The organism is Pedobacter sp. ok626 (genome assembly GCF_900100435.1).
Taxonomy (GTDB): domain Bacteria; phylum Bacteroidota; class Bacteroidia; order Sphingobacteriales; family Sphingobacteriaceae; genus Pedobacter.
On the sequence record NZ_FNEX01000019.1, the window covers coordinates 1 to 57,225 of the forward strand.

The window sequence follows — 57,225 nt, forward strand, 5'->3', positions numbered from 1 at the left end:
GGATCAATCCCAAAACTTGTGGAGCAGGAGTTAAAATTATAATTTTGTATTTCTATACCGTTTTATATTTATGCCATCAGCTACTGCATCCTTGCTCAGATTATTTCTGCCAGATTTTATACTAGAGAATTTTGAATTCAAAGGGGTTATTGAGGATAGTGAAACCTTCCATATCGAACTCGAAGAGTTGAATAATCCCCCCTTAGAATGGGATGGGATCAAAGTTTTGTCTAAAGGCTTTTTCCCTCAGATTGTAATTCAAGACTTTCCTATCCGTGGACATAAAGTGTTTTTTCATATCCGCAGACGCCGATGGCTCAATACAGAAACTTCTAAGGTGATTTATCGGAATTGGACTTTAGTAGAAAAGGGAACGCGAATGACTGGGGATTTCGCGGCTTTTTTAAAAGAAATCAATCGATACAGCACCGAGTAGCGTTGATGCCATCAGTTCATTCTATGGTGTAAAAGCTAAGAATCTACTTCGTCAATATCGTGATTACCTCAGTGACTTTAAAAATTGGGATCAGAAATCACATGCAAAAGAATGGCTGCTGTATCCTGAAAACCTAGGTGAACAGCTTTCTATAGACGAAACCAGTCTATCTCATGGTGAGCTTTACACCATCCTTACCAACAAATCAGCGAAAGGTAAGAAAGGCGCTATTGTTGCCATTGTAGCAGGCACCAAAGCCGAAACAGTCATCTCAGTACTGAAACGAATTCCAGAAAGAGCAAGAAAAAAAGTGACTGAAGTTACCCTGGATATGGCAGGTAATATGGAATTGATCTGCAAACGTTGTTTTCCGCAGGCAACCAGAGTGACAGATCGGTTTCATGTACAGAAACTGGCCACCGAGGCGCTACAGGAAATGCGGATCAAACACAGATGGGAAGCTATGGATCAGGAAAATGAAGCTATAGAAAGATCAAAAAAGACAGGCCGGCCATTTCAAGCGGAAGTACTCCATAATGGAGATACGATAAAGCAATTGCTGGCTCGTAGCAGATATGTATTATATAAAAAGCCTTCTGATTGGATAGACAGTCAAAAGGATCGTGCAGAACTCCTATTCGGAAGGTTTCCTGACCTTAAAACAGCCTATGGACTCAGTTTTGGACTTAGTCAAATCTTTGAAAATACAACAGATAAAGTCTTCGCCTTGGCGAGATTGGCCAAATGGCATGAAAAAGTACGACAAACGGGATTCAAATCTTTTAATACAATTGCCAGGTCGATACAGAACCATTATCAGACTATATTGAACTACTTTGATAACAGATCTACTAATGCTTCAGCGGAATCTTTTAATGCAAAAATAAAGGCTTTTAGAAACCTGTTTAGAGGTGTAAAAAACATAGAATTCTTCCTGTACAGACTAACGCAATTGTATGCTTAAAAACAGAAAAATCATTCTTGCTCCACAAGTTTTGGGATTGATCCGATCTCAGCCAGCCAACCTGTAAAGTATTTCCAAAGCATTGATGCCCTTGTAACGTTAGTCGTTCGTTTTTTAATATAATTTTTTATCGGAAAATTTAAAATCCTGTATTTTCGGTAAGGGTCTAATTAATACTATTTTTTTTCTTTTATTTAATGTTTTCTTTGAACCTAATATTTCATCAGTTTCGGTTCTGAGCCCTGTGATTAAGTTAAATTTAGTTTCTGTAAATATTGTGTTTTCGTCAATATATCCTTTGGTTGCGTTATTGGTTAACTTTTTTACATTAATTAATTCAAAATTGCCATTGTGATATTTGAAATCGTAAGTAATATTCCCCCCTTTAATTTCGCTCCACATTGTTAAAATCCCTTTTTCAATAAAAAAAGTTGGAATTTGGTATCCATTAAATTTTCCTTGGTTTTCAATAGGATATTGTGGTTCAATTATTTTGGTTGAAGATACAGCTAGAGTTAATTTTCCATTTGGCTGAGAAAGGAATATTTGCAATATTAATGGCCTTGTTTCATTTAATGTATCCATTTTTACCGTTATCTTGTCCATTTTACCATCATTATTTAAGTCGCCTTTTTCCTCTCTTACTTGATAGTTATAATTGTCTTTATTTTTAATATTTTGAGCGAATAAATTCATTTGGGCTGAAATCAAAATGAATACAAAGTATAGGTAGGTGTTTTTCACAATTTAAGTTATTTATTTTCCTTTTTTTTGAACCTGACGTCTAATGGGGTATGAGCGAAATCACTGTAAACATAAGTCCGGTTATAAACATTAAAAAGAGCAAGAATGATCTAATTTCTCGTGTTTTACGGCCCTGTTTTAATATAAGTCGGCTGAAAGGTTCTGATAATTGGATCGATAAGGCAAATAAAAAGGCAAATGCTAAAGCAAATTGCACGCCTATTCCAAATGGGATAGGATTTTGAGTATTGCCAAAATAACCCAGTTGATCGCTTAGGAATAATAAATTCCAAATAACAACAAAAACTATTACCGCTGGCCATTTCATTGGAAAACTTCCGCTTGATTGATATTTAATTATCTTGGCCTCGACTTCTGCAGGTATAAGGCCAGGGTTATTTAAAAATCCGGTATCTTCTATTCGCTTTATCAAATCGCGGCTGCCGGAAGTTAAAAAGATAACCTTTTCACTGTATTCATTAACCCGATGATTAATTTTTATGCCAGTTCCAGAAAATAACGTGGATGGTTCGATAGAGATAATATCAGAAGGCCTGAAATACACTGTACCTATGATTGATGCATTCAGTTGCAATTCATTTTTATTAACTAACAATTTCGCAAATGGCCATGTGGCTCGGCCAAATCCAATGTTTGCGCCACCAGTTTCTTCGATTTGATACATTATTATTTGTTCAGGAGGTTTTTATAACTAAAACTATTTAAAAGCAATGGAATAAAAAAATTACCGTAATGCAATTAATCGTAATAAATTATTCTTTAAACTAGCTGCACCGCGGTAAAAAAGAAATCAAGCTGTAAACAAAATACACAATACTCGTCAAAAGAAGGCTAACATGGCTATTTTTTATATCTTCACCTCATAAATAATCTCTAAAAAACTAAAATTACCATTTTTTTATGTCACCTAATAAGCGTTTAAAGGTTGGTCAAGGCCAAATTAGTGGATACATTTCCATTTTTTTATCAATACTGGTATTGCTTGGAATTTTCTGCTTCCGTTATCCTGAACAACTAACTACCCCTGAATTCCGAGAGGTGTATACTAAAGAGAGTATGGAAACTTTAATGGCGGGTGGAATCATCGCTACGTTTTTCTTTGCTATACTTAGTTTAATCCTCAGTAAAAGACTAAAATGGGCTTTGATCGGCTCAGGAATTGCCGGTATAGCTATTCTTTTAGGTGCTTTTACAGTAGAAGGCCGGGCTGTTGAGAAGACAAGTTGGCATTTTGGGCTGGATTGGATGTTGCTGGATTTACTACTCATGACGGCTATTTTTATTCCTTTGGAGCTTTTCTTTCCTAAAAATAAATCACAGACTAAGTTTCATGAAGAATGGCGAACGGATCTGATGTATTTTGTTATTAGTCATCTTTTTATCCAGTTTTTTGGGATAGTGACCCAAAAACCTGCTGTATTATTCTTTGGTTGGATTGGTTTGGATAAAATACACGATTGGGTGCAGAGCTTACCTTTTTTATTAGCCTTATTTCTGGCTTTTTTCACAACAGACCTTTTCCAATATTGGGCACATCGTTTTTTTCATACCAGGGTATCTTTGTGGAGGTTTCACTCGATTCACCACTCTACAAAAAGTATGGACTGGTTGGCAGGTAGTCGTACCCATTTTATGGATATATTTTTTACCAGAGCCATGACTTTTATTCCCTTATACATCTTGGGTTTTTCTTCTACAGTTTTTAATGTATATATTATTTTTATAGCGATTCATGCAGTTCTTATACATGCCAATACCCGCATTAATTTTGGCTTTCTAAAATACATATTTACTACTCCTCAATACCATCACTGGCATCATTGTGAAGACCCTAAGTATTATGGGCATAACTTCGCTTCGATATTCCCCTTTATTGACATGATTTTCGGCACCTATTACCTGCCGGGCAAGAAATGGCCAGCTGGAACAGGTGTACACGAGGCTCAATACCCTAAAGGATTTGTAAAACAATCAATTTACCCTTTTACAAAAAGTCCATTTGATACGGATTTGAATATGGAGGAGCGCAGCCAACGATAATGCTTGTTTATGTCCTACTCCTTTAACATTAAAGCCTCTCCATTTGGAGAGGTTTTTTATAATGCATTAAGCAATTATTGAAATCTGTTTAGAATTTAACTGTTTCCAGGTTCTTATCAACCAAAAAGCCATCAATAGCCTTAAGATCAAATTTCACTTTGCGTTTGGCTCTCAATTTCAGTATAAACAGATCATTGCTGCCTTCTAAGGCTTTTTTATTCCCTACGTTCACAAATGTTGCATACAAGGCTTTAGTTCCGTTCGTGTGCAGTCTATCATAAGTCAGATTGTCCATCTGTTTCATGTTCAATGCTTGCAGCCCTACAAAATCGTAATCCTGTGGATTGTATGGCAATGCAAAACTTAAAGCATTCACAGATTTAAGGCCTGTGCCTTTCACTTTAATTTCGATGATTTCATCTTTGTTATAGTTTTGTTTCTCGGTACTTATCTCAAGCTTACCAGCTACTTTATCAATTTTACGATCGTCTATCCCGCCGTCAAGCTGCGTAGCGAGAACCGAAATGTCATAAGCATCGATCAGGTTATTTTTATTGATGTCACCGTTGCTGATATACCCTTCAAAGTCGGCATCACCTTTTCTCAATCCCGTGTAGTTGGTATAAGAAGTCAGGTCATTTCTGTCAATCAAACGGTCATTGTTAATGTCTCCAGGCAGATAGCTTTCTGTTCCAGGAACTTTAAACACATATAATTCACGACCTGAGCCAAAACCGCCCACACCATCAGTAATCTCAATTTTAAGGTAGCGAGCTGATGGATGATTGCTGAAGTTGAATATTTTAACAGCATCATCGTTTGCCCAGTCAAACGAGCCTGATGAGGTCCAGTTTTCCTTATTGTTGCTATAAAATACCTGGCCTTTTAGCAATATCCCATTTCCTTTTCCTATACGTGGCAGGTAGTGGAATTTGTCCAGTTGATGGATTGATTTTAGATCAAGAATCATATCAAAAGGAACTGATTTTGTACCCCATTTTGTATGCCACATGTTTCCTTCATCAAAATCAAACAGTTTTCCGATGCCAGATCCGCCTTGATTTTCGGCCGTTGTTTTGGCAACAATTCCCTGAATAGCAAATTCCAGTGGATTAGACTTAGTCGTTGCTTTAATTTCTGTCCAATCAGAATGGCCGTCTTTATTTACTGCACGCAGTTTAAAAGAATAAGTAGTTTCTGGCGTCAACCCATCAAATAATAATGTGGTGTCTTTGATGGTCGTATAATGCATATCATTGAAGTCTATTTCGTAGAAATCTGCATGAATAACCTTCTCCCATGTCGGTTTCAACGTATAAGCCTCTGTATTATTTGTGGTAATGCGCGCGTTAATAGGAGGTGTTAATTTTCCATATGAGACCAGTTGGTTATTTGCTGGTTTATATTTGAATCCTTCAATGATGAGATTTATGGCATTTTTTGTAATGTCGGTTGTGCCAAGTTTTACCAGAAGCTGAGGATTTTTAGTGATGGCAATTTTTTCAAATTCGCTTCCCTTACTTGCAAACCTATTTAGGTTAGGGCTTGCGTCGTAGAAGTATACATTCTCTTTTTTTAAAAAGTCATCCATTGAATTTACTTCTGTCAGTTTTACTTTGTTTTCTCCGATTTTAGCAGAGAGGTTCTTCGGTTTTGCTGTTACATTTATTTTAAATGTAGTAGCTTTTTCTTTTACAAAACCATTAAAATCACCCTGTGAAGGATGGACGGTCACAAGGGCACGGTTTTTTGGATCGACTTCCGCTTCAATTAAAGTCGATGCCCCTTGGCCTAATTTGTATTGTTCTGTAGTTCCATCGTCATCATATTCTCTAAACGAACTTTTTTCAGATGGATAAATTTCATAAGTACGAGTTCCTTTGCTGATCTCCATTACATTATTGTTCGCATTTGTCATTGGAATAATTGCTCCGCTTTTTACAAACAGAGGAAGCTTCCATAATGGTGCGTCGAAGTTGTTTAAGATGCTATTGCCGACATATTTTTCTCCTGTGAAATAATCAATCCAGACTCCTTCTGGCAGATAAATTCCATTGCGGATGTCATTGCCTTTTTCATCTGATTTGGTTGCCTGATAGATTGGCGCAACCAAAAAATTAGGCCCGTATAAGAATTGATATTGAGTTGCAGTTCCTTTAGTATAGGCATTCGGATATTCAAGGAACATTGCCCTGATCATCGGCAAGCCTGTAACAGCCTCCTTTGCAATGCTATAGGAATAAGGCATTAACTCCGATTTGAGCTTTAAATAGGTTCGGTTAATGGATGTGATAGGCTCGCCTAATGCCTGTGGATACTTCTCGTTAGCACCCCAACCATCCATATTCAATTGCATTGGCGTGAAGGTTTTCCATTGGAAATCTCTGGTATTGACTACTATATTTTTACCGCCAAAAATACCATCCACATCCGAGGTAATATTAGGTTGTCCGGATAAGCCAGAACCCAAATAAGTAGGGATATGAAAACGAATGTATTCCCATACGCCACCGGTTTGGTCGCCCGACCAAATACCTGCATAACGTTGTGTCCCTGCCCAACCATCTAAGGAGATGATAAAAGGCCGGCTGTTATTTCCGTACTTAGACATAATTTGGGCCACATCTGTCACTCCGTTAAGTCCAAACGAATATCCTGCACCTACCCAGGCCACATCCGTTTTTAATACACGGACACCAGCGTCCTTTACCTCTTTTAAAATATCTCGTTGTAGTAAAGCGCTAACTTCAGGTTTAGGATGAAGATCCGACTGTGTCCACAATCCTATTTCTACACCATTTTTACGCGCGTAATCGCCTAAACTTTTCAGGTTCTGAATATTTCCATCCAAAGTTTCTGTTTGTCCGTATCCGGCACCATAACCGTCATTTGGCAGTATCCATCCAAATGGCATATCGTTCTTTTTATATCGATCAATAACAGCACGGGCAGAAAACTGATAGTTCTTTTTTTCTCCGTTCAGAGATTCCTTTGTGCCACCGTTATCCTTCTGGCTCTCTTTGTAGCGCTTGCCATCCTCAAATAAAATCCCTTTTTCATCTTCTTTCCAGAAATCCCGGTTGTAAGCATTTAAATGCCCTTGATAAAAGCCAAACTTGGGTAACAATATTGGGTTCCCTGTTAGTTGATAGAAATCGTTTAAAAGGTCCTTGGGGCCATTGCCGATCATGAAAAAGACATCCAGATAATCCGTTTCGTGCGACAATTTTACCAATCCCTTTTCCTTAGCTCCAAATTCATATTTGCCTTTTTTGAAGGTGTTCCACATTATGCCATAGCCGTTAGAGGACCAATAGTATGGCGTTGGAGAGGCTACTCCGCCGTCTGTCCAGCTGTTTTGATTTTCTATGGAAATTGCCTTTCCTTTATGTGAAAAACGACCATTTTGTACACCACCGCCATAAAAATATTCTTGTGGATTTTCTTTTAATGTCAGCCTTACATCCGCCTTTCCAAAACTTGGTACTGCGGCCTCTTCCAGAATAACAGCCTTGGTAACTGGATTAATGATTTTTAACAAAGTGGTATTCTTGTCTATTTCAATAATGATTTTATCCGTGGTTATCGTAACCAGATTAGTTCCGTCGGCAAGATTTAATTTTGCTACCGGTCTTCTTGGATTTTCCACTAAGATTTTAGCTGCAGGTTTAGCTTCCGGATCTCTCATCCTTCCGCCCGAATTGTCCTGGAAAAGTCGGAATATTTGATCACTATAGAAATCTAATGTCAGGCGTTGATTGTTGGAGAGTAATACCTCAATCACAGTCGGGCCGACTTTCTTTGCACTAATTACTTTTTGATCTTGTTGTGTTAGCTGTTGTACGATGGTTGCTTTTTGTGCTGCCCAGGCTGGTGCATTAGAAATCAGTAAAGGAAAAGCTAATGCAAGCAAGGTTGAACGTTGAACTTTGGATCGGCAAAATATTTTCATCATCATTGTTTAATGGGTGGTTGCTGAGAAACTAAATAGATTTTGGTTTGTTGCTATGTAAAGTTATAAAATGTAGCAAAGTAAGCGCTGTACTTGCTTTGCTAAACACCGCGCAAACGTTTGCAATCCATTAAGAAAGACATTCCCTTTTGTATACAACCAACAATATTATCTCAAAAATTATCACAAGCGTAGGAAATCACGTAAATTGCGGGAAATTGAATTATGAGCACAGTAAACGTTATTCCAGAATACAAAGATTTTAGTGAGTTTTATACCCAGGCAGTTCTTCCTTACAAAGAGCTAAATCCAACTCATATTAGGTTAGACGGAAAAATGCTAGGAAGTTCAAGAAACGTCTCGGCTTATTTTTGGTATTTAGGCAAAAAATGGAAAGTTGCCGCAGATACTTATATCGACCGATTGAAACTAGCTTATGAAGCTTGTAAAGCAAGTGATGAGCCGTTCGTAATCAAACACACGAGAGACAAAAAAGGGGAGTGTTTGGAGATTAAAGGGCAGCCAATTAGAAATAAGAAATTTTACGTTTATAGAGCGGATTAGAAAGCGCTAGTTAGCATTTTATAGCCAGATAAATACGCTTGATAATCTGTGTTCACTTTGTTGGCATATTTTTTTGCATAGGCGATTAAGGGTTTATGCCATTCATGATGGGCAGCAAAAGCAGTTAGCTCATCGTTGATGGCAGATCCCTGGATACCACTGCTCCGGAGTTGCGATGAAGCTGTTAAGGTAGCCATATCAGCTAATACCATTTTCAAATCTTCAAGACGATTGACAAGCAGTTCAAAATGAATTTTATCGGCATAAGGCTGCATCTCCTGTAATACATAAGCGTCTTTCTTAAAAGTGGTTTTACTTAATAAGGCAGGAGATACATTTTGCATTCTATATTTATTGGTGATGATGCGTTTCGCTTCAGAATCCCAGCGGGGTTGATGGGTTTTATTATAGGGGGCAAGGGATGATGCCGCTGCTTGTTTAAGTTCAATCAGCAGGAAAGTATCTTTCGCTTTAATCCCCTGCAAAAGGAACATGTATCGCTTTAAGCCAACACTACCGGTCCCTGCAACGCGAAATGCGGCATCTTTAATGACATAGTTATTTGGCCAGTCCCGTGTGTTTTTTAACCAAACAGATACATGCGAGATCAGTGCTTCTTTTAGTTTCGGTTTTAATTTAAAATGAAGGATATTGTCGATTTTTATCGTCAATTTTTTGCGATCTGGATCTGTTATCTTTTTGATCAAATCCCTCTCCTTTCTTTTTTTAGCATTATTTAAGAAAAAGCGGACGACCCCTTTTGCTGTTCTGGGATCGATGTAAAGGGCTTTACCTCTACTTAGAATTTCTGTGTATGTATTTAAAAATAGTGCGACCATTTCATCCGCCACCGTATTTTTCAGCTTTAGCGCATCAAAAGCCACATAAATACTGGTTAATACTCTTGCCAATTCCCAATTCAAGGGAGCCAGCATAGATTCATCAAAGTCATTCAGGTCAAAATAAACCATGCGGTTATTCCCTTTAAAGCTGCCAAAGTTTTCGAGATGCAAATCACCGCAAATCCAGGTTAATGGAGAGGAGGGAAATTCCTCTGCTTGCGACAAGTCTTCGTAAAATTGATGACAAGTTCCTCTAAAAAAGCGAAAGGGATTTTCTTTCATTGCTTTATACTTTAACTGAACCATGTCAGGAAGTAAATGGGCGTTGAATCTTGCAATTCTATCAATAATTGTATCCATAATACCTTGTATAAATTACCAGTTAAAGGAATCGATCGCTTGCTGGTCCAATAACCAATCATTAAATTCTTCTAGTTTATCTCCTTTCCCGCTTACCCGGACTTCCATTATCGTATGTTGGCTAGTGCGGGATACTTTTAGGCTATTGTACCGAAGTTTTAAGGTCCTAAACTGCTCATGAACTTCAGCACAATCATTTTTATACTTAAAAACGATGCGGTAATCCCGATTTTGAAAACGATCATCTATCCAAAATTGGAAATAATCCATTACGTATAAGATAAACAAAGTAAGTACAACAGAGAGGCCAGCAAGCGTATATTCTCCAATGCCAATCAGCATACCTATGGCAGCTGAAATCCAGATGGAGGCTGCGGTCGTAATTCCTGAAACACTAATGTTATTTCTAAATATTACACCAGCACCTAAAAAACCTATACCGGTAATGATATTGGCAGCTATCCTATCTCGGTTATCTTCAACCCCCAAAAGGTAGGAACATATGGTAAATATTGTAGAGCCGAAGCAGATCAATGCCAGTGTCCTGAACCCCGCAGATTTGCCCCGTATTTCTCTTTCAAAGCCCAATATGCTTCCACATACAACGGAAAGAAATATTTTCAATATTTCATCGTCATAGATTCGAGTAGCTAAAAAGATTTGATGCATAGCAAACAGATGTTGTTTTATAACGTTTTTAGCGTTTAATTGTTTGCTATTCAATAGGCTGGAGCTCTAGTTACTTTTGCTAGTAAACATGGCATATTAGGAATGCTTTGTTTTTATATATTTGCTGTATGTCATCACACCATATCATCAGAGAAAAACAAGAGCCTGCACTTTACATTCATCAATTTGGTGCTTTTAATGAAGAATATCTAGGGCAATTATTAGAATGGAGCCCAACTTTGATCGTTAACGATTCGGTTTACGAAAAGGCCATCAGTATGGGCTTAAAGGTTGATGCAGTGGTAAATGCTTCGGGTAATTATGCCTTTCAGGAAAACACGAGGGTGATTGAAGTTAAAACGGAAGAGCTGGATGCTGTGTTAGACTTCCTGATCGCAGAGAATTACCAGGCGGTTAATGTGATCGATACAAAAAGTAATTTAAGGGAACTGGGCAGCTACATTTCCGAAATCAACATTGTGGTGTTTACTGAAACGGAAAAGGCATATGCCATAAAATCAGGATTTAAAGTCTGGAAGCCAAAAGGCAGTGTATTTAAAATCGAGGTGATCTCTTATTTCGAAACCAGTAATCTTAAGCAAGAAGAAAACGGGGACTTCGTCGTTATTAATGATGGCTTTGTAGAGTTTATTTTTACAACGGAGTATCTATTTATAAGTGAAGTGTTATGATTCTTTTAAGAAACGGGAAAGAAGAGGATATTGAAAGTATCCAGAAGATGGCAAACAAAACCTGGCCTGCTGCTTACAGTGACATTATTTCGGCTGAGCAAATAGCATATATGCTAGATAAAATGTACAACAAGGGAGAGTTACTTTCGCAATTTCAAAAAGGCTATACTTTTTTAATTGCTGAAGAGAATGACGTCGATCTTGGCTTTGCCAGCTTTTCTATTCACGATTCGACTAACTGTATTTATAAATTACACAAATTATATGTGCTGCCCGAAGCTCATGGAAAAGGCCTGGGTAAACTGCTGATTAATGAGGTGGTGAATATGGTAAGAAGAGCGGGAGGAAAGTCGCTGGAGCTGAACGTAAATAGAGACAATAAGGCGACCAAATTTTATCTAAAAGCGGGCTTTAATGTAAAAGAAACCGTTGACCTTGATATCGGTAACGGTTTCCTTATGAATGATTATGTAATGGAATTGGCGATCTAATCGTGCTTTTCTATTAGTCTAGGGATTCTTGTTGGCGTATCCGTACCTTTTACAATACTCGTCGCGCTAAGCGCAATCGCTTTAACTGTGGCCAGAATGTTTTCTGAATCTAGTGTGCTGTACTCGTCTTTTACTGTGTGATATAACTGGTCTGTGTCTATCTGATCAGTACTAATGGTATGTGCCGGAACACCTAGTGCAGCAAGCGTGGCATTGTCACTTCTGTAAAACAGATTTTGTTTGATATAAGGATCCGGATGAAAAGTAAATGGTGTTCCAGCTAGATTTTTCTGAAGGATTTTGCCAAAGTCAGACTTGTCAAAGCCAGTAATAAAAGCGGTGTTTTTACCAAACTTGCTTTCCTTTCCAATCATTTCAATATTAAACATGGCAACTACATCGTCTGGATTCAATTTCTTTGAGAAATATTTTGAGCCAAAGCCACCTAGTTCTTCTGCCGTAAAGGCCACGAAAATTAAAGTGCGCTCGTTGTTGTTTAGCTTTTTGTAATACTTTGCCAGCGCAATCATTGCAGTGGTACCCGAAGCGTCATCATCGGCGCCATTGGCTATACTGTCTTGTTCATCGCTAGTAGCTTTTATAATTCCAAGGTGATCATAATGCCCCGAAAAGACAACCAATTCTTTGGCTTTAGACTTGCCTGGAATTATCCCTACAACGTTAAATAGTTGCTTCCCATCCCTTTCAAAGGTTTGTCTAAATCCGGGTTCACCTTCCATTGGTAAGAGTCCAATACTTTTAAACTCCGATTCGATAAAAGTTGCAGCCTTATCAATACCAGGACTAAAAGTGGCTCTTCCCTCCATTTCGTCACTACTCAGCGTTTTTATTAGCCTGTCTACATATTCCTTATTGATGATTTTGTCGATGTTTTGAGCCCAGGCTAACTGGGTAAATAATAGCGCTAAAAGCGTATAAACAGTTTTTTTCATTAGTTCAGTTTGATTATGTTGTTTTTAAATGGGCTTAGCTATCCCAATTATGATTTTGAAGGTCGTGATAGGCTTGACCCTTTATAATTTCTTTTCGTTTTTCAGTTTCAGTGGAAACTCGTGTTTCCTGTATTCCATCAATAACCGCGGTTTCATATTCACGATCTTTGTCGGATTCGTAAATTTGTGTAAGCTCTAAATTTTCCACCGATTTGTCGTACGGTCCTTTACTACTCATCAATTTTACGAAAACTGGCAGACATTCAAAGAAAATAAATAATAAACCAATAAATGTAACGGCTAGATAAGTACTCATGTCTCTGGTTCCGTCGCGGTTAAAGCTAAGCTGTCCCAGGGCCCAATTCCTGTCTGCAAAACCGGCAATGCTGGTTAGACTATCCAGTTGTTTTCCCGTATATAGCTTTTCCGTCATCAGTCCATCAAACTGTTTGCGACCATCCACAAACTTCTCCAGGGCACGTACGTCGGCAGTTAAAGTATCTAGTTCTTTTTCCCGCTGCTGTAATTCGATTTCCTTTCTTTTGGCGTAAGGGCCATAGCCCATTATACCCGATGTTTCGGTCGTTTTATTGCCAAATATTTCAAAGTTAAGCTTCTCCCTGTCGGATTTTATGCCGTTGGCTGTCGAATCTCGCTGCGCTTTAGCATCGGCTAGCTTATTTAATTCTATGGCATATTTGTTTTCAAATGCGACGTTGAGGGTGTCAATTTGTGAGCGTTGGTTGTTGAGATAGCTTACCTTTAAGCGCTCTTTAATCTCTTTGTCGAATATTTTAAGCTCCAGTGGACGAGAAATGACAATCCCGATCATAATGGCTAGTAAAATACGAGGTGTAGCTTGTAGGATCTGTTTATTGGCGCTGGCGCTTTTATTGATGCTGGATACGATATATCGATCCATATTAAAAATGGCCAATCCCCAGATGATGCCAAAAAACACGGCAAAAAGTACAGCCGCGGGATCACCTTTAAAAACAAAGTACATGGCATAGCCACCCGAAAGGGCTGCAAACAACCCGGTAAAGAATATGGTGGCGCCTATGCCTATATATTTGTTGTGCTCAGTTGGGTGTTTTGCCAGGGTCGAAATGTGCGCACCGGAGCAAAACCAAAAGAAACGAGATATAGAATTCATGATGTAAAAAAACAAAGTTAATAAAGACTTCATATTAAACGCACGGGGTATTAAGTTGTTACAGAAATAAATAGCATATTGTTAGTGGAATTTCATATTCCAGATCAGGGGACCATTTATTTCAGGAAGATGCTTGATTTAATTATCTTTGAAAAAATTGAATAACATGATAAAAGAAATAACAGTTCAAGAGCTTAAAGAAAAGATCGACAACAATGAAGATTTTCAATTGATTGATGTAAGGGAAACATTTGAATATGAAACCTCAAACCTTAATGGCCTGAACATTCCTTTGGGTGGTATTTTAATCGAGGCAGATCAAATAGCGCAAGATAAACCAGTAATTTTCCAATGCAGAAGCGGTAAAAGAAGTGCTGCGGCAGTAATGCAATTGGAGCATCAATTGGGTTTAACCAACCTTTATAACTTAAAAGGTGGTATCCTTGCATGGCAAGAAGCTTTTGATCCTAATATGCCTGTTTACTAAGCATGGGAAAGAAGATCGCATTAAACGTTTTTTATAACCTGGGTATCATCCTTTCCATTTTTGGAATGGTATGGGGTTATAACAATAAACAATATTTAGTAATTGGCTTATTCGTAATTACCGCTGCATTTTTTCTTTATTTAAAGTTACAGCTGATAAAGGAAATGCGCAATAGTCTTAAAAACCGGAAGTAAATAAAGAAGGGTTTATCCCTTCCAGCCCTAGCCCTGGCAGCTGACTTAGCTGGTATTTTCCCTCAATCATTTTAGGCGCGGTAAAAGGATTGTTTTTTGTTAGCCATGGCCCATCCAGGTCTGCCCAGTCGCACAATGGCGCTAAGGCCATTCCTGCCTGTGTAGCACAAGATGTTTCGCTCATGCAGCCAATCAGTACTTTCATACCCATAGATTTGGCTTTAAGGATCATTTGATGACCTTCATATATGCCGCCACTCTTCATCAGCTTAATGTTGATGCCGTGATAAGCGCCTCTTAAGCCTTCCAAATCTGACAATCGTTGTACCGCCTCGTCTGCTAAGATGGGGATCGGACTACGCCCTGTAAGCCATGCATTGCCCTCAAGATCGGCCTTATCCATGGGCTGCTCTATCAGTTGTACGCCCTGATCGTGTAACCAATAAATCATCTCTATAGCATGTTTCTTGTTTGTCCAGCCCTGATTGGCGTCAACATATAAAGGCAAGTCGCTCACACTTCTGATGGTGTTGATCAGTTCTTTGTCGTTATCTCTTCCTAGTTTAATCTTTAAAACTTTAAAGCCATTGGCATCCGCCACTTTCTCTTTAATCACTTCCGCTGTATCAATACCAATGGTATAAGAGGTTACTGGCATTTTTAATGGGTCGGCGCCATAAATCTCGTAACAAGGCTTATTTAGTAGTTTTCCGTTGATGTCATTCAAGGCAATATCAATAGCTGCTTTAATCGCGGGATGCCCCTTTTCAATGCTATCGAGATAGTTGAGGGTCTCCTCAAAATTAAACGGATGAACAAAGCGATTCCAATCTACCTTTTTTAAAAAGGCTACCGCTGTTTCTACACTTTCGCCCATATAGGGCACCATAGAAGCCTCGCCATAACCTTCAATATTTTCATAACTCAGCCGGATCAACATCACTGGCGTGCTTGTCCGCGAGAATTTGGCAATAGAAAATGGGTGTTTTAGTTCCAGGCTATAAGCGTTATAAGCAATCTTCATGGTACGAAAGGCTTTTTAGTAATTTAAAAGTTATAAAAAGTAGTGCAAAAGCGAATGTAAAAATAATATACCTAATATTGTGCCCAGTATGAATAGCACAATATACCAACCCTTTAAAAACTTCGATTTTAAGTATAAAAACTGCTTTTTAAGTGGAGATATCTTTAGTTCGCCAATTGAAGAAATAAATATACTACCTGCATGGCTGTTAGAAGTGGCAAACTTTAGTGGCGAAGAGCAGATTAAATTGCTCGACGAAAGTGTAAGGTCGTATAATGCTTTAAAGGTTCCTTGTAGCACTGAGGTTTTAACGCAATTTATCCAGCCACTAGAAGATAAAATCTCTGATGCCTTTGCTAAGGGGTATGCTGGGGTATCTCAGTTGGATGAGCTTGATCTTTTTAAATGGATTGGTAAGTTCATGTACAGCCTCATCTATATAGAAATGAATGGAGCTGTTCGCTTACAGCAGTTAAGTGATGATGGGTTAAACATGTCGCAAGGATTGATGCATAAGTTTGGTAATTTGAATACCATGATCCAGAGTATTTATAGGGATGTGGTGTTCGAAGATTTTACACCTTGGTCTATTGTGGTGGTTTCGCTTGAAGATAAGGATACCCCTTTCAGCTTCAGAGATGAAATCAATACGCTTACTTTTTCATTAAAGCTTAAAGATTTTGGGATCATTGCCTGTCTGCAGGATAACGGTACCAATAAAAAATATCATCAGGAATTGCTTGATCAGATTGGGGCCTCCGCTTTAACCGCACCACAGTTTGAAGAGCTATGTGCCCGTTTCTTTTACTCGGCTTACCTGTTTAATCGCCTGCCGGAATATGCTATTATGCCCGTAGAAGGTTCTATTTACATAGATGCAATGCCACTTAAAGGTACTTTTAACAAACCTTTATTTGATCATTGGCAACATAAAACCTATGCACAGGTATTGCAGGATTTTTGGAAGCCTTGGGGACATACCTTGTTCGAAATCATTAAAGATCCGACCAAGCCAATCAGCTATTTCGATCCGGCTTCATTGCCAGAAACCAATTAACCGATCTTAGCGAGTATCTGCGCTATGAAATGTGGGATCGCTCCAGGAACAATAAGCACGGTAACAATAAGGCCTGTTAATGCGCCAAAAAAGTGAGCATCGTGGTTAATGTTATCTCTGGATTGTTTTGAGGCATAAACACAGTATACAAGATATAATGGCCCGAAAATGATCGCCCAGATAGGTATTGGTATCGGGAATATGATCATCGAAGAGAATGGCTGAAATAAAATGTAGCTAAACAAGACAGCGCTGATGGCTCCAGAGGCGCCCAAGCTGTTGTACCACATGTCGTTTTTGTGCTTAATAACCGAAGGAATATCGCTTAATATCAAGCCAAAAATATATATGGTTGCAAACTGCCATGATCCGATCATTGCCTCTAGCTGAAAAGCAAAGAAGTAAAAGGTCATCATGTTAAAAATCAGGTGCATCCAGTCTGCATGAATCAGTCCGCTTGTCAATAAAGTATATACCTTAAATCTTCTCGAAACACTGTAGGGGTGCAGCATGAACTTGCCGTACAAATCCTGATTGTTAAAAGCATAAATGCTGGTTACAATAGTTAACAGGAAGATGATCGATGCAACAGGGGTATGAATTAAGTATTCCATTCTAAATTAATATAGTGTTTTTGTAGAAAGCCCTATAGATCCGAAGTGGTATTTCAGGCCGATCGAAAAGTAGTTATAAATATCGGGCTTACCGCTTTTAAATTTCAGCGGAGAGTCATCATATCCATCCATACCTTCGCCCAATGTAACATTTGCTTGATAATTAAAGTTGATGCCGTATTTGGAATACCCATACCGATCCATAAAGTTAAAAGTAATACCAATATTTAGTGGGACCAGTAGATCATTAGAGCTATCCTTTCCAGGGAAGATATAATCTGGATTATTCAGATCATATCTTTGGACAAAACGCATTTTGTTCATGAGTACTCCTGCACCTGCACCAACATATAAGCCTTTTATGGCATTAGCAAAGCCGGTTCGGCCATAATCTATCACTGCACCAAGGGATAGCTTTCCATTAATTGAAATAGCTTTATAACTATTTATAAACTGACGGCTGTACGGGTCTGTGTAGATATCACCACCATTGATTTCTCCCATTTGCCCTTCTATCCCGAGGCTCACAAAAGGGGTAAACAGATAATCAAAGGATCCATAACCCGCTAAACCGTAATCATGCTTGGCCAAATCTCCGAAAGACTGTGTAATTCCGGCGCCGGCGCCGATTGACATTTTATAAAAATTGGATTGAGCGTTGGTATTAAACCAAAATAAGAGTGCTGTTAACGATGTTAAAATTGGTTTCAAGAGTATCTTCTTTTAAGTATGTAGACAAAACTATAATCTTTATATAACTTTGGAGTTTTATAAGAGTATGCTAAAATATATAAATAAAAACAAATCCCTTCAAAACAGGTTCATAAAATACGTTCAGATCGATACACAATCAGATCCGCAATCGCCAACTGTTCCCTCAACCGAAAAGCAAAAGAATTTAGGTAAGGTTCTGGTGGCTGAATTGTTAGAGATTGGTGTGACTGATGCACATTTAGATGAGTATGGTTACGTATATGCGACCATTCCTGCCAATACAGATAAGCAAGTTCCAGTAATTTGCTTCTGCTCGCACATGGATACTTCTCCCGATTGTAGTGGTTACAATGTAAAGCCAATCATTCACGAGAACTACCAAGGACAAGATTTGGTGCTGCCGGACGACAATTCTGTAGTATTAAAAATGAAAGAACACCATGATCTGAAAGATCAGATTGGCAATGATATCATCACTGCAAGTGGTACTACCTTACTTGGGGCAGATAATAAAGCTGGATTGGCAGAAATTATGGAAGCTGCGGCTTTTTTAATGCAGAATCCTGAATTTAAGCATGGAACGATCAAAATTTTATTTACCCCGGACGAAGAAATTGGGCGCGGTGTAGATAAAGTGAACCTGGAAAAATTAGGTGCTGATTTCGGTTATACCGTTGATGGTGAAACATTGGGTTCTATTGAAGATGAGACTTTCTCGGCTGATGGCGCTGTATTGACCATAAAAGGTGTAAGTGCGCATCCTGGTTTTGCTAAAGGTAAAATGGAAAGTGCTATTAAGATTTTATCTGATGTGATCAGTTCGTTACCTGCAGACTGCCTTTCACCTGAGTCAACAGAATTAAAAGAAGGTTTTATCCACCCGGTTACAATCAGTGGTAATGTAGAACAAGCTGAAGCGCGCTTTATCCTTCGTGCATTTAATGATGAAGAATTGACTGCTAATGGCGAATTGTTAGATGCTACTGTGCAAAATATTATAGAAGATTTTCCAAACGCTTCGTATGAATTGAAGATCACAGAACAATACCGTAACATGAAGCAGGTATTGGATAAGCATCCTCAAATTATCGAAATTGGTATTGAAGCGATAAAACGTGCAGGTATTACGCCTAAGCAACAAAGCATCAGAGGTGGTACCGATGGTTCTCGTTTGTCATTTATGGGCTTACCTTGTCCTAACATCTTTGCAGGAGAGCATGCTTTCCATGGTAAGCAGGAATGGGCATCGGTACAGGATATGGAAAAAGCGGTTGAAACGATCGTTAATATCGCTGCAATCTGGGAAGAGAAAGCCTAAAATTATAAGATTGATTATTTGGCAAGCGTTAGTCTTGCCAAATATTGATCTGAATCGTCTTCCATAATGATCTCGGTATGCCATCCTGTTTGTTTGGCAATATCAATAAGTGTTTTCTGATCTACATAGATCCATTTAAACCAATTGCCTTTTACGCTTTTGTATTCGTACCTAAAGCTAACTTCTCCAAAGTACCCATTTTCGGGAAATGGAATTTCAAGGTATAGATAGGACAGGTCAGAGCTGTCAAAAACCAGCTGACCATCTTTATTTAATAAGCTTTTAACATGTTTTAAAAAAGCTTTTAATCCAGGAATGGATCCTGTAAGCCCGATTCCGTTCATCATAAATAATAGGGTGTCGTATTTTTTCTCCCCTTCTGGAATTTTATAGGTTAGGATATTACCTTCCATGGCTTGTTTTAGCCCACGTTGCTTCATAATGGTTACTGCTGGTGCGGATATGTCCATACCCGTAATATCAAGCCCCCTTTTTTGCAGTACTAAAGCATGGCTACCTACACCGGCGCCCACATCCAACACTTTGCCTTTACAAAGATCAAGTGCTTTAATTTCCAGGTCAGGCATTTCATTTTCGTCTCTGAAGTAAATATCTACCGGCATTTCTTCCGGTTCGTCGTAAGAGTTATGTACCCAAAGGGTTTCTGCCGGTGGTTTTAAAAACTGATCTTTTAACGCTTCTCCAAAAACATCCATGCCGCAAAGATAGAAAAGAGATTCTTTTACAACTCAAACTCCTGATGATATTCTGGAATAGCAACATTTTTAAAACCGGCATTACGTACCCTTTCGGCAAATTTTAGCTGTACATCGTACTCGCCGTGAACCAGAAACAACTGTCTAACCTTTGTAGGGTCTTGTCCGGTAAGGAATTGTAATAAATCTTCATAATCGCCATGAGCGCTCATGGATTTAATAGACCTCACTTCTGCAATTACATCATAATCTTGTCCAAAAAGCCATACTCTTTTTTGTCCGCCAATTAAACGGCCGGCAAGGGATCCCGGACTGGCATATCCTACCATTAAAATGGTGTTCCTTTTATCGCTGATATTGTTTCTGATGTGATGTCTTACGCGGCCCCCCTCGGCCATGCCTGATGAGGATATGATTACACAAGGCTGCGGGTCGTCGTTTAGAGCTTTAGATTCTTCTACACTTTCAATAAACTTTAAGCCTTTGAAGTCAAAAATGTCGCGATCTACCTTCATGATCTCCTTTACGCCATTATTATATACGTCTGGGTGATCTTTTAGTACCTGAGTTGCTTCCAGAGAAAGTGGGCTGTCTACGTAGTAAGGTATATCGGGCAATTGACCTTTTAACTCCAGGGAGTTTAGGGCATATAATAACTCTTGAGTACGACCAACGCTAAATGCTGGGATGACAATTTTGCCTTTCTTTTCTAAACAAGTCTGCGTAATTATTTGCAGTAATAAGTTTTCGATAGCCTCTACATCGACATGCAAAGAATCACCATAAGTAGATTCTAAGATGATATAGTCGGCCTGTGGAAAAGTTTGGGGACTTTTTAATAGTAAATCGCCGTAGCGACCTACATCTCCGCTAAAAGTAATGCGGGTTTCTTTGTCATTTTCATTAATCCGTAAGTGTACCGCTGCGCTACCCACAATATGGCCAGCGTCGGTAAATCTAACTGTAATGTGATTATCGATTTTAAAATCCTGTTCGTAAGGGATAGTTTTGAACTGGCTAATTGTCCGCTGTACATCTTGATCTGTATACAGCGGTACTGCCACAACCCCTGGTTGTTTGTTTTTTTTGTTCGCATATTCTGCGTCCTGCATCTGGATCTTTGCCGAGTCTAACATTAGGATCCCCGCTAGGTCTTTTGTGGCAGGTGTGCAGTAAATGGTGCCGCTAAAACCTTCGGCCACCAAACGAGGCAGGAGTCCGCAATGATCTATATGGGCATGAGATAAAATGAGGTATGTCACCTTAGCCGGATTAAATCCGAAAGATTCATTCAACTGATTTGTGATATCACCCATGCCTTGAAAAAGGCCACAGTCCAATAATATTTTAGTTCCGTTATTTAAAGTGATCAGGTGTTTGCTACCTGTTACAGCACGCGCTGCCCCGTGAAAAGCGATCTTCATTAAACTGGATTAGGCTCTTACTTTTGAAATGGTGTCTTTTACTTGATCGGTAACATCGGCGAGTTTCTCTTTAGAAGCATCTAGAAGGTCACAAAACCAGTCCGACATTTTATCTTTTACGTCTCCACCTTTATCAGTTGACAATATTAAAGCTATTGCAGCACCTAAAGCTGCTCCGGCCAATACTCCTGCTATTATTTTAGTTTCTTTTTTCATGGTCTTTTAAGTCAAATGTAATTGTGAATAAGGTGCTGTGCGGGCACGACGCCCATGTCTAAATATAACAAAAAAGGGGCCGAAATAGTTTTTGGCCCCTTTTATTTTTTTACGATTTCGGTTATTTTACACTTGGGCCTTCAAAGAAAACTAATGTATTGTTAAAGTTATAAGCCATTTGCATGTTTATGGTTCCATTAGTTAGGAAGCTGAAAATTAATCCGCTAGGATTTGAAGAGGCATACATGTTGGTTTCGCTTGAATACAAAAAGTTGGAGAATGTTATTGCATTAAATGCAGGGTAATTTTGACCGCTAACAGGTTCCATTGACACTTCATTGGCCCCTTTACGTGTTATTTTGATTTTAACATTCTGGTATTCTATGTGGTCGGCAGGAGTTCCTAAGGTTAGTTTTCCTTGATAGGTTTGTGAAACCTCTGCGGATTTGTCTGTGTTTGGTGCTTCGTCTTTGTCTTTGCTGCAAGAGGTAATGATTACTGAGAACAATAATAGAATAGGTACAATGATTGCTTTTTTCATAATAAATATAAGGATTAGATTAAAAAAATAATTAAATCACTCCTTAGAAAAAACTATGCCAAGTTTAAGTCTATAGATAATTTTTTCGGTGAAATTTCTGATGTTAACCTTCTGATTTTTTTTGTTAACCTTTTGATAGATAGTGCTCTATAGGCGTGGTGGAATGGTCGAATAAAATTATTAAATTAATTTTTATAATAATGTGTGGTTGGTTTGGGCGTGTTTAATTAAATTAAGGGATAAATCAGCGGTAGAAAAAAATCGTCCTTTAAATGAAGCGATGTACCTAAAACTGATGACGGGGTAGCCAATGAAATAAAGAAATATAACAACATATCATTACTTCTTAAATGAGGTATTAATTTAAAGAGTCTCCAGCGTGAAATTTCTGACAAATGCTTGGAAGGAGACAATAGATTAATGCCCGTGACAATATTTGTTGTACTTTTGAAGGTGCACTATAGCGTCATGGGCTCTATTGTAAATCCGTTTCCTAGGCCGTCAGAAAGCCCCACGTTCCGGTATTTAGAGCTTGCTATAGTTGCATCTTCGTTTTATTCACAAATAGACGAACAGCCGTAATGGCTTCCTTAAATTCCCATTGAGACTCATTTTTAAGGTTTAAACTAAAAAATGAGCATATGACAGATCAAGAGTACTTCCAGAGTAGGCCAAAAGGCGCCGAAGCTGAATTAAAGGCATCAGCAGAGAGTTCAATTCAACTTTTTTTCGAAGAATATGATCTTGACGAAAGCCAAGATTTGCTTTGGCAAATTATGAAACATTGTTTCTTCAACCCCTCTACAGCATTAACTATTCCGGCGCGCGAAAATTTGGTAAGTTTTTATGAGAATCTTCATCAAATGATTTTGGCTGCTAGTATTTTGCATAATACTAGGATAAGTCAGCAGGTTTGGAATGCACAGTAACGATTCTTCACAAGGTTAAGGTTTCTTCACACCTGGTTCACACCTCCTTCACACCAAACCCACAAAAGGGTACCTTTTTGTGAAGAGATTGTGTCTAATGTGTGTCTGATGTGAGGACTATTCCTTAAGCGTGGTTCTGATCTGGGTTCAAAAAGGAAACAGGGACGGTCTTTCGAAACGTCCCTGCTATAAAGATGGTTGATCCACCACAGATCAACCTAAACCAAACAAACTGCAACTATAACGGTGAATGTTGTAAAAAAGTTTATGAGCAGAAAAAATAAATTAACTTAAGAAAAGTGTGGTTTTCGGTTTGAGATCGATTAAATTCTTCATGACTGAATTAAATAATTATGATAGAAAACACTAACCGGTACATTGATCCTTTAACTGACTTTGGCTTTAAGCATATATTTGGAAGTGAGCCCAATAAGGATATTCTTATTGAATTTTTAAATGCTCTTTTTCAGGGAGAGAAGCGTGTTATTGATATTACGTACAGCCCTACCGAGCATGGAGGTAGTTATATTGAAGAGAAAAAAGTGCTTTTCGACTTGACTTGCACCGGACAGGATGGCGAGCAATTTATTATTGAAATGCAGAGAACGGGACAAAAATTCTTTGCAGACAGATGTGTGTTTTACATGTCCAGGCTGATTAGCGCACAGCTACCAAGAGGAGCACATGACTGGAATGTTCCACTAAAGGAGGTTTATCTCATTGGTATTATGGAGTTTCAGTTTAATAATATCAATGGCAACTATCTGCATAATATTGCGTTAACGAACACCGATACCGGTAAAGTATTTTACAAAGGTATGGGTTTCAAGTTCCTTGAATTACCTAACTTTGATAAACAGGAGCATGAATTAGAATCTGAGTTGGACAAATGGTTTTACTTATTAAAGAACTTAAGTCGACTGAATGAGATTCCTCGCTTTCTGGATAAAAGAGTATTTCAAAAGATATTTAAAATTGCGGATTGAGTAAGTTAACCAAAGAACAGCGGGAATTGTATGAATCAGATATAAAAGCTAAATCTGATTGGAAGGGTGGTATGGATTGGGCTAAGGAACAAGCAGCAGAACAAGCATCGGAAAAAGCGGCAAAAGAAACAACGCTGGAAATAGCCTCAAAACTTAAAGCAATAGGGCGACCCTCAGATGAAATAGCTAAAGTTACGGGCCTCTCAACTGAAGAAATCGACGATTTACCCGGCATTGATGAACAATAGAGAAGGGCTCTGCTGTGTTTCTGGGTATAAAAGGAAACAGGGACGGTCTTTCGACGTCCCTGCTATAAAGATGGTTGATCCACCACAGATCAACCTAAACCAAACAAACTGCAACTATAACGAGGAATGTTGTGGAATAGTTTTGTGATGATTCGTAAATATAATTTCGTGACAATTTACTGACAAGAGCTCTTAAGTTAACGGGGTTTCGATATTCCGTTGTCTTCAAGAGCCACCAGACTCTTCTGCTCATAATTGTATTTATAGAACTGGTATGTTTCGTCGTCGCTAGTGCAGGCTACGACGGCCTCATTACTGTCGTTAATATTTTTCTTAATGTAAAAGCGCGAATAGGGGATCCTATTTTCTTTTAGTGCGTGTTTTACCCATTGTTCGATTGATTCACCATCATTGTGCCATTCAGTTTGAAAAATTTTAGCAATTATTTGTGCATTTCCCTCAGGCGGTTTGTTAAGAAACCTGAATAATTTAAGTGAAAGGACAATTACGGCGGTGCTAATCCAGATGATTCGCCAAGTTTGATTCATTTTTGAATGCGTTTTTAGAGTTAATCGAAGATAGTAAATTAACATAATTTACCTCGGTAGTTTTCGCATCCGCGTAAATTTTAGAGGAAGCGATATTTGGTTTATTGTTAACTGCGAAATAAATATCTCTTCAACTGTTTGGTAATTAAATATTTCTATCTATCTTTGCAGTCCCTAAAAATATGGGATAATAAATAATTGTTTAACAAATTAAATACAAGCAAGTGAATACGTTAAGTTACAAAACTGTCTCTGCCAATGCAAAAACTGTTAACAAACAGTGGGTTGTTGTGGATGCTGAAGGCGAGATTTTGGGGCGCTTGTCATCGAAGATCGCTATGATCATCCGTGGTAAAAACAAGCCTGAGTACACCCCACACGTAGACTGCGGTGATAACGTTATCGTTATTAATGCAGACAAGATTAAGTTGACCGGAAATAAAATGAACGACAAAGTTTATACTTCCTACACTGGTTATCCAGGTGGTCAGCGTTTCATTTCTCCAAAAGAGTTAATGGCGAAACATCCAAAGCGTGTTGTGGAAAAGGCAGTAAAAGGTATGTTACCTAAAACTAAATTAGGTGCAAAATTGTACACCAACCTTTTTGTTTATGCAGGTGCTGAGCATCCGCATGCAGCTCAATCACCAACAACCATTAAACTTTAATTAAGGAAGAAATGTCAGTTACTAACACTTCAGGAAGAAGAAAGACTGCAGTTGCTCGTATCTATTTAAAAGAAGGCAACGGCACAATTACCGTAAACGGTAAAGATCACAAAGAATATTTCCCAACATTGCCTTTACAATACATCGTTAACCAATCATTCACAGTTTCTGAATTAGTTGGTCAGTATGATGTAACTGTAAATGTAGCCGGTGGTGGCGTTAAAGGCCAGGCAGAAGCTGTTCGTTTAGCTATTGCTAAAGCTATTGTTGAATTAGATGCTGAGAAAAAACCAGCATTGCGCGCTAAAGGGTTAATGACCCGTGATATGCGTATGGTTGAGCGTAAAAAACCAGGACGCAAGAAAGCACGTAAGAAATTCCAATTCAGTAAACGTTAATCTTAAGGAGACAAAACAATGGCAAGAACTACATATCAAGACTTACTGGATGCAGGTGTACACTTTGGTCACCTTACCCGTAAATGGAACCCAAAAATGGCCCCATACATTTTCATGGAGCGCAATGGTATCCACATTATAGATTTAAATAAAACTTTAACTAAAACTGAAGAAGCTGCTTCAGCAATCAAACAGATCGTTAAATCTGGTCGTAAGATTCTTTTCGTAGCTACTAAGAAACAAGCTAAAGAAATCGTTGCTGATCAAGCAAAAAAAGTAAACATGCCTTACGTAACTGAGCGTTGGTTAGGTGGTATGTTAACTAACTTTGCAACTGTACGCAAGTCAATCAAAAAGATGGTTACCATCGATAAAATGACTAAAGATGGTACTTATTCGATCCTTTCTAAGAAAGAACGTTTAATGATCCAACGTGAGCGTATTAAATTAGAAAGTTTATTAGGTGGTATCGCGGATTTAAACCGTTTACCAGCTGCTATCTTCTTAATTGACGTTAAAAAAGAGCACATCGCTGTTAGCGAAGCGTTGAAATTAAACATTCCAACTTTCGCAATGGTGGATACTAACTCTGATCCTTCAAACATCGATTTCCCAATTCCTGCGAATGATGATGCTACTAAATCTATCTCTTTAATTACTGATGTTATCATCAAAGCAATTGAAGAAGGTTTAGATGAGCGCAAACGTGAAAAAGACGAGGAAACTGAGAAAGAAGCTGTAGCTGCTAAAGCTGCTGCTGATGCTCCAGAAGCTGCTGCACCAGGTGCTAGAAGAAAAAAAGTTGAAGCTGATACTGAAGAAGGTACAAGCGAAGAAGCTTAAATAATATAATTGGGTTGTGTATGGTGCGTTGCAGTTTATACTACAACAAGTCGTGCACAACCCATAATTTTTTGATAAAAACTTAAAAAAGGAAATAAAATGTCTACAGTACAAATTTCTGCAGCTGATGTAAACAAATTGCGCCAACAAACTGGTGCTGGTATGATGGACTGCAAAAAAGCGTTAATCGAAGCTAATGGTGATTTCGAAGCTGCGGTTGATTATTTACGTAAAAAAGGTGCTAAAGTAGCAGCTTCTCGTCAGGATCGTGATTCTAACGAAGGTGTTGTTATTGCTAAAGCTACTGCTGATGGCAAACGTGGTGTTGTGGTTGAATTAAACTGCGAGACTGACTTCGTTGCTAAAAATGCTGATTTCGTTGCTTTGGCTAACAAATTTACTGATTTAGCTATCGAAAGCAATCCTGCTACATTAGAAGAACTTTTAGCTCTTGAAATTGACGGACAAAAAGTTTCTGATATCATCGTTGAGAACACTGGTAAAATCGGTGAGAAAATAGGTATCTCTAAATTCGAAACTGTTACAGGTGAAAAAGTTGTTCCTTACATCCACGGTAACTACCGTTTAGGTGTTTTGGTTGCTTTAAACCAAGCTGGTGAAGGTGTTGAAGAAGCTGGTAAAGATGTTGCTATGCAAATTGCTGCAATGAGCCCAGTTGCTTTAGATAAAGGTGATGTTGATTCGACTACTATCGAGCGTGAAACTGAAATCGCTAAAGAACAAATCCGTGCTGAAGGTAAGCCTGAAGAAATGGTAGAAAAAATTGCTGCTGGTAAATTGAATAAATTCTACAAAGACAGTACTTTATTAAACCAAGAGTTTGTTAAAGATTCATCTAAAGATGTACGTAAATTCTTAAATGATGTTTCTAACGGTCTAACCGTTGTTGCATTTAAACGCGTACAATTAGGAGCTTAATACTTAATTAATTTTTTTAGAAGAGTCTTCTGTTTCAGAAGGCTCTTTTTTTTTGCCTTATATTTGGGTAATACAATACAATTTTATGATCGCAATAACCAATTGTAAGCTTTTTAAATCTGGTGTACTACAGGCAGATCAGTCTGTACTGATAGAAAATGGAAAGATAACCCGGGTTTCTAATGAAAAAGTTCCTGCTGGATATACGCAATTTGATGCGGGGGGCGATTTCCTTAGCCCTTCCTTTATAGATCTTCAGATCTATGGTAGCGCTGGGCCGCTTTTTTCTGCTTATCCTTCAGCTGAAACTTTAAAACAGATGGATGATGATTTGATCCGAAAGGGAACAACCAGCTTTTTGGCTTGTGTAGCCACGAATAGCATGGAGATTGTCTATCAATCATTGGATGCTGCAAAGGCTTACCGCCCGCAAGCGAAAGGCTTTTTAGGATTGCACTTAGAAGGACCTTACCTTAATCCTAAGCGTAGGGGGGCGCATATTGAAGCATTTATCCATAAAGCGGAACTGGATGAAGTGAAGCGTCTGATGGATTATGCAGAGGGCACGGTAAAGATGATGACATTGGCGGCCGAACTTCAGGACGATGCAGTTATCAATTATTTGTTGGATAATCATGTGCTTTTATCATTAGGACATAGCGATGCCAATTTTGAGCAGGCTACGGCTGCGTATAACAAAGGATTTAAGACAACTACACATTTGTTCAATGCCATGCCAGCAATCCACCACAGGACACCTAATTTGCCTGTAGCTGTGTTTAATCATCCTACTGCAATGGCTAGTATCATTGCTGACGGCAACCATGTTGATTTTGAAATGGTAAAGATGAGTTATAAGCTGATGAAAGAGCGCTTGTTTTTAATTACAGATGCCGTGTCGGAATGTAACATTGGGCCTTATCAGCATCAGCTTTCTGGAGATAAATTTATTACTCCGGATGGGACGCTTTCCGGTTCAAACATTACAATGTTACAGGCTGTTCAGAACTGTGTACAACATTGTGAGATTCCTTTACAAGATGCTTTAAATATGGCTTCGTCTTATCCCGCAAAACTGATTGGACTTGGAGATAAAATAGGCTCAATAAGCGTTGATAACGATGCTAATCTCCTGTTATTGAACCCAGAACTTAAGTTGACTAAAGTTTTTGTAGGAGGTTTAGACATTTGATCCCTCATTAATTAAAACAATTAGTTATTTTTGAAGCCATGAAATATAAACGGATCCTACTAAAATTAAGTGGCGAGTCGCTAATGGGCGAAAAGCAATATGGTATTGATAATGAGGTGGTAAGGCAGTATGCTGAAGACATTAAGGCAGTTCATGCCCAAGGTCTTGAAATAGCAATCGTTATTGGAGGTGGGAATATTTTTAGAGGTTTAAGTGCAGAAAAGTCTGGTATGGACCGTGCACAGGCTGATTATATGGGCATGTTGGCCACTGTAATCAACAGTATGGCTTTACAAGATGCTTTAGAAAAAGTAGGCTTGAAAACCCGCCTACTTACTGCAATTAAAATGGAGCAAATCTGCGAGCCATTTATCCGTAGAAGAGCTGTACGTCACCTTGAGAAAGGTCGTGTGGTAATTTTTGGTGCTGGTACTGGTAATCCTTACTTCACAACAGATTCGGCAGCGGCATTGCGTGCTATTGAGATCAAAGCTGATGTGGTATTGAAAGGTACACGTGTTGACGGTATTTATACTGCTGATCCGGAAAAAGATCCAACCGCGACTAAATATTCAGAGATTTCCTTTAAAGAAGTTTATGCTAAAGGATTGAATGTAATGGATATGACTGCTTTTACACTTTGCGAAGAGAATAAATTGCCAATTATCGTCTTCGATATGAATAAAACAGGCAATTTTATGAAAATTGCTAATGGCGACGAGATCGGTACGCTGGTTAAGAACTGATCCTAAATAAATTTTATATTTTTGGTTAAATTTTACAAAACATGAATGACCTCATAAAGAAACAATTACAAGATGCCCAGGCAAACATGGACAAGGCGATTGACCATTGTGAAGCTGAATTGACTAAAATCCGTGCAGGAAAAGCTTCTGCAGGTATGTTAGACGGCATATTTGTAGATTATTATGGTAGTGCTACGGGTTTATCTCAAGTAGCAAGTATCAATACACCTGATGCACGTACTTTGCTTGTTCAGCCTTGGGAAAAAAATATGTTAGTGCCTATTGAACGCGCTATTATGGAAGCCAATATCGGTATCAACCCTCAAAATGACGGTGTGGTAATTCGCTTGGTAGTTCCACCATTGACTGAAGAACGCAGAAGAGAACTGGTTAAAAAGGTTAAAGAGGAAGCAGAACGTGGTAAAATAACCGTTCGTAACATCCGTAAAGATGCCAACGAAAAAATCAAGAAATTGAAAGGCGAAAGCGTTTCTGATGATGAAATTAAAACTGGTGAAGCTGAAGTTCAGAAAATTACTGATGCTTACATCATTAAAATTGATAAGCACTCTGAAGCAAAAGAGAAAGATATCATGACCGTTTAAAAGTCGGATTATAATCTGCTTGTAAATTAAAGGGAATGAGGATAATGCTTCATTCCCTTTCTTTATTTTTGACCCCTCAAAACAAAACTCTGATCAATGAATTTACTGATTGAATATTTAAAGAACTATAAATGGATAGTGGTTTTAGCCCTTGTGCTGGCTGCTATTAATATAGGATTCTCTTTATTGGACCCATACATTACAGGTAGAATTGTGGATCGCTTTATCGAAAAGAAAGACGTTTTGGAGCGTAGCGAATTCGTTTGGGGAGTACTTGGATTGGTTGGTTTAGGTGTTGGTGCCGCTATGGTGTCCAGAATTGCAAAGAACTTTCAGGATTACTTTACCAGCATTATTGTTCAGAAAGTAGGGGCGCAAATGTACGCTGATGGCTTAAAACATTCGTTGGAGCTACCTTACCAGGTATTTGAGGATCAACGTAGCGGAGAGACCCTGGGAATATTACAGAAGGTGCGTCAGGATTCGGAAAAGTTCATCACCTCATTTATCAGCATTTTGTTTGTCAGCTTGATCGGGATGGTTTTTGTAATCGTTTACTCCGTTACGGTGAGTTATAAAGTAACGTTGATCTATTTCTCTGCCATACCCATCATCAGCTTTGTGAGCTGGTTTTTAAGCAGGAAAATTAAAACCATACAAAAGAGTATTGTAGCTGAAACAACCGCTCTGGCAGGTTCTACTACAGAATCGTTAAGAAATATTGAACTGGTTAAAAGTTTAGGTTTAGCTAGTCAGGAAATAGAACGTTTAAATAAAACCACCTATAAAATATTAGGCCTCGAGCTTAGAAAGGTAAAGTTTGTGCGTAGTATGAGTTTTGTACAAGGTACAACGGTAAATTTTGTACGGAGCTGTATGGTTGTGGTCTTACTGATCCTTATTTTTGAAAATACCATCTCTCCTGGGCAATATTTTTCTTTCTTATTTTACTCTTTCTTCCTTTTTGGTCCACTGCAGGAACTTGGAAATGTGATCCTTTCATGGCGGGAAGCGGAAGTTTCTCTGGGCAACTTTAAAAGGATTTTAAGTATGCCGATAGATCAAAAGCCTTTAAATCCGGTTAGGCTTGATAAGATTACTAAGTTGGCTTTTGAAAATGTCAATTTCAAACACCTGACTGGTAAATTCAATGCCTTAACAGACATCAGTTTTAGTACCCACAATGGGGAGACAATTGCTTTTGTGGGTCCTTCTGGTTCGGGAAAGACGACATTGGTGAAGTTGTTGGTTGGACTTTATCAGCCTATTGAAGGGGATGTTCTTTACAATAATACCTCGAGTAAGTTGATCGATCTTGATTTATTGAGGGAGAAAATTGGTTTTGTAACTCAGGATACGCAATTGTTTTCGGGAACGATTAGAGAAAACCTGCAGTTTGTAAGACCAGGTGCTACTGATGAAGAGTGTATGCGGGTATTGCAACAGGCTGCTTGCCATAACTTATTAGCCAGGGCTGATAATGGTTTGGATACGGTAATCGGTGAAGGTGGCGTAAAAGTATCAGGTGGTGAGAAACAGCGTTTATCAATAGCCAGAGCATTGCTACGTAAACCAGATATTTTGGTGTTTGATGAAGCTACATCTTCTTTGGATTCATTGACAGAAGAAGATATCACAGCTACGATTCGTGATATTTCTGTGCAGACCAATCACATAACGATATTAATCGCACACAGGTTATCGACAATTAAACATGCTGATCGAATTTTTGTACTCGAAAAGGGGCACATTATTGAACAAGGTAGACACGAAGATTTGCTGCTGCTAAATGGCTTATATTATGCCATGTGGAGACAACAGATTGGTGAACGCCATGTAACGGCTTAAACCTTTTCTTCGTTTATTTCATTGAGGCTTAATTTTATTAAGCCTTTTGTTTTTAAATAGGTAATGCCTGCAATGAAGATGGTCATGCTGCCGCCAAATACTACTGCGGGTACCGTACGCATCAGTTTTGCAGTTAATCCCGATTCGAAGGCCCCGATTTCATTGGATGAACCAATAAACATACTGTTAACGGCAGATACACGTCCCCGCATTTCATCTGGGGTAAGGAGTTGCATAATGGTAGATCGGATGATGACGCTTACGCTGTCGAATGCACCTTCCATAAACAGGAACATAAGGGTAAGGTAGAAGTTTTTGGATAGGCCGTAGCAGATGATGCTGGTTCCAAATCCGGTAACTGCAATCAGTAGATTTCGCCATGGTCTATTCATGGGTGAAAAGCGGGTCATTGCCAGCATGGTAATCACAGCACCCATTGATGCTGCCGCACGCATATATCCGAGGCCCTCTGGGCCAACTTTAAGGATGTCGTTAGCAAATACCGGTAATAGGGCCACAGCGCCGCCAAAAAACACGGAAAATAGATCCAGGCTCATTGCCCATAACATCATTTTGTTTTTAAACACAAATTGCACACCCTCAGTAAGGCTCTTTACAATGCTTTCTTTAGGTATATAGGTCGGCTTATGCTGATTTAAAAAGAAAATGCAGGCTAATGCAATGACTATAAATGTAATGATGATAATGTATGTGGTGGTAATGCCATAAAAGCCATAAATTAATCCACCAGTAGCTGGTCCTAAAATAGAGGCCATTTGCCAGCTGGAGCTATTCCATGTACTCGAATTTGGATATAGTTTTTTAGGAACAATGGATGCCATGATTGAGAAAGAGGTTGGGCTAAAAAAGCCACGAGCTATACCAATCCCGAATATCATACAATACATTATTGGTACAATATAACTGGTAGGGATATAGGCATGCATTTGCTTAGTGGTGACCACCATCATCACCAGAGAGCATAAAAGTACACCTGTGAATATTTTAAGGAGTAGTCCTCTTTTTTCAGATTTATCGGCAATATATCCACCATATAGGGCAACGCCAATGGCTGGAATGGCTTCGCAGAGCCCAATTAATCCAAGTGCAAGTGGATCTTTGGTAAGGTGATAGATGTGAAAGCCGATAATTACGGCCTGCATTTGATAAGCAAAAGTGAAAAAGAAACGCATACCGAGATAAAAACGGTATTCTCTGTAACGCAAGGCTGCGAAAGGATCGGGTTTCTCTATAGGTATATGGTCTTCCAACAGAAAATTGTTTTAAACAAATGTATGCCTTGAACTTGCAATAACATACATTTATTTAAAAAAGTATTTACATGATTTGGTCATAAAAATCGAGATAGGCAGTGGCCATATCTTCAGCTTGATTTATGGCCGCTGAAACAGCTATTCCGAAAATTCCGGTATTCATTAAAGGATCAATATCGTTGAGGGTCACACCACCAACAGCAAGCACAGGTAGGTCGATGCTTAGTTTTTTTAATTCTGTCATGGCGTTTTGATAACCTTCTACACCCAATAAAGGAGCGTTGTTGGGTTTGGTGGTGGTGGTGTAAAATGGCCCAAAACCTGCGTAATCTGCACCTTCAGCGGCAAGCCTGATTAAGCCTTGTAATGTTGTTGCAGAGCCGCCAATGGTTACCGCTTCGCCCAATTGCTCCCGCAGTTTCACAAAGTCAGCATCGAAATCTTCAATATGAAAACCCTGAATGTCGGCTTTGCCGTTTAAATGTACATGATCTGTAACGATCAGGGTAGCTCCCCAATCGTCACAGATTTCTGCAATAGCATTAATGTCTACTAAAAGTTCATCATCATTTTTAGTTAAGCAGCGGTATTGTATCCATTTTGCGCCAGCAGAGCAGGCAATTTGCGCCTGTTCAATGTGGCTATGCTGATGAATATCGTGCGTAATAAATTGGAGTTTTTCGATGAACTTTTTCATATATCTATTCGTATTCCTTCTGTATTTTAAAATTTCAAATTTAGCGAAAGTAAGAAATTAGTTCCTGCCTGCGGGAAGTAAAAGTTTTCGGTAACAGTTCCCCATGGATAAATCGAGCTGTAAGTATAGCCGTTGCTTTCGTATTTTTTGTTTAGGATGTTATTGGCTAATAAACCAATATTGATGTTTTTAATACCTTTTAAGCTAAAATCATAACCTAATCTGGCATTGTTTACCCAATAAGCATTTAATTTACGGTTTTCGTTTTGGGTATTGTCCATGTATTGCTTACTTACATATTTGCTTTGTAAAGCTACCGCAAAACCGGCCAATGGTTTGTAAACCAATTCGCCGAAAAGCACTGTGTTTGGCGAGAATGAAATATCTGGATTAGCATAATTTGTTGCTTGTACTTTGACGAAATCAAAATTAGCATCGTATTCCGTAACGTAATCAATATAATTTTTAATCTTATTTCTGCTCAAAGCAGCATTGGCATTAATGGCGAATTTAGGGCTGATGATGTAAGATGCATCTAGCTCAATACCCATACGTGAGCTTTTATCTACATTTTGACGGTAAGGATCACCACCATCATTAACCTCTCCGGTAAAAATCAGCTGATCTTTATAAAACATTCCATAAATATTAACCCCAGCACTGAAGTCGCTGTTTTTAATGCGATAGCCGGCTTCAATATTATTTAAACGTTCAGGTTTTGGTACTGGTAGTCCAATTTTTAGATTGGTAAAGTCGTCGCGGTTTGGCTCTTTATTGGCTACACTAAACGAAGCATATAGATTGCTTTGTTCACCTAGGAAATAAGTAGCGCCAAATTTAGGATTGAAGAAATTGTAGTTGTTGTGGAAATCAAGTGGATTGCGGTTTTTATCCATCCCGGTGATGTCGTATTTTACATTTCTGTATTGCAGATCGGCAAACAGGCTTAATTGAGTTACTGGGCTGTAATTTACCTTAGCATAGCTGTTAAAGTCATTTTTGTTGCCTTTGCCATCATAGTAGTGGTAGTCGTTCGTCGAAGTTGAAGCATATTGTGCCCAGATGATTTCTCCAAAATGCTTGCCTCTGTATTGATTATAAGCTCCACCAAGCGTAAAGTTTAAATCAGATTGAGGATTGTAATTGAAGGCATAGGTTAAGCCATAAAAGTCATTGTCTAACCAACGGCGACGGATTAAGTCTGTTTTGGTGACATCTACACCGCCAACATTAGCAACAGGCAGGCCGTATTTCGCAAATTTCTGAGCGTTTTTGTATTCTTCGAAATAGCCTTTACCATCGGTATAGTGCAAGGCTCCATTAAAGGAGAGCTTCTCGCTGAATTGCTTAGCGTACAATGCCTGGTAATGATTCTGCGCATAGTTGTCGTTCTGATCCTTATAAAGGAACTGGTTGTACTTTCTATTGTCTGAATTAAAAAGGTTTAGAGAATCTGCAGTTGTGTTGTATAGATAGCCTAAATTGTTCTCATAATGTTGTTTTAAGCCTTCAAGGTCTCCACGTAATTTAGCTTCAGGAACGCCATTCCAAGCCTGATAGGTTTTTTCTGTACCCGAAAACACATTGATACGTAAGAGGTCTGTTTTACCATAATAAGCGCCAGATAGGAAGTAAGATTTAAGGTTGGAAGCGCCACGGTCAACGAAACCGTCAGAAATCACCCTGGACAAGCGGCCGTCAAAACTCCATTTGTTATCAATTAAACCTGTACCAAGCTTAACGGTGTTTTTTAAAGTATTAAACGAACCGAAAGTATTGTTTAGTTCTGCGTAGGCAATTTCAGAAGGCGCTGAGGTTTGTATGTTTAAACTTCCACCGAATGCACCAGCACCATTTGTAGAGGTACCTACACCACGCTGAATCTGGATATTATCTACAGAAGAAGCAAAGTCGGGCATGTTTACCCAAAATATCCCCTGACTCTCGCTGTCATTGTAGGGAATACCATTGATGGTCACGTTAACGCGACTCGCATCACTTCCCCGGATCCTAATTCCGGTATAACCAACACCAGCACCAGCATCCGAAGTAACTACAACGCCAGGTGTGTTGCTTAAAATAAAGGGAAGATCCTGGCCAAAGTTATTCCGCTCAATTTCGGCTTTGTCGATATTCTTGTAGGTTGTCGCTGATTTCTCATTGGCTCGGGTAGCCCTAACGATTACCTCATCGGCCAGAAATGTGCTTAAGGTTAAGGTAAAGTCGACAACCTCGTCGCTACTCAATTTTATGCTTTTCTCTATCGTTTGGTAACCAATATAGCTGGTACTAAGGATATAATTTCCTGCTTTTAGATTGTTGAATCGGTATTTTCCTTCTCCGTCAGTAGTCATTCCAGTAGCCTTATTTTTAAGCCTTACAGATGCTCCAGATAGTGTTTTGTTTGATTTTTCGGATACGGTCCCCGAAATACTGAATTGCGCTTTTGCCAGAACCGGCAGCAACAACATCGCCATTACAGCAATCTTTAATGTTTTCAATTTTTGATTTTTTAGTTAAACCACTGCAAGTAAGGGGTACTTACAGCCCAGTTAAACTCCATAACTCCAATCCCTACGCCGGCATTATCCGGATCAGGTGCATATATCTGCGTACAGATATAATGGGTATGCTCTCAGCCTGTTTTTGTGTTTTTTACAAAACAAGGCACCCCCTTTTGATGAGACAAAGGTACTCGCTTATTTTGTCAATACCAAGAAAGGGGATTTTGTTAGTGATCAAATAAAAAGCGGTCTACAGCAGCAATCGCGTTGTCCAGTCTGTTTTCCGTTCCGTTAATAACGGTGTAGTTTGCGGTTAAGGCCTGGAGTTCGTTGTGCCAAACCTGCATAAAGTATTCGCGCTTATCCGGGAAATCACGTAATGGGTCTTCCTGCCAAGGCAAATCGATATCCATTAATAGATACAGGTCGTAATGGTAATTGGGTAGGGCATTTAATACTATTTCCGGTGTTTCTCCAAATACCTCATCACTCCATATTTTCACGGTTAAGAAGGTGGTATCGCAGAAAATCAGGTCTTTTTGAGCAATAGCGGTTATAGATTCCTCAAGCGCCACCTGTCCGTGAAACATATTGATTTCATCCTGCAAATTGCATGGAGCGGTTAAAGCGGCGCAATAATATCGGGCATATTCGGGTACCCATAGGGTATTGTAGTGCAATGCCAGTTGTGCTGTTATGGTAGACTTGCCAGTGCTCTCGGGCCCAACAATAGCTATTCTTTTAATTTGCTTGTTCACGGTAAATCTTTCTCCAATCTAAATAACCAACAGATGCAATATAAACATACAGTGCGTACATCACCGCGGTTGCATATAGGTCTTTTGAAATGTACATCCCTACGTAAATGATATCAACAAAAATCCATATCAACCAGTTTTGCATAACTTTTCTGGCCAGGAAAATCTGTGCCACTAAGCTGCAAGCAGTGCAAAAACTATCGATATAAGGCAATGCTGCGTCGGTGTTTTTATAAAGGAATTGCCCTAATAAGAAGGTGAAAATGATGATGCTGACGATGGAAATCAGGATTTCTTTTTGGGTGATATTTGCAACAGGTCTCGATGCTTCTGGATTGTTTCGGTTTTTACTCCAATAATACCATCCATAAATGTTCATGATAAAGAAGTAAAACTGCAGACCCATGTCTGCATATAGTTTTGATTCGAAAAATATAAAAATATAAATAACCACACTAATGATGGCAATTGGCCAGCTGTAGATATTATTCTTGGCCGCAAGCCATACACACAAGATTCCGGTAAATACACCAAACCACTCTAATGTACCTGTTTGAAGAAAAAGTTGAGTGAAGCTATCCTTGAGTAATTCAATCATCGCCCAAAAGTACTAAACGTATTTACATAAAAAAATCTCGCATAGGGGATACTAGATTTATTTGAAACAATAAGAATGAACTATTTGTATGTAATTTAGCGTTAATAAATAAACGGCTACTAAGGAATATGATGATGAAAAGATTTAGTTTTTTAATGATAATAGGACTAGGGATTGGTTTGCTGGCTTTTACTTATATAAAGGAAGGTAAGATTCAAGGGCGGATTGCTCCGGCAGATGCCGCATCGCAGGTGTTAGCGGTATTGGGGACAGATACTTTAAGGTCTGCAGTTAGCAATGGAAATTTCGCTTTTCCGATAGTTAAAGTGGGCACTTACACCATTCAGGTAAAAGCGAATGCTCCGTACAAAGATACGTCCATCGTAAACGTGCCCGTAATAGATAGTATAACTACTGATGTTGGCCTGATTAAACTAAAGCAATAATAAGCTTTAACAGGTTATTAAGGGGGGATTTGGACCTCCTGGTTTATTTATGATGCTTTTTTAAAAAATAGCTGATTTTTAATGCGTAAAACTGTATCTTTGCATCCCGACAGAAGAGTCGGAGTTTTAGATCCTATCTAAAGGAAATCTCTCGACTGTTCCAGTCCCTAAATTGCATTTTTTACCATATTTTACATTAGACTTTTCAAAGCCTTATGCCTAAAGACACCTCCATACGCTCAGTACTAATTATCGGATCTGGACCTATTATCATTGGTCAAGCTTGCGAATTTGATTATTCGGGATCTCAAGCCGCCTTATCTTTAAAAGAAGAGGGGATTGAAGTTTCAATCATCAACTCCAATCCTGCAACAATCATGACCGACAAGGTGATCGGTGATCATGTTTACTTGTGGCCATTGACAGTAGATTCTATCGAACAGATTTTGCAAGAGCGTAAAATTGATGCGGTATTACCTACCATGGGTGGACAAACTGCACTGAATCTTTGTATCGAAGCTTCTGAACGTGGAATTTGGGAAAAATATGGAGTTAGGGTAATTGGTGTAGATGTCGCTGCAATCGAGAAAACCGAAAACCGCGAAGCCTTCCGCCAATTAATGGTTGATATAGGTGTGGGCGTAGCTACTTCAAAAATAGCAAACTCTTTCCTTGAAGGAAAAGAAGCAGCTCAGGAAATTGGTTATCCATTGGTAATCCGCCCTTCTTATACATTGGGTGGATATGGTGGCGGTTTCGTGCACAAGAAAGAAGAATTTGACCAGGCTTTACAACGTGGACTCGAAGCTTCTCCAACTCATGAGGTTTTGGTAGAGCAAGCGGTTTTAGGCTGGAAAGAATATGAATTGGAGTTGTTAAGGGATAGTAATGACAATGTGATCATTATCTGTTCAATTGAAAACTTCGATCCAATGGGTATCCATACAGGAGATTCAATCACGGTAGCGCCGGCGATGACATTGTCTGACCGTTGTTACCAGGATATGCGTAACCAGGCCATCAAAATGATGCGCGCGATAGGAAACTTCGCCGGAGGGTGTAATGTACAGTTTTCGGTAAATCCCGATAATGATGAGATTATAGCTATTGAGATCAACCCAAGGGTTTCTCGTTCATCGGCTCTTGCTAGTAAGGCTACGGGCTATCCAATCGCTAAAATAGCAGCTAAATTAGCTATCGGTTATAACCTGGATGAGCTTGAAAATCAAATTACAAAAACTACATCAGCATATTTTGAGCCTACACTTGATTATGTGATTGTGAAAGTTCCTCGCTGGAACTTCGATAAATTTAAAGGTGCAAATACGGAACTGGGCCTGCAGATGAAATCTGTAGGTGAAGTAATGGCAATCGGACGTACTTTTATTGAAGCATTGCAGAAAGCTTGTCAGAGTTTAGAAATTGGCAGAGCTGGATTAGGTGCAGATGGTAAACATAACAGAAGCATTGAAGAGATTATGCACGGCCTTGAGCATCCAAGTTGGAATCGTTTGTTCCTGATTAAAGATGCCATGACTATGGGTGTGCCGCTTGAATCGATCCGTAAAGTTACACGTATCGACAAATGGTTCTTGTCACAAATACAAGAGTTGGTTCAGTTAGAAGTAGAATTGAAACGTTACTCCTTAAATAATATCCCTAAAGACTTCTTCTTTACATTAAAACAAAAAGGTTTCTCTGATATCCAGATCGCTTACCTGCTTGGAAATGTAACTGAGGACGAGGTTTACGAACGTAGAAAGTCATTGGGAATCAAACGCGTTTATAAGATGGTAGATACCTGTGCTGCTGAGTTCGCTGCACAAACGCCATATTACTACTCAACTTTTGAGGAGGAGAATGAATCTCTCCGTTCTGATAAGAAGAAAGTAATTGTATTGGGCTCTGGTCCTAACCGTATCGGTCAGGGTATAGAGTTTGATTACTCTTGTGTACACGGCTTATTGGCGGCTAAAGAGAGTGGTTTTGAAGCCATCATGATTAACTGTAACCCTGAAACGGTATCTACAGACTTCAACATGGCTGATAAATTATACTTCGAGCCGGTGTTCTGGGAGCATGTACGTGAAATTATCGAACTGGAGAACCCAGTGGGTGTAATTGTTCAGTTGGGCGGTCAGACGGCCTTAAAAATGGCTGAGAAGTTGCAGGAGAATGGCATAAAGATCATAGGTACTTCATATAACGATATGGATGTTGCTGAAGACAGGGGCCGTTTCTCTGATCTTTTAAAAGAATTGGAAATCCCTTATCCTAAATATGGGGTTGCAGAGAATGCTGAAGAAGCAATCGTTGTAGCAAATGAAGTAGGTTATCCAGTATTGGTTAGACCAAGCTATGTGTTGGGTGGACAGGGGATGAGCATTGTGATTAACGATGAGGATCTTGAAAAAGCAGTAGTAAAATTACTTGGAGATTTACCTGGTAACCGTGTACTGATCGATCATTTCCTGGACAGAGCGGAAGAAACTGAATCTGACTCCATCTGCGATGGTGAAGATGTTCATATCATTGGATTGATGGAGCATATTGAGCCAGCAGGTATTCATTCTGGTGACTCCAGCGCGGTATTACCTCCATTCAGCTTATCTGAAAAGGTAATGAACGATATGGAGACTTACTCTAAAAAGATTGCGAGAGCATTAAATGTAATCGGTTTGTTAAACATTCAGTTTGCAGTTAAAGATGAGAAAGTATATGTGATAGAGGCAAATCCAAGAGCTTCAAGAACGGTTCCTTTCATTGCTAAGGCTTATGATGTTCCTTACATCAACATTGCCGCTAAAGTGATGCTGGGTGTGAATAAACTGAAAGACTTTACTATTGAGCGTAAACTTGAAGGTTATGCAATTAAAGAACCAGTATTCTCTTTCTATAAATTCCCTGAGATAACTAAAGAGCTAGGCCCGGAAATGAAGTCGACAGGCGAGGCCATCAGATTCATTAAAGATACTGAAGATCCTTATTTCAGAAAGCTGATTAAAGATAAATCAATGTATTTGTCTAAATAGAATAGAAGTTAAATAGAAAGTCCCGCAAGGGACTTTTTTTATTTAAGCTCAATTTAGACTTTTGTCCAGATTCTTGTATTTAAGTCCAGGTCTTTAATAATGCCATACATAAACCGAATTACTTCGGTGTCTTCATTTAGGAAACCTGATGTAAGTAGACTTTTATGTACCGGAGGCTCAAAGTAGTCCTTGTTTAGTGGGAATGCGATAAAAACGCAAGAACCTATAAAGGACAGTGAAATGGTATAACTGCAGCGCTTATTTAGCTCGCACAAACGCTCCATCATTGCCGGTGTCAAAATGTATCGGGCTTCTACCTGATCTGTTGAGTAGGTAGAAAATTCGCGCTCAAATTCAGGGTTTTCCAGCTTTACGGGTGTTCTGTCCGAAGAATTGAATATGGGCATTGCTTTCGATATCCAGGCGCCTAATGCCGCTCCCATGTCTTTGGGTCTGACAACCGTTACACCATTGAAATTCTTGTTAAAATCAGCGTAAAAAACGATGCCTTTCAATATAGTGTGCCAGTGTTCTTGCCTGCCATTTTTTGTCTGCGTAACGGTTTTATACTCTGCATGAAGTTCAGAGAAAGAAAAGGTTGTTTTTCCAGCTAATCCTGAAATCTGATCTTCGCTCCTGTAGCGGTCTGGCTCTTTGCTAAACAGTTGGGAATAAACAAACTCATTTTCCGACAAGCCGTTGGTATAGTCCATTTCAAGATTTTCATCTATGGTTTTGAGCACCAGTGGAATTACACCTTGCTTAAAGCTATGCCGATATTGATAAAACTTTGCATTGGTCTTACTCAATAAAACAAAGCCTGTAATCAGTATTATTGCCCCAATAATAGCCCCGGCTATGGCAAAAACCCCGGAAGCAATTCCTGCCACTGCAGCTAAAATGCCAAAGCCAATGCATAAGTAGCTTTTTATTTTTAGTGCAGAAACTTCTTTTCGTTGGTTCTCTAACTCAGCAAGTATACTTTCCATTAGTTATTGAAAAGTTCTTTTGCGCTGATATTTTTTCGTTCCTCTTCCGTATTGGCAAGCACATTAATGGCCTGATAGTTCATCATGCCAGCAAAAATACTCCCTGGAAACATCATGATTGCATTGTTGTAATCAGTAACCGAAGCGTTATATGTTCTTCTGGCGGCTGCTATTTGTTCTTCACTTTCTGTCCAGGTAGTTTGAAGGTTAATAAAGCTATTGTTGGCTTTTAAATCTGGATAATTCTCAACATTAACCATTAGCCCCTTTATGCTCGTGCTCAGCTGCTTGTCTATATCTAGTCTTTCTTCATTACTGATATTTGGAGTTGAGGCTTTACTTCTTAATTCGACGATCTTTCCTAGCAGCCCTTCTTCATAATTCATATACTGCTTTACCGTTTCGATCAGATTTGGTAATAGGTCAAAACGTTTTTTCAGCATGACATCAATTGCCGAGAAGGCATTGTTGACTTGATTTTTCTTTCCGATAAGGGAATTGTAGAAACCGATCCCTATAAGGACGATTACAACGAGGATAATTATGGCTACTATCATTTCAGCGTTTGAGTTTTTATAAATATATAAAAAAATCAAATAATTAGCTCAAGGGGCTAAGGCAAAAAAAAATCCTCGTTATCTAACGATAACGAGGATAATCATCCCTATTGTTTTGTTAAAATTCATAAATGAATGGTAACGCATAGATAAAGGCAATTAATAGGCCATTATTAAAAAGCGCTTCTGTTTTGACTTAAGTTGCTGTTTTACAGATGGATATATATTATTTATTTTTGGTGCCGATATTCGTATTCGAGCAAATTAATACGCGTTTTGTGTAAAAGCGGGGTGTTTATTGCTCAATATTACCCATTTTAACCAAATAATGCCGAAAAGACGTCCTCTATTTTACTTACTGCGCTGAGCTCAATTTTATAGCGGTCAAGTATTAGCCCTTTCATATTATAGTTGGAAATGAAAATGCGCTCAAAACCTAGCTTCTCTGCCTCAGAAATACGTTGTTCAATTCTATTAACTGCTCTTATTTCACCAGATAGCCCAACTTCGGCCGCAAAACATATTTTTGATGAAATAAATATGTCCTCATGTGAAGAGATAATCGCTACGAGGATGGCGAGATCAATTGCGGGGTCTTCCACTTTAATGCCCCCGGCGATATTTAAAAAAACATCTCGCGTACTTAGTCTAAAACCGCACCTTTTTTCCAAAACAGCAAGCAGCATATTCATTCGTTTCGTGTCAAAGCCATTTGAAGAGCGCTGAGGCGTTCCGTAGGCTGCAGCGCTTACCAACGCTTGGGTTTCAATTAACATCGGCCTGGCGCCTTCTAATGTGGCCGAAATGGCTATTCCACTCAGTTCTTCGTCGCGCTGTGAAAGTAAAATCTCCGAAGGGTTCGAAACTTCTCTTAAACCACTGCTGTGCATGGCATAAATGCCCAGCTCGGCTGCGGCTCCAAATCTGTTCTTTATGGAGCGTAGTATTCGGTATACATGGTGCCTGTCGCCTTCAAATTGCAAAACGGTGTCTACCATGTGTTCAAGGATCTTTGGCCCTGCTATCGTTCCATCTTTAGTAATGTGGCCGATAAGAAATACCGGCGTATCTGTTTCCTTAGCAAAACGCAAGAGCTCGGCGGTACATTCTCTTACTTGCGATACACTACCAGGAGTTGATTCTATATGTGCAGAATGTAGAGTCTGTATAGAATCTATAATAATGATATCCGGTTTAAGGATCTCTATTTGCTTAAAGATATTCTGAGTAGAGGTTTCCGTTAAAATGTAGCAATCGGCTTTAGGCTTGTCTGTAATACGTTCTGCACGCATTTTAATCTGCTGTTCACTTTCTTCGCCCGAAACGTATAAAATCTTTTTACCCGAAATATTAAGGGCAAGCTGCAGCATTAAAGTAGATTTCCCAATTCCAGGCTCTCCACCGATTAAAGTGACCGATCCGGCAACAAGTCCACCACCTAAAACCCGGTCAAGCTCCTTGTCCCCGGTAAGTGTGCGGTCTTCACTTATGGATTGAATATCGTCTACCTTGTTCGGCTTACTCACACGTTGAGTTTCTGAACTGCTTTTCCAGGTAGGAACCTTAGCTGCTGATTTTTCAATTACTTCTTCAACAAAAGTATTCCATTCGTTGCAGGATGGGCATTTACCCAGCCATTTTGCAGATTCATACCCGCAACTCTGACAAAAATATGCTGATTTAGTTTTAGCCAATTGATTTAATTTTAATGATTGATATGTGGACGTTGGATCCAACCTGTATAGGTTACGAATTTAGACTAAATTCCAGAAATAAACCGTAGTTAAAACAAAACAGGCCTAATCTCTATCAAGAAATTAGGCCTGTTCAAACAACCGTAGTTGTTATTATAATTTAATCTCTTCGTCTTTAGAAGAAATAAAATGGAATTCAGTAAGGTTATACGACGGAACTGCTTTTATTTTTATCCGTTGTCCAAATTTAAAGAACCATTTCCACTGTAAAGAAATCAATCCTTTTTTAATGTAAGCTTCGATATACGGGTGTACACAAAGCGTAATATTTTTTTCGTTTTGCTCCTGCAAAATATAGGTCAGATTATTTTCAATGTCATCCATTAAAACAATACTAGCCTTGATTTCTCCCGTACCGTCACAGGTAGGGCATTTCTCGCTTGTTACGATGTTCATCTCCGGTCTTACACGTTGACGGGTGATTTGAACAAGGCCAAATTTACTTGGAGGAAGTATGGTATGCTTCGCGCGGTCCAGCATCATCAGATCTCTTAAGTGATCAAACAACATTTTCCTGTTCGCAGGTTTATGCATATCAATAAAATCGATCACAACAATACCACCCATATCACGCAAACGCAATTGGCGGGCAATTTCTTTAGCCGCCTCTTTATTTACCTGGAGCGCATTCTCTTCCTGATTTTCTTTACTCGCAGTTCTATTACCGCTGTTCACGTCAATAACGTGCAAAGCCTCGGTATGCTCTACCACAAGGTATGCTCCACCAGCCAGATTTACCGTTTTTCCAAAAGCGTTTTTAATTTGCTTCTCGATACCGAAATGTTCAAATATAGGCTCCTTATGCTTGTATACTTTAACAATCTTTTCCATTTCCGGAGAAATCTCATGTACGTATGAGCGGATGTCTTCGAAAAGATTACTATCGTTTACATAAACATTTGTAAAGTCTGTACTTAAAATATCACGGATCAGTGTGGATGTACGGTCCATTTCACCCCAAACACGTTTAGATGGTTCGGCATCAGGTAGCTTTTTAATAAAGTTTTCCCACTTGGCAACAGAATCCAAAAGATCTTTCTGAAGTTCTGCAACGCCTTTTCCTTCCGAGACGGTTCTAATGATTACACCAAAGTTCTTAGGTTTAATACTTTCGATAATCTTTTTTAGACGATTACGTTCGGTATTGCTCTTAATTTTTTTGGAAATCGAAATTACATTAGAGAAGGGTACCAATACAATATATCTTCCTGCAATAGAAAGATCAGAACTTAAACGGGGTCCTTTTGTTGAGATTGGTTCTTTAGCGATTTGTACTGGTAAAACAAGGTTTTTACTGACCACCTCTGATATTTTACCCGCTTTGTTAATGTCCTCTTCTAATTTGAAATTATCTAATAGTGTGCCATTAACAGAGCCATTACGCTTGATTTTTGTAAGCTTTATTAAAGATTGTACTTGAGGACCAAGATCGAAATAATGCAAAAATGCATCTTTCTCATAACCAACATCAACGAACGCAGCATTTAGACCCGGCATAATTTTCTTTATACGGCCTAAATAAATGTCTCCAACTGCGTAATTGTTATTGATCTGCTCCTTATGAAGTTCTACAAGGTGTTTATCTTCAATTAAAGCTATGGTTACTCCCGAAGGAGATGAATCTATAATTAGTTCCTTTACCAAAAGCTACAGATTTTAAGGCATTACTGCCTTATTAACACATGGACAATAAAAAAAAATATTGCTGCCAACAACTAAAGGCTACGATCAGATCCTAGCCTTAGTTGTTGAGCAATAAACATTAAGAAAAATTATTTTTTCTTATGTCTGTTTTTTCTTAAACGTTTTTTGCGTTTGTGCGTAGCCATTTTATGTCTTTTTCTTTTTTTACCGCTTGGCATAATTTTAAAGTTTAAATATTTTTTGAATCTGTTTATTATTTTTTATTCTTCAATGCAATCACTTTTTCATCAATAAATTTAGATAAAGTGGCATTGGCAGCCAATTTTTTGCTCTTTAAATAAGCATCAATTGCCTCATCATTTTTTCCAAGATTTTCATAAGCTGTAGCCAGATAAAAATAAGCATCTGGAGTAGGCTTAATAGCTATAATGCTGTTAAATCTTGTGATCGCCTTATCAAACTGACCGGATTTTATGGCAAAAGTACCTAAGCTCATATTTGCTTTTAAGTTCTTAGGATCTTTTTTCACTACATCCATCAACATAGCGATACCTTGCATCGGCATACCCATACCATTCACAATGGTAATGCCTAGGCCTGTTTTAGCATCAGCACTGGTCGAATCTGCAGCTACTGCATTTGTATAAGCCGTATTGGCTTTTTGCAACAATGCAGGTTGTAATAAGCTATCGCGAGTGTTGTCATAAGCTTTTATAAACTTATCACCCGTTGCTAGCCAGTTGTTTAAAGTAGGTTCTTTAGTTGCTACAATCTCTAAATATAACGCGCTTGGAACAGCTTGTTCCACGTCATCCCATTTTTGAGCCAATAATTTTGCTGCCGGAGCTTTCTTGTCTTCGGAAGCAGTTTTATAAGCATTTTCTAATGAGGTGATTTCAGCGGCAATACTAGCATTTAGCACGTTTTTTCCTGTAGTAGAAACCTCATTTAAGTTGATTGCTGCTGTTTCTTGAGTAGGCATTTGCCCAGCAGAAGGAACAGCAGCAGTGGTATCCTCTTTCGGTTTTACCAAACCTTTAATATCCCTCGTAAACAAAAACGCTACAAGCAAAATGACAGCGCCTATTAGAATAATTTGTTTGGAACGGATACTTTTTATCATGGCTATTAAGCTTCTACGCTAAGTTTTTTTGTGTTGCTTTTCACTTTGTCAACAAATACTTTTGCTGGTTTGAAACTTGGTACAAAGTGCTCAGGGATAATAATCGCTGTATTTTTTGAAATATTTCTTGCAGTTTTTTGGGCTCTCTTTTTTACAACAAAGCTACCGAAACCTCTCACGTATACATTTTCGCCACCGATCATACTATTTTTGATGACCTTGAAAAATGCCTCAACGGTTTCTTGTACATCTACCTTTTCAATTCCTGTTTTCGTTGATATTTCTGAAATAATATCTGCCTTAGTCATATTTTTTGTTTTATTAATTTACTGTGTGTTGTATTTTATAAATGTTTTGGGCTGCAAAAGTATTGCTTTTTAATGAGATAGGAAAATAAAAGATGATTTATTTGTCAGATCTTCTATCACTGGATTGCAAGTTTTGCTAAAATCAAATAATTACGCCGTATTTTTACCCACATGAGTTTTCAATCTGAAATCGTAAACTGGTACCTAAAACATAAGAGAGCGCTCCCTTGGCGGGACACCAAAGATGCATACATTATCTGGTTATCTGAGGTTATTTTGCAGCAAACCCGTGTAGAGCAAGGCTTGCCCTATTTTAACCGCTTTTTGCAGCATTATCCCACTGTTTTGGATTTTGCAGCGGCCTCGGAAACGCAAATACTTAAGCTTTGGCAAGGCCTCGGATATTATTCGAGAGGGCGAAATATGCTTTTTACCGCCAAACAAGTACAGGAACTTCATGATGGAAAATTTCCAACCAAATACGATGAATTAATTAAACTTAAAGGGGTTGGTGAATACACAGCAGCTGCAATTGCCTCATTCTCCTCTAATGAGTCAAAAGCCGTATTGGATGGAAATGTATTTAGGGTGCTTTCTCGTTATTTTGGCATTGACGAACCTATAAATAGTAGTGGTGGTAAGAAGCAATTTTTGGAATTGGCGCAGGCGCTGATCGCCGATCAGGAAGCTTCTGTATATAACCAGGCGATTATGGAGTTTGGAGCACTGCAGTGTAAACCAAAATCGCCAAATTGTAGTGTTTGCCCCGTTCAATCTGGATGTGTAGCCAGTAGGCGGAATTTGGTTAGCACGCTACCTGTTAAACTTAATAAATTAAAAAAGCGCATTCGCTATTTTAATTATCTGATCTGTCAGGCGGATGAAAATATTCTGGTCAAAAAACGCAATGCCGGTGATATCTGGCAGGAGCTTTATGATTTTCCATTGGTCGAAACCGTTGAAAATTATCAGGAAGACCATCAAAATTTCTCCGAGCAGTTGGAAAAAATCTTTGGAAAGGATTGTAATATTACCGCTTTAAGTCAGCAAAAACATTTATTAACCCACCAAACTATATATGTTCGATTTTTTGGTTTAGATAATTATATCATTAACTTTAATCAGGATGCAGAAATAAAATGGGTCACACTTAGGGAGTTTGACGAATTGCCGCAACCAAAAGTGATCACAAATTTTATAAATACGCATTTTAATTACTTAGAAAAACCATAATTCATGTCAGGTATTAACAAAGTTATTTTAGTCGGACACTTGGGCAAAGATCCTGAAGTAAGACATTTAGACGGGGGCGTAACTGTAGCCAGTTTCCCATTGGCAACATCAGAAACCTATAACAAGGATGGCAAAAGGATAGAGCAAACCGAATGGCACAATATTGTTTTGTGGAGGGGATTGGCAGAGGTTGCCTCTAAGTATTTGCAAAAGGGAAAACTGGTCTATATTGAGGGAAAATTACGTACCAGATCTTTTGAAGATAGAGAAAAAGTAAAGAAATATGTGACGGAGGTCGTTGCTGAGAATTTTACGATTCTGGGCAGGAAAAGCGATTTTGAACAAACACCGGTAAGTGGGGAAAATACCACGCCGAAAAGTGAAAACGAATATACAAATCTTACAGACCCGGCAGGAGATTTGCCGTTTTGACTGAAGTAGTAAATAAGGCTGTATCAAACGAGATACAGCCTTAAAATAAAATTATTCTACAGTAACTGATTTGGCCAGATTTCTTGGCTGATCAACATTACAGCCTCTTAATACAGCAATATGGTAGGATAACAACTGAAGAGGTATAGTGGCCAGTAAAGGTAAAAACGCTTCACTTGCATCAGGTATTTCGATGCAGTAATCGGCCATTTTCCTAACATCAACATCACCTTCCGTAACAATTGCTAATACAATTCCTTTTCTTGCTTTTACTTCCTGGATGTTGCTGATTACTTTTTCGTAAGAAGAGTTCTTGGTAGCAATAACCACAACAGGCATTTCTTCGTCTATTAAGGCGATAGGCCCGTGTTTCATTTCAGCTGCAGGATAACCTTCCGCATGGATATATGAGATCTCCTTGAGCTTTAAAGCGCCTTCTAGGGCGACAGGGAAACCACTTCCTCTTCCAAGGAATAAACAGTTTCTCGAATCTTTAAATTTCTCCGCAATCTCCTTGATCATGTCGTTGGACTCAAGTGCTTTCTGAATCTTGTCAGGTATACAATCCAATTCCGTAAGCAGTTCGATTAATTTAGAATGGGTTAATGTGCCCTTTTGCTGAGCCATATAGAAGGCCATCAAAGTAAGTACGGTAACCTGCGCAGTAAATGCTTTTGTGGAAGCCACACCAATTTCCGGTCCGGCATGCGTATAAACACCAGCATGGGTTAATCTTGGAATAGATGCGCCAACTACATTACATACGCCAAAAATTGTAGCACCTTTTTCTTTTGCCATCTCAATTGCGGCCATGGTGTCGGCCGTTTCTCCAGATTGCGAAATGGCAATCACTACATCTTTTTCAGTTATGATTGGATTTCTATATCTGAACTCAGATGCGTATTCAACCTCAACAGGAATACGGGCATATTCTTCAATTAAATACTCGCCAACCAGACCTGCATGCCATGATGTGCCACAGGCAACAATGATGATGCGGTCTATATTTTTTAGCTTATCAGCATACTCTTTTATTCCGCCCAGTTGTACTATTCCTTCATTGGGATAAATCCGGCCGCGCATACAATCTCTTATAGAACGGGCCTGCTCGAATATTTCCTTTAACATGAAATGTTCGTAACCGCCTTTTTCCAGCATTTCCAGTTTAAGCTCCAGCTCCTGGATATATGGTGTTTGGATTACATTGTCCAAACGTTTGATCAATAATTCATCACGCTTCAAAAAAGCAATTTCATTATCGTTCAAATAAATTACATTCTTGGTATATTCTACAATAGGAGTAGCGTCCGAAGCGATAAAGTATTCGCCATCGCCAACGCCAATTACCATTGGGCTACCTTTTCTGGCCGCAATCAATTGTCCAGGTTGGTCTTCGTCCATCACTACGATTGCATAAGCTCCAGTAACTCCGTTTAGTGCTAATCTAACAGCTTCCAGTAAATCCGTATTGTCGTTTTTGTAAACCTCTTCGATCAAATGGATCAAAACCTCGGTATCGGTATCACTTTTAAATTCATGCCCTCTGGTTAGCAACTCTTCCTTAAGGGTAGCATAGTTCTCTATGATCCCGTTGTGGATGATGGTAAGCTTTCCATTGTTTGAGGTATGCGGGTGTGAATTTCTATCGGAAGGGGCGCCGTGAGTTGCCCATCTCGTATGTCCAATTCCAATAGTCCCCGAAAGGTCTTTTCCTTTAGCAAAGTTTTCAAGTTCTTGAACTTTGCCTGCTTTTTTATAAATGTTTAAGCCTGAATCGTTAATCAAGGCAATACCGGCACTGTCGTAGCCGCGGTATTCTAATCTTTTTAGTCCTTTAATAACAATAGGCCAGGCTTCTCTATGGCCGATGTAACCAACTATTCCACACATGTATTAGGTTTATTTAGGTAGTATAAAACAAATCCCCCAAAAATAATTATTTCTTGGGGGATTGACTGCAAACTCAGATGAATTTAATTTATCTGAGTGTAGAAAATATTTAATTTCAGTCCTGATGCAGGATTCTTTTTATGTTTATTGATAATAGAACGGGCTGCAGAAGTCACCGAAGGAGTTAAGTTAAACTCGGTAGGTGAGCTTGGTGCCAGGAATGTTCCATAATCTGATGTCTTGCCATCCAAAAGGTCTTGAATGTATGATGTAATTGTAAAAATGTATCTATTTCTGACAGAATCGAAATAACCACCAAATAAAGTTTCGCCAAGTGCACGTGGGTCTCCAGCATATACATTTTGTACGCCATTGTCATTGTCAGGAACATTTACCCTTTGACCCGCAAGATCAAATCTGTATAAAGCAAGTCGCTGCGCGGCACTGAAAGGCACGATGTCTGTAACGTTACTGTTTAGGTCAATCACCAATTCTGCTTTGTTAACGATAATCTTGGTGTTTGGGTTACCGCCATTCTCCGATTTCTTCCTATCAGCAACAAAATTCTTTAAATAAGGAAAAGATATTTTGTTTTTTAATCCTGCCAGTGCTTGTAAATAAGTTACATCTGTTGCCGGCGGATTTGCGCTAAGTTGATCTAGTATAACTTGAGTGTATCCATGATTAACACTAGCGGATACAGGGCTTAATGTGCTCCCTATTGGGAAACTAACAGCTACTGTATCTTTAGTTGTAGGCGTAGTTGCATTTGGTTTTTTATAATAAATCTCTAGTTTACCATCAGTTCCAGCAAAATTGAAGAACATAATTCCTCCCTTAGCGGGAGCGGTTGAGCTTGCTGAGACCTTCAAGCCTTTAAAAGACTTGAAGAAATTGTTTGCTTTAGATAAAGTGAGTGAGTCTTTATCCATGATGTTTGTTTGAATAAAGGAATTAGTCAACTTGATCCTCATCTGAGGGACAACCTTTACTAAGGTATCTGGGCCACCAGGAACAATAGCGGTAATAGATGTCTTTGTGGTTGGTTTGATTTTACCACTGAAAGTTCCAACAGAGGTAGTGCTAGCTGGCCAATCTTTAGTGATAGGGTATGTTGTCTCTTTTGATAGGTCGTTGGTAAGTTGATATACGTTGGCCGTATATACCGATGTCGCTGTATCTCCGTAAACCTGACTAGTATAAGGTAAGACCAGTACCGCTGAATCTATCAGCGCATTGGGGCCAAATTTATAAGTACTATAATCCACGTTGGCGGGTATCGAAACGGCCATGGCTAAGTTGGCTGAAGATGTACCAAATACACCATCAGTCATAAAGCCAAAAGGATATCTAGCTAGAGAAACGCCTGAGGTTACATCGTCTCTTAAAGTTTGTGATGTAACGGTAACTGAATCCACTAAGTCGCCTTGAATTTGGTCAGCTTTATCGAGATCCAAACCTATGGTGTTGGAATCTTTACAGGAAGCAAAAAGAAAAAGACCTATCAACATGGTTAATAAGTCTTGTTTTGTAAATTTCATATTTAATTTAATAATACCTGAGTTTATGCTAGTGAAGCCAATTCTTCATTTGAAATCTCTTCATACAAAGTATAGAAGTTTTCAAAATTTTCTGTTAAATTATAAGCTAAAGTTGGCTTATTAGAATCTTTAACAAATTTTAACACATTAGCATGAATGTTCTCGTCTGCTAATACCACTGCATCAGAGTAAGATACAGCCGCCATATGCAATACGTCGCAATCAGCGTTCTCAAACATCTTAGTATCATCAGCAGTCATAGAATTCATGATTGCCTTTTTATGCATATCGACATTTAAAGTCTCTGTAAAGCAGTTTTCATAAATAGAGTAAACTACCTTAGAGTTTTTAAACGTAGGATCGTTTTTGTAAGTCGTTTTGATATAAGCAGGTACTAATGAAGTCATCCAGCCATGGCAATGAACGATATCAGGAGCCCATCCTAATTTCTTAACGGTTTCAAGTGCGCCTTTGCAAAAGAAGATCGTTCTTTCGTCATTATCTGCGTAAAACTTGTTTTCTTTATCCCTGAATACATACTTGCGCTGAAAATAGTCTTCATTGTCAAGGAAGTAAACCTGCATACGGGCAGCGGGGATAGAAGCCACCTTAATAATTAAGGGATTGTCATTGTCATCAATAATGATGTTCATTCCTGAAAGACGTATCACCTCGTGCAATCTGTTCCTTCTTTCATTAATATTCCCAAACCTCGGCATCAAAATGCGGATCTCAAATCCTTTATCCTGCATTGCCTGTGGTAATTGACGGGTAATTTCAGAAATCTTTGTGAGTTCAAGGAAAGGCGACATCTCGTGTGTAACAATCAGTAGCTTCGTTTTTGCCATCTCCATATTCTAAATAAAAATTTATGTTAAAGAAAAGATTATCAAGGGGCAAAGGTAAGCAAAATAATAACATTTATCAATAATATACGCAAGATGTTTTGTTGGGAATGGATAAATAACCAACTTTGCCCCTTGAAATTTTACCAGCTAGTTTGAAAGTCATAAATACTATCGCGGCATTAAAGTCGCTGCTTGAGCCAATTAAGTTGGCCCAACAGAAAATTGCATTGGTCCCAACAATGGGTGCATTGCATAAAGGACACGTATCGCTTATAAAAATAGCGCAGCAACAAGCTGATGTCGTGGTTTGCAGTATTTTTGTAAACCCTACCCAGTTTACCGATCCTAAAGACCTGGAAAAATATCCGCGTCCGTTGGAGCATGACATGAAAATGCTGCAAGAAGCAGGATGTAATGTTGTGTTTATGCCTTCAGTTACAGAAATGTACCCTAAACCTGAAGAGTGGCATATAGACCTTGGTCCAGCTGAGTTTCTTTTAGAAGGAGAATTTAGAAAAGGACATTACCAGGGCGTAACTCAGATTGTTAAAAAGCTGTTTGATGCCGTAAATCCTGATATTGCCTTCTTCGGACAGAAAGATTTTCAGCAGGTGCTGATGATTAAGAATATGGTTTCCTGGTTTAAACTGCCAGTTCAGATCGTTTCATGTCCAATTATCAGAGAAGATGATGGTCTGGCAATGAGTTCAAGAAATATCCATCTTTCTGCTGCAGATCGGGAAAATGCCCTTGTTTTAAGTAAAGCGCTGACCTATGTGAAGGATCATTTCGCTACGGAAAGTATTCCTGCCTTGCTTGAGTCCGCTAGAAAGCTAATCAACGAAACGCCAGGAGTAGAGCTGGATTATTTTACCATTGCAAATGGAGCAACGCTGCTGCCTGAAGAAGACAAAAAGCATGATGATATCGTGGCCTTGGTTGCTGCTAAGGTTGGAGAGACCCGCCTTATCGATAATATGATACTGAATTGAAAATAGAAAAAACCTTCCATCCATAAAATTGGTTAACTTTGCGTCATGATTATCGAGATACTAAAATCGAAAATTCACCGTGTTAGAGTAACACAGGCGGAACTGCACTATGTTGGAAGCATTACCATTGATGAAGATTTAATGGATGCGGCTAATATCATTCCAAATGAAAAAGTACAGATCGTAAACAACAATAACGGCGAGCGCTTTGAGACTTATGTAATTAAAGGCGCACGTGGTAGTGGTACCATTTGCTTAAATGGAGCTACAGCTAGAAAAGTTCAGGTTGGCGATATCCTGATTATTATGTCTTATGGATCTTTGCCAATTGAAGAAGCAAAGAAATACCATCCAATCCTAGTATTCCCGGATGATAACAACCATCTTTTGAAATAGAACGTATTAATAAAAGTAAAAAAATGTTATGCAGCCATAGTAATATGGCGTAGAATATATAAATTTGCCATAACTTATTATTTTACAATATTATTATGCTATTTCAATTAAGTGAAGAACAATTGATGATCCAGCAGGCTGCAAGAGATTTTGCGCAGACTGAGTTAAAACCTGGAGTTATCGAACGAGATGAGCATCAGAAATTTCCCGTAGAGCAGGTAAAAAAGCTTGGTGAATTGGGTTTTTTGGGGATGATGGTATCAGAAAAATATAATGGGAGTGGTCTTGATGCCCTGTCGTATGTTCTGGTTATGGAAGAGCTGTCAAAAATTGACGCTTCTGTATCAGTAGTTGTTTCTGTCAATAACTCACTGGTTTGCTACGGACTGGAGTCTTTCGGGTCAGATTTTCAAAAAGAAAAATATTTAAAGCCATTAGCTGCCGGAGAAAAGATTGGGGCGTTCTGTTTATCAGAGCCTGAAGCTGGATCGGATGCTACCTCGCAGCAAACTACTGCTGTCGATATGGGCGACTATTACCTGTTAAATGGAACAAAAAACTGGATTACCAACGGTAACACAGCTTCAACTTATTTGGTTATTGCGCAAACCGACAGATCGTTAAAACATAAAGGTATCAATGCTTTTATTGTTGAAAAGGGCATGGAAGGGTTTACTGTAGGGCCAAAAGAAAATAAATTGGGTATCCGGGGTTCTGATACACACTCTTTGATGTTTAATGATGTTAAAGTCCCTAAAGAAAACAGGATTGGCGAAGAGGGCTTCGGCTTTAAGTTTGCGATGAAAACACTTGAAGGTGGCAGAATTGGCATTGCAGCTCAGGCATTGGGGATCGCTGCGGGTGCGTATGAACTCGCGCTTGCATACGCTCAAGAGCGTAAATCATTCGGTAAGCCAATTGCAGAACATCAGGCGATTGCATTTAAGCTGGCTGATATGGCTACGCAAATAGAAGCGGCGCGTTTGTTGGTTTATAAGGCGGCTTGGTTAAAAGATCAGGGACAGTCGTACACCTTGGCGGGTTCAATGGCGAAACTATATGCATCTAAAGTCGCGATGGATGTAACTATTGAGGCTGTGCAGATACACGGTGGATATGGCTTTGTAAAAGAATATCATGTTGAGCGTTTGATGCGTGATGCAAAGATTACTCAGATTTATGAAGGAACTTCAGAAATTCAAAAGATGGTGATCTCAAGAGAGATTATCAGATAATTTTATAGCACAGCTTATCGCTGAGATGGTTTCAAAGGCCCCGATCGGGGCCTTTATGCTATAACTCAATCTGTCTTCTGATGCTCTCTTCCAATGAAATCAGTGTTTCTGTACGCTGAATACCAGGCACTGCCTGTATTTCTTCATTTAACACATGTCTAAGGTGACTCGTATCTCTACAGATGATCTTGGCAAACATACTATAGGCTCCCGTGGTGTAATGCAACTCAACTACCTCTTTAATTTTACTTAATTGCTCCACCGCGTCTTTATATTGAATCCCTTTTTCTAAGTAGATACCTAAAAAGGCGGTAACGTCGTAGCCTGCTTTTTGAGGATCAATAATTAAATGTGAACCCTTTATGATGCCCATTTCTTGTAGCTTTTTCATTCTAACATGGATGGTTCCGCCCGAAACGATCAGATCTTTTGCTATTTCTGTATAAGGCTTAGTCGCGTCTTGCATCAATTGTTTTAAGATGTCAATATCCAGGTTATCAATTTCTAAATTTTGGCTTTCTTTTTTAAGCATGATTTTGATATTTGTTAACGATATTCAAATATAATTATAAATATGATAAAAATAAAATTAAATGATTAGAATATTTGCAACGTATGAGGGTTGTTGTTACATTTGTATCAAGCAAGTAACAAAAAATATTAGTTCTTTAACATTTGCTTATACTCTGTAGGGTGGTGAAATTGGCAGACGCACCTCCTTGTCTCGGTGGTGGAGAATATGGAAAACCCGTAAGGGCTAACTACTCCTTGAAGGTTCGACTCCTTCCCCTACAGCAATTAAGTAGTAAGATCAGAATCAACCTAAACCAAAATC

The 57,225-nt window shown here is 38.8% G+C and carries 58 protein-coding genes, 1 tRNA gene and 1 riboswitch; of the genes, 29 read left to right on the top strand and 30 right to left on the bottom strand.

Annotated features, from left to right (window positions below):
• Positions 1-70 precede the first annotated feature (70 nt).
• Positions 71-436, top strand: a complete 366-nt coding sequence (locus BLS35_RS22435; protein WP_090782334.1) for an ISAon1 family transposase N-terminal region protein — start codon at positions 71-73, stop codon at positions 434-436.
• 190 nt (positions 437-626) lie between these two features.
• Positions 627-1,400, top strand: a complete 774-nt coding sequence (locus BLS35_RS22440; protein WP_254778889.1) for an ISAon1 family transposase — start codon at positions 627-629, stop codon at positions 1,398-1,400.
• Positions 1,401-1,514: 114 nt separating this feature from the next.
• Here BLS35_RS22440 and BLS35_RS22445 read toward each other — a convergent pair whose 3' ends face one another.
• Together BLS35_RS22445 and BLS35_RS22450 are read right to left on the bottom strand one after the other, a co-directional pair.
• Complete coding sequence (locus tag BLS35_RS22445; protein ID WP_132226050.1) at positions 1,515-2,144, bottom strand: hypothetical protein; 630 nt, start codon at positions 2,142-2,144, stop codon at positions 1,515-1,517.
• 40 nt (positions 2,145-2,184) lie between these two features.
• Positions 2,185-2,829, bottom strand: a complete 645-nt coding sequence (locus tag BLS35_RS22450) for a hypothetical protein (RefSeq protein ID WP_090785677.1) — start codon at positions 2,827-2,829, stop codon at positions 2,185-2,187.
• A gap of 236 nt (positions 2,830-3,065) precedes the next feature.
• On the opposite strand from BLS35_RS22450, the gene BLS35_RS22455 reads away from it, so the two are divergent.
• Positions 3,066-4,205, top strand: coding sequence for a sterol desaturase family protein (locus tag BLS35_RS22455; RefSeq protein ID WP_090785678.1), 1,140 nt, complete (start codon positions 3,066-3,068; stop codon positions 4,203-4,205).
• Positions 4,206-4,293: 88 nt separating this feature from the next.
• Here BLS35_RS22455 and BLS35_RS22460 read toward each other — a convergent pair whose 3' ends face one another.
• Positions 4,294-8,163, bottom strand: a complete 3,870-nt coding sequence (locus tag BLS35_RS22460) for a TIM-barrel domain-containing protein (RefSeq protein ID WP_207909160.1) — start codon at positions 8,161-8,163, stop codon at positions 4,294-4,296.
• Between the two features lie 219 nt (positions 8,164-8,382).
• Here BLS35_RS22460 and BLS35_RS22465 point away from each other — a divergent pair, with 219 nt between their 5' ends.
• Entirely contained in the window at positions 8,383-8,721 is a 339-nt protein-coding gene (locus tag BLS35_RS22465) for a hypothetical protein (RefSeq protein ID WP_090785679.1), read from the top strand.
• Here the strand turns inward: BLS35_RS22465 and BLS35_RS22470 are convergent.
• Positions 8,718-9,923 (bottom strand): DUF2252 domain-containing protein, encoded by a 1,206-nt coding sequence (locus BLS35_RS22470; RefSeq protein WP_090785680.1) that lies wholly within the window; start codon positions 9,921-9,923, stop codon positions 8,718-8,720. The genes BLS35_RS22465 and BLS35_RS22470 overlap by 4 nt on opposite strands.
• Before the next feature lie 15 nt (positions 9,924-9,938).
• Complete coding sequence (locus tag BLS35_RS22475; protein WP_090785681.1) at positions 9,939-10,592, bottom strand: MgtC/SapB family protein; 654 nt, start codon at positions 10,590-10,592, stop codon at positions 9,939-9,941.
• Positions 10,593-10,720: 128 nt separating this feature from the next.
• Here BLS35_RS22475 and BLS35_RS22480 point away from each other — a divergent pair, with 128 nt between their 5' ends.
• Positions 10,721-11,284, top strand: a complete 564-nt coding sequence (locus BLS35_RS22480; RefSeq protein ID WP_090785682.1) for a thiamine pyrophosphokinase — start codon at positions 10,721-10,723, stop codon at positions 11,282-11,284.
• Positions 11,281-11,775: a GNAT family N-acetyltransferase gene (locus BLS35_RS22485; RefSeq protein WP_090785683.1), complete on the top strand. Its 495-nt coding sequence runs from the start codon at positions 11,281-11,283 to the stop codon at positions 11,773-11,775. Before BLS35_RS22480 ends, BLS35_RS22485 begins: the two co-directional genes overlap by 4 nt.
• Here the strand turns inward: BLS35_RS22485 and BLS35_RS22490 are convergent.
• On the bottom strand, positions 11,772-12,728 hold the full coding sequence (locus tag BLS35_RS22490) for a M20/M25/M40 family metallo-hydrolase (RefSeq protein ID WP_090785684.1): 957 nt from the start codon (positions 12,726-12,728) through the stop codon (positions 11,772-11,774). The two genes, BLS35_RS22485 and BLS35_RS22490, sit on opposite strands and share 4 nt — an antisense overlap.
• A gap of 34 nt (positions 12,729-12,762) precedes the next feature.
• The gene (locus BLS35_RS22495) at positions 12,763-13,884 is read right to left on the bottom strand and encodes a DUF4407 domain-containing protein (RefSeq protein ID WP_090785786.1); all 1,122 of its coding nucleotides are present in this window, start codon (positions 13,882-13,884) and stop codon (positions 12,763-12,765) included.
• A gap of 169 nt (positions 13,885-14,053) precedes the next feature.
• Here BLS35_RS22495 and BLS35_RS22500 point away from each other — a divergent pair, with 169 nt between their 5' ends.
• Entirely contained in the window at positions 14,054-14,371 is a 318-nt protein-coding gene (locus tag BLS35_RS22500) for a rhodanese-like domain-containing protein (protein WP_090785787.1), read from the top strand.
• A 2-nt stretch (positions 14,372-14,373) separates the two neighbouring features.
• Positions 14,374-14,565 (top strand): DUF6358 family protein, encoded by a 192-nt coding sequence (locus BLS35_RS22505; RefSeq protein WP_090785685.1) that lies wholly within the window; start codon positions 14,374-14,376, stop codon positions 14,563-14,565.
• Here the strand turns inward: BLS35_RS22505 and BLS35_RS22510 are convergent.
• Complete coding sequence (locus tag BLS35_RS22510; RefSeq protein ID WP_090785686.1) at positions 14,549-15,589, bottom strand: dipeptide epimerase; 1,041 nt, start codon at positions 15,587-15,589, stop codon at positions 14,549-14,551. The two genes, BLS35_RS22505 and BLS35_RS22510, sit on opposite strands and share 17 nt — an antisense overlap.
• An 88-nt stretch (positions 15,590-15,677) precedes the next feature.
• On the opposite strand from BLS35_RS22510, the gene BLS35_RS22515 reads away from it, so the two are divergent.
• Positions 15,678-16,646 (top strand): hypothetical protein, encoded by a 969-nt coding sequence (locus BLS35_RS22515; protein WP_090785687.1) that lies wholly within the window; start codon positions 15,678-15,680, stop codon positions 16,644-16,646.
• Here the strand turns inward: BLS35_RS22515 and BLS35_RS22520 are convergent.
• Both BLS35_RS22520 and BLS35_RS22525 read right to left on the bottom strand, forming a co-directional pair.
• Entirely contained in the window at positions 16,643-17,260 is a 618-nt protein-coding gene (locus BLS35_RS22520) for a rhomboid family intramembrane serine protease (RefSeq protein WP_090785688.1), read from the bottom strand. The two genes, BLS35_RS22515 and BLS35_RS22520, sit on opposite strands and share 4 nt — an antisense overlap.
• Positions 17,261-17,266: 6 nt before the next feature.
• Entirely contained in the window at positions 17,267-17,896 is a 630-nt protein-coding gene (locus tag BLS35_RS22525) for a hypothetical protein (protein WP_254779054.1), read from the bottom strand.
• A gap of 142 nt (positions 17,897-18,038) precedes the next feature.
• On the opposite strand from BLS35_RS22525, the gene pepT reads away from it, so the two are divergent.
• A complete protein-coding gene (pepT, locus tag BLS35_RS22530; RefSeq protein WP_090785690.1) occupies positions 18,039-19,292 on the top strand; it encodes a peptidase T in 1,254 nt (417 codons plus the stop codon).
• Positions 19,293-19,306: 14 nt separating this feature from the next.
• Here the strand turns inward: pepT and BLS35_RS22535 are convergent, their stop codons facing one another.
• The 4 genes from BLS35_RS22535 to BLS35_RS22550 all read right to left on the bottom strand — a co-directional run bounded on the left by BLS35_RS22535 (position 19,307) and on the right by BLS35_RS22550 (position 22,189).
• Positions 19,307-20,008: a class I SAM-dependent methyltransferase gene (locus BLS35_RS22535; RefSeq protein WP_090785691.1), complete on the bottom strand. Its 702-nt coding sequence runs from the start codon at positions 20,006-20,008 to the stop codon at positions 19,307-19,309.
• Between the two features lie 26 nt (positions 20,009-20,034).
• The gene (locus BLS35_RS22540; RefSeq protein WP_090785692.1) at positions 20,035-21,432 is read right to left on the bottom strand and encodes an MBL fold metallo-hydrolase RNA specificity domain-containing protein; all 1,398 of its coding nucleotides are present in this window, start codon (positions 21,430-21,432) and stop codon (positions 20,035-20,037) included.
• Positions 21,433-21,441: 9 nt separating this feature from the next.
• Positions 21,442-21,648 carry a YtxH domain-containing protein gene (locus tag BLS35_RS22545; RefSeq protein ID WP_090785693.1) on the bottom strand — a complete coding sequence of 69 codons (207 nt, stop codon included), beginning with the start codon at positions 21,646-21,648 and terminating at the stop codon, positions 21,442-21,444.
• 121 nt (positions 21,649-21,769) lie between these two features.
• The gene (locus tag BLS35_RS22550) at positions 21,770-22,189 is read right to left on the bottom strand and encodes a hypothetical protein (RefSeq protein WP_090785694.1); all 420 of its coding nucleotides are present in this window, start codon (positions 22,187-22,189) and stop codon (positions 21,770-21,772) included.
• A 641-nt stretch (positions 22,190-22,830) separates the two neighbouring features.
• Between BLS35_RS22550 and BLS35_RS22555 the strand changes: the two genes are divergently transcribed.
• From BLS35_RS22555 to BLS35_RS28245, 3 genes are all read left to right on the top strand, one after another.
• Complete coding sequence (locus tag BLS35_RS22555) at positions 22,831-23,118, top strand: hypothetical protein (RefSeq protein WP_090785695.1); 288 nt, start codon at positions 22,831-22,833, stop codon at positions 23,116-23,118.
• Positions 23,119-23,471: 353 nt separating this feature from the next.
• A complete protein-coding gene (locus BLS35_RS22560; RefSeq protein WP_254779056.1) occupies positions 23,472-24,104 on the top strand; it encodes an Rpn family recombination-promoting nuclease/putative transposase in 633 nt (210 codons plus the stop codon).
• Complete coding sequence (locus BLS35_RS28245) at positions 24,101-24,352, top strand: hypothetical protein (protein WP_254779058.1); 252 nt, start codon at positions 24,101-24,103, stop codon at positions 24,350-24,352. Before BLS35_RS22560 ends, BLS35_RS28245 begins: the two co-directional genes overlap by 4 nt.
• A gap of 197 nt (positions 24,353-24,549) precedes the next feature.
• On the opposite strand, the gene BLS35_RS22565 is transcribed toward BLS35_RS28245, so the two are convergent.
• Positions 24,550-24,900 carry a 2-hydroxyacyl-CoA dehydratase gene (locus tag BLS35_RS22565; protein WP_090785696.1) on the bottom strand — a complete coding sequence of 117 codons (351 nt, stop codon included), beginning with the start codon at positions 24,898-24,900 and terminating at the stop codon, positions 24,550-24,552.
• Positions 24,901-25,124: 224 nt separating this feature from the next.
• Between BLS35_RS22565 and rplM the strand changes: the two genes are divergently transcribed.
• The 8 genes from rplM to BLS35_RS22605 all read left to right on the top strand — a co-directional run bounded on the left by rplM (position 25,125) and on the right by BLS35_RS22605 (position 32,139).
• Positions 25,125-25,568 carry a 50S ribosomal protein L13 gene (gene rplM / locus BLS35_RS22570; protein WP_090785697.1) on the top strand — a complete coding sequence of 148 codons (444 nt, stop codon included), beginning with the start codon at positions 25,125-25,127 and terminating at the stop codon, positions 25,566-25,568.
• Positions 25,569-25,579: 11 nt separating this feature from the next.
• The gene (gene rpsI / locus BLS35_RS22575; RefSeq protein ID WP_084288523.1) at positions 25,580-25,966 is read left to right on the top strand and encodes a 30S ribosomal protein S9; all 387 of its coding nucleotides are present in this window, start codon (positions 25,580-25,582) and stop codon (positions 25,964-25,966) included.
• A gap of 18 nt (positions 25,967-25,984) precedes the next feature.
• A complete protein-coding gene (gene rpsB / locus BLS35_RS22580) occupies positions 25,985-26,809 on the top strand; it encodes a 30S ribosomal protein S2 (protein WP_084288521.1) in 825 nt (274 codons plus the stop codon).
• Positions 26,810-26,908: 99 nt separating this feature from the next.
• Entirely contained in the window at positions 26,909-27,748 is an 840-nt protein-coding gene (gene tsf, locus BLS35_RS22585) for a translation elongation factor Ts (RefSeq protein WP_090785698.1), read from the top strand.
• A gap of 85 nt (positions 27,749-27,833) precedes the next feature.
• Positions 27,834-28,940, top strand: a complete 1,107-nt coding sequence (gene nagA, locus BLS35_RS22590) for an N-acetylglucosamine-6-phosphate deacetylase (RefSeq protein WP_090785699.1) — start codon at positions 27,834-27,836, stop codon at positions 28,938-28,940.
• Positions 28,941-28,978: 38 nt separating this feature from the next.
• Complete coding sequence (pyrH, locus tag BLS35_RS22595; protein WP_090785700.1) at positions 28,979-29,686, top strand: UMP kinase; 708 nt, start codon at positions 28,979-28,981, stop codon at positions 29,684-29,686.
• 41 nt (positions 29,687-29,727) lie between these two features.
• Positions 29,728-30,291: a ribosome recycling factor gene (frr, locus tag BLS35_RS22600; RefSeq protein ID WP_090785701.1), complete on the top strand. Its 564-nt coding sequence runs from the start codon at positions 29,728-29,730 to the stop codon at positions 30,289-30,291.
• 96 nt (positions 30,292-30,387) lie between these two features.
• Positions 30,388-32,139 (top strand): ABC transporter ATP-binding protein, encoded by a 1,752-nt coding sequence (locus BLS35_RS22605; protein WP_090785702.1) that lies wholly within the window; start codon positions 30,388-30,390, stop codon positions 32,137-32,139.
• Here BLS35_RS22605 and BLS35_RS22610 read toward each other — a convergent pair.
• From BLS35_RS22610 to pnuC, 5 genes are all read right to left on the bottom strand, one after another.
• The gene (locus BLS35_RS22610) at positions 32,136-33,410 is read right to left on the bottom strand and encodes an MFS transporter (RefSeq protein ID WP_090785703.1); all 1,275 of its coding nucleotides are present in this window, start codon (positions 33,408-33,410) and stop codon (positions 32,136-32,138) included. The genes BLS35_RS22605 and BLS35_RS22610 overlap by 4 nt on opposite strands.
• Positions 33,411-33,477: 67 nt before the next feature.
• A complete protein-coding gene (locus BLS35_RS22615; RefSeq protein ID WP_090785704.1) occupies positions 33,478-34,110 on the bottom strand; it encodes a thiamine phosphate synthase in 633 nt (210 codons plus the stop codon).
• Between the two features lie 26 nt (positions 34,111-34,136).
• Positions 34,137-36,587, bottom strand: a complete 2,451-nt coding sequence (locus BLS35_RS22620) for a TonB-dependent receptor (protein WP_090785705.1) — start codon at positions 36,585-36,587, stop codon at positions 34,137-34,139.
• A gap of 77 nt (positions 36,588-36,664) precedes the next feature.
• Positions 36,665-36,796: riboswitch (TPP riboswitch) on the bottom strand.
• A 45-nt stretch (positions 36,797-36,841) separates the two neighbouring features.
• Positions 36,842-37,372 (bottom strand): AAA family ATPase, encoded by a 531-nt coding sequence (locus BLS35_RS22625; protein ID WP_090785706.1) that lies wholly within the window; start codon positions 37,370-37,372, stop codon positions 36,842-36,844.
• Positions 37,356-37,970: a nicotinamide riboside transporter PnuC gene (pnuC, locus tag BLS35_RS22630; RefSeq protein ID WP_090785707.1), complete on the bottom strand. Its 615-nt coding sequence runs from the start codon at positions 37,968-37,970 to the stop codon at positions 37,356-37,358. Before pnuC ends, BLS35_RS22625 begins: the two co-directional genes overlap by 17 nt.
• A gap of 155 nt (positions 37,971-38,125) precedes the next feature.
• On the opposite strand from pnuC, the gene BLS35_RS22635 reads away from it, so the two are divergent.
• Positions 38,126-38,416, top strand: coding sequence for a carboxypeptidase-like regulatory domain-containing protein (locus BLS35_RS22635; protein ID WP_254779059.1), 291 nt, complete (start codon positions 38,126-38,128; stop codon positions 38,414-38,416).
• Positions 38,417-38,631: 215 nt separating this feature from the next.
• Positions 38,632-41,448 (top strand): carbamoyl-phosphate synthase large subunit, encoded by a 2,817-nt coding sequence (carB, locus tag BLS35_RS22640; protein ID WP_090785708.1) that lies wholly within the window; start codon positions 38,632-38,634, stop codon positions 41,446-41,448.
• A 53-nt stretch (positions 41,449-41,501) separates the two neighbouring features.
• Here carB and BLS35_RS22645 read toward each other — a convergent pair whose 3' ends face one another.
• The 6 genes from BLS35_RS22645 to BLS35_RS22670 form a co-directional block, all read right to left on the bottom strand.
• Positions 41,502-42,437, bottom strand: coding sequence for a DUF3137 domain-containing protein (locus tag BLS35_RS22645; RefSeq protein ID WP_090785709.1), 936 nt, complete (start codon positions 42,435-42,437; stop codon positions 41,502-41,504).
• Positions 42,437-42,994: a LemA family protein gene (locus BLS35_RS22650; RefSeq protein ID WP_090785789.1), complete on the bottom strand. Its 558-nt coding sequence runs from the start codon at positions 42,992-42,994 to the stop codon at positions 42,437-42,439. Before BLS35_RS22650 ends, BLS35_RS22645 begins: the two co-directional genes overlap by 1 nt.
• A gap of 317 nt (positions 42,995-43,311) precedes the next feature.
• Complete coding sequence (radA, locus tag BLS35_RS22655) at positions 43,312-44,688, bottom strand: DNA repair protein RadA (protein WP_090785791.1); 1,377 nt, start codon at positions 44,686-44,688, stop codon at positions 43,312-43,314.
• A gap of 153 nt (positions 44,689-44,841) precedes the next feature.
• Positions 44,842-46,392 (bottom strand): Rne/Rng family ribonuclease, encoded by a 1,551-nt coding sequence (locus BLS35_RS22660; protein ID WP_090785710.1) that lies wholly within the window; start codon positions 46,390-46,392, stop codon positions 44,842-44,844.
• Between the two features lie 253 nt (positions 46,393-46,645).
• Positions 46,646-47,515 carry a tetratricopeptide repeat protein gene (locus tag BLS35_RS22665; protein ID WP_090785711.1) on the bottom strand — a complete coding sequence of 290 codons (870 nt, stop codon included), beginning with the start codon at positions 47,513-47,515 and terminating at the stop codon, positions 46,646-46,648.
• A gap of 5 nt (positions 47,516-47,520) precedes the next feature.
• Positions 47,521-47,823: an HU family DNA-binding protein gene (locus BLS35_RS22670; protein ID WP_090785712.1), complete on the bottom strand. Its 303-nt coding sequence runs from the start codon at positions 47,821-47,823 to the stop codon at positions 47,521-47,523.
• Between the two features lie 171 nt (positions 47,824-47,994).
• Here BLS35_RS22670 and mutY point away from each other — a divergent pair, with 171 nt between their 5' ends.
• Positions 47,995-49,056: an A/G-specific adenine glycosylase gene (gene mutY / locus BLS35_RS22675; protein ID WP_090785713.1), complete on the top strand. Its 1,062-nt coding sequence runs from the start codon at positions 47,995-47,997 to the stop codon at positions 49,054-49,056.
• Positions 49,057-49,059: 3 nt separating this feature from the next.
• Positions 49,060-49,488 (top strand): single-stranded DNA-binding protein, encoded by a 429-nt coding sequence (locus BLS35_RS22680; RefSeq protein WP_090785714.1) that lies wholly within the window; start codon positions 49,060-49,062, stop codon positions 49,486-49,488.
• Between the two features lie 51 nt (positions 49,489-49,539).
• On the opposite strand, the gene glmS is transcribed toward BLS35_RS22680, so the two are convergent.
• The 3 genes from glmS to BLS35_RS22695 form a co-directional block, all read right to left on the bottom strand.
• Positions 49,540-51,378, bottom strand: a complete 1,839-nt coding sequence (gene glmS, locus BLS35_RS22685) for a glutamine--fructose-6-phosphate transaminase (isomerizing) (RefSeq protein WP_090785715.1) — start codon at positions 51,376-51,378, stop codon at positions 49,540-49,542.
• Positions 51,379-51,461: 83 nt separating this feature from the next.
• A complete protein-coding gene (locus tag BLS35_RS22690; RefSeq protein WP_090785716.1) occupies positions 51,462-52,919 on the bottom strand; it encodes a DUF4270 family protein in 1,458 nt (485 codons plus the stop codon).
• Between the two features lie 23 nt (positions 52,920-52,942).
• Entirely contained in the window at positions 52,943-53,767 is an 825-nt protein-coding gene (locus BLS35_RS22695; protein ID WP_254779061.1) for a glycogen/starch synthase, read from the bottom strand.
• Between the two features lie 152 nt (positions 53,768-53,919).
• On the opposite strand from BLS35_RS22695, the gene panC reads away from it, so the two are divergent.
• The 3 genes from panC (at position 53,920) to BLS35_RS22710 (ending at position 56,390) form a co-directional block, all read left to right on the top strand.
• On the top strand, positions 53,920-54,759 hold the full coding sequence (panC, locus tag BLS35_RS22700; RefSeq protein ID WP_090785793.1) for a pantoate--beta-alanine ligase: 840 nt from the start codon (positions 53,920-53,922) through the stop codon (positions 54,757-54,759).
• 45 nt (positions 54,760-54,804) lie between these two features.
• Positions 54,805-55,155: an aspartate 1-decarboxylase gene (gene panD, locus BLS35_RS22705; protein WP_090785718.1), complete on the top strand. Its 351-nt coding sequence runs from the start codon at positions 54,805-54,807 to the stop codon at positions 55,153-55,155.
• A 95-nt stretch (positions 55,156-55,250) separates the two neighbouring features.
• Positions 55,251-56,390: an acyl-CoA dehydrogenase gene (locus BLS35_RS22710; RefSeq protein WP_090785719.1), complete on the top strand. Its 1,140-nt coding sequence runs from the start codon at positions 55,251-55,253 to the stop codon at positions 56,388-56,390.
• A gap of 58 nt (positions 56,391-56,448) precedes the next feature.
• Here BLS35_RS22710 and BLS35_RS22715 read toward each other — a convergent pair whose 3' ends face one another.
• Entirely contained in the window at positions 56,449-56,922 is a 474-nt protein-coding gene (locus tag BLS35_RS22715; protein WP_090785720.1) for an Lrp/AsnC ligand binding domain-containing protein, read from the bottom strand.
• A 155-nt stretch (positions 56,923-57,077) separates the two neighbouring features.
• Here BLS35_RS22715 and BLS35_RS27925 point away from each other — a divergent pair.
• Positions 57,078-57,185: transfer RNA gene (locus tag BLS35_RS27925), tRNA-Asp, on the top strand.
• Positions 57,186-57,225: the final 40 nt, after the last annotated feature.

Excerpts from the sequence above, each read along its gene's own strand:
- BLS35_RS22435 (WP_090782334.1), top strand. The coding sequence starts at position 71 with ATGCCATCAGCTACTGCATCCTTGCTCAGATTATTTCTGCCAGATTTT.
- BLS35_RS22450 (WP_090785677.1), bottom strand. The coding sequence starts at position 2,829 with ATGTATCAAATCGAAGAAACTGGTGGCGCAAACATTGGATTTGGCCGA.
- BLS35_RS22455 (WP_090785678.1), top strand. The coding sequence starts at position 3,066 with ATGTCACCTAATAAGCGTTTAAAGGTTGGTCAAGGCCAAATTAGTGGA.
- BLS35_RS22460 (WP_207909160.1), bottom strand. The coding sequence starts at position 8,163 with ATGATGATGAAAATATTTTGCCGATCCAAAGTTCAACGTTCAACCTTG.
- BLS35_RS22465 (WP_090785679.1), top strand. The coding sequence starts at position 8,383 with ATGAGCACAGTAAACGTTATTCCAGAATACAAAGATTTTAGTGAGTTT.
- BLS35_RS22470 (WP_090785680.1), bottom strand. The coding sequence starts at position 9,923 with ATGGATACAATTATTGATAGAATTGCAAGATTCAACGCCCATTTACTT.
- BLS35_RS22475 (WP_090785681.1), bottom strand. The coding sequence starts at position 10,592 with ATGCATCAAATCTTTTTAGCTACTCGAATCTATGACGATGAAATATTG.
- BLS35_RS22480 (WP_090785682.1), top strand. The coding sequence starts at position 10,721 with ATGTCATCACACCATATCATCAGAGAAAAACAAGAGCCTGCACTTTAC.
- BLS35_RS22485 (WP_090785683.1), top strand. The coding sequence starts at position 11,281 with ATGATTCTTTTAAGAAACGGGAAAGAAGAGGATATTGAAAGTATCCAG.
- BLS35_RS22490 (WP_090785684.1), bottom strand. The coding sequence starts at position 12,728 with ATGAAAAAAACTGTTTATACGCTTTTAGCGCTATTATTTACCCAGTTA.
- BLS35_RS22495 (WP_090785786.1), bottom strand. The coding sequence starts at position 13,884 with ATGAATTCTATATCTCGTTTCTTTTGGTTTTGCTCCGGTGCGCACATT.
- BLS35_RS22505 (WP_090785685.1), top strand. The coding sequence starts at position 14,374 with ATGGGAAAGAAGATCGCATTAAACGTTTTTTATAACCTGGGTATCATC.
- BLS35_RS22510 (WP_090785686.1), bottom strand. The coding sequence starts at position 15,589 with ATGAAGATTGCTTATAACGCTTATAGCCTGGAACTAAAACACCCATTT.
- BLS35_RS22515 (WP_090785687.1), top strand. The coding sequence starts at position 15,678 with ATGAATAGCACAATATACCAACCCTTTAAAAACTTCGATTTTAAGTAT.
- BLS35_RS22520 (WP_090785688.1), bottom strand. The coding sequence starts at position 17,260 with ATGGAATACTTAATTCATACCCCTGTTGCATCGATCATCTTCCTGTTA.
- BLS35_RS22525 (WP_254779054.1), bottom strand. The coding sequence starts at position 17,896 with ATGTCAATCGGCGCCGGCGCCGGAATTACACAGTCTTTCGGAGATTTG.
- pepT (WP_090785690.1), top strand. The coding sequence starts at position 18,039 with ATGCTAAAATATATAAATAAAAACAAATCCCTTCAAAACAGGTTCATA.
- BLS35_RS22535 (WP_090785691.1), bottom strand. The coding sequence starts at position 20,008 with ATGGATGTTTTTGGAGAAGCGTTAAAAGATCAGTTTTTAAAACCACCG.
- BLS35_RS22540 (WP_090785692.1), bottom strand. The coding sequence starts at position 21,432 with ATGAAGATCGCTTTTCACGGGGCAGCGCGTGCTGTAACAGGTAGCAAA.
- BLS35_RS22545 (WP_090785693.1), bottom strand. The coding sequence starts at position 21,648 with ATGAAAAAAGAAACTAAAATAATAGCAGGAGTATTGGCCGGAGCAGCT.
- BLS35_RS22550 (WP_090785694.1), bottom strand. The coding sequence starts at position 22,189 with ATGAAAAAAGCAATCATTGTACCTATTCTATTATTGTTCTCAGTAATC.
- BLS35_RS22555 (WP_090785695.1), top strand. The coding sequence starts at position 22,831 with ATGACAGATCAAGAGTACTTCCAGAGTAGGCCAAAAGGCGCCGAAGCT.
- BLS35_RS22560 (WP_254779056.1), top strand. The coding sequence starts at position 23,472 with ATGATAGAAAACACTAACCGGTACATTGATCCTTTAACTGACTTTGGC.
- BLS35_RS22565 (WP_090785696.1), bottom strand. The coding sequence starts at position 24,900 with ATGAATCAAACTTGGCGAATCATCTGGATTAGCACCGCCGTAATTGTC.
- rpsI (WP_084288523.1), top strand. The coding sequence starts at position 25,580 with ATGTCAGTTACTAACACTTCAGGAAGAAGAAAGACTGCAGTTGCTCGT.
- rpsB (WP_084288521.1), top strand. The coding sequence starts at position 25,985 with ATGGCAAGAACTACATATCAAGACTTACTGGATGCAGGTGTACACTTT.
- tsf (WP_090785698.1), top strand. The coding sequence starts at position 26,909 with ATGTCTACAGTACAAATTTCTGCAGCTGATGTAAACAAATTGCGCCAA.
- nagA (WP_090785699.1), top strand. The coding sequence starts at position 27,834 with ATGATCGCAATAACCAATTGTAAGCTTTTTAAATCTGGTGTACTACAG.
- pyrH (WP_090785700.1), top strand. The coding sequence starts at position 28,979 with ATGAAATATAAACGGATCCTACTAAAATTAAGTGGCGAGTCGCTAATG.
- frr (WP_090785701.1), top strand. The coding sequence starts at position 29,728 with ATGAATGACCTCATAAAGAAACAATTACAAGATGCCCAGGCAAACATG.
- BLS35_RS22605 (WP_090785702.1), top strand. The coding sequence starts at position 30,388 with ATGAATTTACTGATTGAATATTTAAAGAACTATAAATGGATAGTGGTT.
- BLS35_RS22615 (WP_090785704.1), bottom strand. The coding sequence starts at position 34,110 with ATGAAAAAGTTCATCGAAAAACTCCAATTTATTACGCACGATATTCAT.
- BLS35_RS22620 (WP_090785705.1), bottom strand. The coding sequence starts at position 36,587 with ATGGCGATGTTGTTGCTGCCGGTTCTGGCAAAAGCGCAATTCAGTATT.
- pnuC (WP_090785707.1), bottom strand. The coding sequence starts at position 37,970 with ATGATTGAATTACTCAAGGATAGCTTCACTCAACTTTTTCTTCAAACA.
- BLS35_RS22635 (WP_254779059.1), top strand. The coding sequence starts at position 38,126 with ATGATAATAGGACTAGGGATTGGTTTGCTGGCTTTTACTTATATAAAG.
- carB (WP_090785708.1), top strand. The coding sequence starts at position 38,632 with ATGCCTAAAGACACCTCCATACGCTCAGTACTAATTATCGGATCTGGA.
- BLS35_RS22645 (WP_090785709.1), bottom strand. The coding sequence starts at position 42,437 with ATGGAAAGTATACTTGCTGAGTTAGAGAACCAACGAAAAGAAGTTTCT.
- BLS35_RS22650 (WP_090785789.1), bottom strand. The coding sequence starts at position 42,994 with ATGATAGTAGCCATAATTATCCTCGTTGTAATCGTCCTTATAGGGATC.
- BLS35_RS22665 (WP_090785711.1), bottom strand. The coding sequence starts at position 47,515 with ATGATAAAAAGTATCCGTTCCAAACAAATTATTCTAATAGGCGCTGTC.
- BLS35_RS22670 (WP_090785712.1), bottom strand. The coding sequence starts at position 47,823 with ATGACTAAGGCAGATATTATTTCAGAAATATCAACGAAAACAGGAATT.
- mutY (WP_090785713.1), top strand. The coding sequence starts at position 47,995 with ATGAGTTTTCAATCTGAAATCGTAAACTGGTACCTAAAACATAAGAGA.
- BLS35_RS22680 (WP_090785714.1), top strand. The coding sequence starts at position 49,060 with ATGTCAGGTATTAACAAAGTTATTTTAGTCGGACACTTGGGCAAAGAT.
- glmS (WP_090785715.1), bottom strand. The coding sequence starts at position 51,378 with ATGTGTGGAATAGTTGGTTACATCGGCCATAGAGAAGCCTGGCCTATT.
- BLS35_RS22690 (WP_090785716.1), bottom strand. The coding sequence starts at position 52,919 with ATGAAATTTACAAAACAAGACTTATTAACCATGTTGATAGGTCTTTTT.
- BLS35_RS22695 (WP_254779061.1), bottom strand. The coding sequence starts at position 53,767 with ATGGCAAAAACGAAGCTACTGATTGTTACACACGAGATGTCGCCTTTC.
- panD (WP_090785718.1), top strand. The coding sequence starts at position 54,805 with ATGATTATCGAGATACTAAAATCGAAAATTCACCGTGTTAGAGTAACA.
- BLS35_RS22710 (WP_090785719.1), top strand. The coding sequence starts at position 55,251 with ATGCTATTTCAATTAAGTGAAGAACAATTGATGATCCAGCAGGCTGCA.
- BLS35_RS22715 (WP_090785720.1), bottom strand. The coding sequence starts at position 56,922 with ATGCTTAAAAAAGAAAGCCAAAATTTAGAAATTGATAACCTGGATATT.